This window comes from Paraburkholderia sp. XV (genome assembly GCF_020177535.1).
Lineage (GTDB): Bacteria > Pseudomonadota > Gammaproteobacteria > Burkholderiales > Burkholderiaceae > Paraburkholderia > Paraburkholderia caribensis.
Map to the genome: position 1 here is coordinate 1 of NZ_JAGUUD010000029.1, position 57671 is coordinate 57671.

The window sequence follows — 57671 nt, forward strand, 5'->3', positions numbered from 1 at the left end:
TCAGATCCTGCACCTCGGTCGGCGTCATCGGCCCCTTGACCAGCTCGTCCAGCAGTGCTTTGGGCAGTTCAGGCAGCGGCCCTCGGGCCGCTGCCTGAGACGCCACCGTGCGTTTCTTCTTCATTGGCATATCCATGACTTTTACCTCTCATGATATGCCTCGCCCACAAAATGACGGATAGGCCCGGCCCTTCTGTCGGCATCTTTCTGCTGTCCTTCGAAAAGATGCTATCCGGCACCGAGACACGAATCAATTCGCAATGGTTATCCCCTAATGCGCCGGAACAAAAACGTTCAAAAGTACCATGTTGACCTAAGCTCCTGACGCGCTACAACCGCATACGATTGCTCCGGCTATACGAGCATCAATTCAGAACTTAGCCCCGTCCGAGGTGACGTCTGCAGCCGTCAGTGCCGCTATTCAACGCCGCCCTAATTGGAAAGAAGGCGATCCATCTCGCGGATCAGTTGTGCTATGTCACCCGGTTTAGGCATCCGGAGATGCGCGATATCGTCCCGCACGGGCTTGGCGAGCCTGCAGACCTGCTCGGCGCAGATTTCGTCCGTCGTAGTTGCTACTAGCTTTCCCAGCTTGCACATTCCGACGATGTTGTTGTACTCGAGTTCGTCCGGATCCATCAGCTTGACGCGGGTCTGGTCGATGGGGCGTGCAACCTTGCCATTGTTCAAGGCAGCTTCCCTCTGCAACTGGCTGCTGAACCGTCGAATGACTGACAGGCGTCGCTCCTCGAGCCAGGGAGTCAATGTCTTTACGCACGCTCGCCAATATCGACGCCTGATCCGGTTGAGTGCGTCGTCGCGGGACTCGGGGTGACCGTGCTCTGCCATGTACGCGTCATTGAGCACGTGGGTTGCCTCAGGTGCTGCATTTGAGCACGTTCGCATCAGCCAGGACCGCGTTCGCCATCGCGACGGCGTGTCGTTCATCAACTGCTGCAAATGAGCGATGATATTGACGAGCTGTGGCTCGCTCATCTGCATGATCCGTTCTGCGAGCTCGACATCGAAGCCAGCGAATTCAGCGACGATAGCCCGCGACAGTTTGGTCGTTCCCGGCCCAGGGCGTGCCAGCATACGGAGGGACACGTACGCGTCCATCTCATCGGCGGAGAGGCCTCCGTCGAACGTGATTACCTGAACGCCCCCTTCCCGCTCGTCCCTCGGCAGCGATTCCTCATGCACGCCCAGCACAAGATGAACATTACCTTCGCCTGTGCCAATTGATCGAAGAAAAGCGCTCCCGTACCGTTCGATGTTCTGAACTCCGGCAGGTCCGTCCGGCATAAGAATAACGGCGCTGCGACGGTCGGCCTGCAGCAGGATCAGTTCGGCTGCCGTCACATGCTTGCGGCCGAAATGAACGCCGACGTCAGCCGCGATGTCAGTACCTCCACTGATTCTGAGCGTAACGATCCGTTCGATATGTCCATGTCTGAGTCCACGCTGAACCCCCTCCCATGTGCCGGGCAAGGTGTCGATGGGAAGGTTGATCCACAGTAGTCGAGAACTCGCCGCTGTCTCTTCGATGCGCGTGACGAAGTCGCATGGTCCTGGCAGATTCCAGTACAGTTCGGGAACGATAGTTGGCCTGTCCATCTTATCTGGCAGTAAGTAACTCGAAGTAAATTTCGGGAACGGTCCAGGTGCCACCAGCGCCTTCCTGAAGAATACCCATCCAGTGGAGGAATTCCATCTCAGCCGACGCCACGCCGACCATGTCACGCACATCGTCCACTTCTGCCGACAGGCGAGGCGCCCCCTTGATTGTTTCGAGGAAGGAGTTCACAACTTCGCGTCGTTCTGGCGCGAATGTCGCCGGGAGATTGATGCGGCGGTAAAACTGTTCCAGATTTTCTCCAAAGGCGCGCTTCGCGAGTTCAGGCGCCCGGAGTGCGTCCTCAACAGTCATGGTCGAGCTGCACACGCGCTGCACTTCCTTGTCGAATCCGCACGATGCCCTGATAAGGGCCGATAGCGCATCGGAGTTTTCGGACACCTCGGAGTTTTCCTGGAGACGGAAGTAGACAGCATCCTCGGTCCACTGTGGCAGCGGGACGACCCGCCAGCCAGCCGTGTCGATTTTTTTCGCCTCGATAGCCTGCGCAAGCTCGAGTGCGCGCTCCGGCAACGCGAGCAGCGCGAAACGAACGTCAAGGTTCTGCTTGGCGGCCTTCTGGGCAGCCTGCACGAAGGCGGGAATGTGAGCGATGTTCCAGGCCGCCGGACGTACTGCGACAATGCGTCTGACAGGGTGCGCTCCTCTGTTTCGGCGCAACGTGACCAGATAGTCATTGGCGGACATCGGCCCAATACCCGGCATCATGGTGTAGACGCCATCCTGGCCGATCTTCCATTCGTCTCTGCCAGCCGGTATGTTCAGTTCAACGATCCCGCTCAGTTCATTTCCTGTGAGCACCAGCAGTTCGCCGTCGGATGAGTCCATGTAACGGCGTACCCAGGCGACAGGGAAAGGAAACGGGATACTGCTTGTGCCGTGGTCCATGGTGACACGTCTCTCGCCGCGGTTACGCGTTTCCTCCGGCGGCTCCTTGGCGAGCTCGTCGAGCTTGTGGGCCACCCGATCGGCATCGCCCATCATCATGGCGATGTTGGGGTTCCGCAGCACATAGCGTGTATTGACCCGCTCCAGCACGTTGAGCTTGATCATTTCCTCCAGCAGGGCTTCATAGACGCCCGGCCCGGCGTTTGCGAAATGGGTAGGTACAAGGGTTTCACAGAGATCGCTGATTTCCGAAATTGTGAGGCCTGCGTAGGGACCGGACGCGCTTTGGGAGTAGTAGACATCCGCAAGCAGCAGCGCGATTGCCTTGTAGCGTTTGTCGAGATTCAGATTCAGTTCGAACTTGTGGCGGAGTTCGCTCAGCAGCGAACTGTCATTCTCGACCGCATCCAGATCGTCTGCCGTGATATACAGCGGCGGCTTTGCATCCTGACGTCGGTTCATCAGCCGATCGACAAGGCTCTTGCAATAAAGCTGGATGAACGCCGGATAAAAATTGCAAACGGACAGGATGCGCAACGGAAGATCTTCTTCACTGTGCGCAAAAAGGAATCCCATGGCCGCCAGCGGCTTTGTGATGAGACGGATGCCGCGCTGGATGTCGGATGCAGAACTGAACGGCTCCAGCGCGATCGTTTCCGCCTTGCCGAGTACCGAGTTTTCCTCGGAGGTCATACGCGTCATGTTGTGGAGGCCCGCAATCACGTACCGGATGTGGCATGCGTGATGAAGGTTTTCGACCATCTGCTGGAGGCTGCGGACGAACCCGACTTCTCCCTTCGCGAGGCGCAGCTCCCTTCCCATCAGTGAATCAGCTTCGTCGATCAGCAGATAGATCGATTTCAGATCAGTTCTGCCCTGCACCTCCTTCTCAATCCAGTCCCTGATCTGCTGCCACTGCGTCGGTTGGCCCGACATCGGGCCAACAATTTTCCGCGAAAGGAGATTCCGGTAAACAAAACTCCATGCCGCATGCACATGATTCGTCGACGAGTCAATTGTATCCATCGAGATATACACCGCGGACATGCCAGGCGTACTTTGCGTCTCAAGTTCGACCTGTGCAAGGAGCGACGATTTCCCGAGGCGGCGCCCACCGTAGAGAACGCCCAGACTCTTCACATCGCGGAGCTTGGCGAGCTCGACCTGACGCCCAAAGAACATCTCTGTTGGCACAGGGCGGCCACCGTAGTCGTCGTACGGATTGGTATTGAAGCTCAGCATGCCGACCCGCATGAGCGCTTGCAGACGCTCGCCCGGATGTAGCGCGACGTATGCCACCAGTTCGTCATCGATCAGCAGCGCTGGCGCCGCGCCGCAAACACGGGCGCGCCGCGTCATGTTCAGACGCGCGCGGGCGAGCACGACGGTCGGCGTCCCGCCAATCTCATGCATGAGCTGCCGTAGACCATTTTCGTTCGAGTGACCGAACATCATGAATCCTTGAATGTGCACAGCCCGCGAGCCAAGCACGGGCGGGATAAACATCTCGTCGTCGGCCGTTGTGGGGAACGTGAACGAACGGTCTGGCAGCATGAAGCGTAAGCGGTTTGTGCGGCCGTGCTCCGGAATCGTCGACGGTGTATGGTTGATCCCCAGAAGATGGAAGACCGTTTCCAGTTGCCTGCTATCGCCCGAGAGCTTCTGGCGGGGGGCCACGAACAGATCCAGCCACGCTCTGACGAGCTTTACAGCCTCCTCACGCTCGTCGCTGGAAAGCGCCGTCATCCATTCCGGATCGTCGTCTGTAGCCGGTTGCTCAAGTGCCACACACAATGCCTCCAGTGGGGACTTGTTGCTGTGGACCGACTGATGGACCCGGGTCATGAACTGGTCGTAGTCCGACGCTACGTCCGCGCGGCCTCCAAGACGGACCGGGAGCTTGTGCGTGGCCTTGAGAAGCGCGAGTGCATCGTGAGCCGTGCGCAGGTTTGCTGCGTTGTCCGACTGCAGCATGGCTCGGATGCGCTGGATATCCTGGGAAGATGCAAGTCCCCGGTTTGCCTCAGCATATCCGTTGAGATCTTCTTCCAGCCGTCGGGCGACTTCGTTCAGTCGGGCCGCCAGCGGCATCAGGACACGATGACGCAACACAGCTGCCGCCTGTGGAAAGTCTGCATAGATAACGCCGTCTGCCAGGGGGTGACCGATGCCCTTCTCCGGGCGTAGTGAGTCCTGCATTGCTTCGATCACGCGTTGCATGCTGTTGGCCTCATTCTGTGTCAAGGCAGACAGCGTCATCGCATGCGTGACACGTTGTCGGGCCCTTTGCAGTTCTGCGCTGAACGCGGTTTTTCGCTGGTTATAGTGCTGAAGTACGGGCGCGTCGCCAGCAGAGAGCATCGAGCGCGGGAGGCATGAGTCAATGTGGAAGGCGGGAATGTAGCGCTGCGCTGCAAGGTGTTGACGAAGCGCTTCCTTCAACGCCTCATCGATACTGTCGCCGTCAGCACCAATAGATAGTCCTTCACCAGCCCATCGCCCGGTTTCTTCAAGGATCGCCGCGGGTACACAGAGTGCCGGCGTGTGCTCGTCAACCGGGGCGAGCACGGGCATGAGATCGCGCCCAAGCGGCGCCTGAATGAGCAACTTCTGCTTTTCCTGCGGAATACACGCAGGGGCTTGATTGTTGTCATACAGACGCAATGCACACTTGATCGCCGAGATAGCGGCATCACGATAGAACGCTTCCAGGTGTCCCCGGGTTGCAATCGCGGTGATTTCGGGCAGCGAGTCCTCAAGATGTCGGTGCAGTGCGGCGAGAAAGCTCAGCGTACTTTTGACAAGCTCGACGTTCGGATTTTCCTGACGCCGGGCGTGATCAAGATAACTCTCGATGAATCTTCTAGTGACTTCGATGTTTTCGATCGCCCGAGACCTGAAAAGGCCATCGGGGCGGGTACGTTCGCCGAGTTTGCGAAAAATTTCATCGACCATTGCCGCCGGCTTATCCATCTTGCGGCGAACTTCTTCGTAGCATGCAGTCACCTTGTCCGGCGCGCCTTTGGCTATACTCTCAAGACATGAGCCAATCGGACTGCGCGCACTGAACATCTCCTCATGCATCGCCTTGAATCCGCGATGGTTCCAGCTCGAGTAAATCTCGGGTGCTGTCTTCCAGGTCGTGGCCCTGTGCTGAAAGCGCTGCAGTTCGTGCTTCAACGCTTCTTTATCGCCAATCTGCGAAACGAGGAACATATCCCGGGTCAGTTGCAGGCCGCGCTGGCGGATCGTGTCAATATGTTCTATAAGCGCCCTGAGCCGGGGATGACCGGTCAGCGGAGCGCTGATCGCATGGCCAATGTTCCACTGGATGTCTGAACTGTCAAAAAGCATGCTCGAGAGGCCGGCAGCTAGCACGCCAAGCGCGACCGATGCTGAATCGGTGAGGCTGCTGCCTGTCAGCGACTGCGTGATGAGCATCTCCTTGAGGGCCGGGTCAAGCCGTGTTTCGAACTCGAACTGGCAGTCCATCCTGTACAGCGACTCGATCAGCGCATGTAGTACAACGTAGTGGGTATTGGTCTCGGCGGCTGCCACCTCTCCAAGAACCGGCTTCATTGCCTCCACGTGCACGGTAGCAAGACCATAGAGCCGTCGTCCGACAAGGCGTTGCAAGACGCCCGAGTGCTTCTCGACGAATTGATGCGCAGTTTCCAGCTCTTCATCGAGTTCGTCTGACGCCTGCTCGTTTGCGCCCGCAACGGCGTCTGGCACGTCGGGATTGGCGATCGTCACAGGTACTGCATCGTCGCCTGACCGGGGCTGGTCGGCATGTTTCGACAAACCGTCCGCTATGGCAGTATCATTTTCATGTATCGGCGAAAGTCCATCCGTAACGCTTTCGTCACCTGCGTCACTGCCACGCTGCTCCGGTACAGGTATGTCGTGCCGGACCGCCGGCTCAACCAGCATGGCCTCCGCCAGACCGGTCTCAGCGACGCCGGGAAAAGTTGGCTCTGTTACCTCTGCTGCCTGCTTAGGTTCGTCGGTCTCAGGCAACGCCGGGAGCGCGTGTGCCGACTGAGCCATGATGTGCTCTATCACCGCGGCGGCTGCGCTTACGTCCCCCTCGGCCTCGCTCGAAGCTTCGATAACATCGTCTGTCGCCATCGTAAAGCAGGGGCTTTGAAGAACAAGCGCTTTCAGTTCTTCGGCGCTCTTCACCATCGAATCGACAGTTTCTGACAAGATCCGGTTGCGCTTCTGTCGCTCGGCGAGCACGGGCGTGGCAGGCATGCCCTCGATCTTCTTCATCTGTGAATCGAGGGCCTCAATGTCGCCGACAAGCGCGTCGATGCGCGCGACGCTGTCTTCGGCGACGTCCATATCCTCGGGATCCTCTACACAGCTCACCGCGCCCAACCCGAGCTGCAGTTCGAGCGGCTTTATCTTGGACAGGAGAAGCTGACAACGTTCTAGTAGCGCAACACGACGCTCTCGCGCCTGTTGGGCGGCGCTGTTACGTTCGAGCGCTCGGCGGTGCATCAATTCAAGTGCGGTAAGGAACTCGTTGATCTCGGCAACGGCCTGCGCAAACTCGCTCGTGCCAAGTTCGAGCCTCTGAACCTGCATTGCCATCCTTGACCTGATGTTCAGGAAGATGACGTCGTCGGGTGAATTCCCATCTTTCATCGAGGTATCGGCCGCCTCAGTATTGATGTGTGCCATCTGTGTCTCCGGTACCTGCGCCGGCGCAGGATCTGGCTGTTGCAGCAAACCACCCTGCTCGCTATCTGTGTGTGGCTTCCGCATGTCCTCGTCTGCAGACGTGTTTGCGGGCAGTGAGTCCTCTTTTGCGTCAACAGACACCCTGCCCTCAGTCGCTGCAAGGCTGTCAACAGTTGGCTGCATCTCAGGCTTGGGGCGACGCCTGAGGATGGTCTGGAACTTGTTCAGATGGTCACACTGCGCAATGGCATCGTTCACCGCGGATGCGACGTCGAGGTAATACTTCAGCGACTCCTCGGTCAACGGGCCGGGAATATCAGTGATGTTTTCGATCACTGCATCGCGCCAGTCACCGATGGGATACTGGGCTACCTGGAAAATCAGCCAGCCCATCAGCTCGTCATGACGCGTCTGCTGTGCCCATCGGGCTAGCTGTTCGAGCACTGTCGGGTTGAGGGAGTAGCCAAGAACCTGTTCCTCGGCGGGGCGACCAGGGTTATATGCAGTCTCGATGAGTTCGTGCAAACGCCTGAACGACAGCCCCCCGATGACGTCAGAGGCTGGCGCGAGCGCCATGGCTGACTGGGGCACCTGGAGCAGCGCGCCCATCCAGTCAAGCAATTCACCTTCGCGAGGCATGGGAGCGAGCTTCCTGACCACGCCCATATCGCGAAGCGCCTTCCAGTAAGAAGCGGCTTTCCTGCGGACTGTCGTGTTGAATTCTCCGAATATGCCTTTCGTCTTTATCCAGTATGGCAACTCGACACGAACGCGCACCCCGGCGTCCTGATACATCATGCGTTGCCCGAGCCGACGAATTCTCAGATCTTTAGATCCGTGCAACGTCGGCATCGGCGTCAGCTTGACGCTTGTCAGGAGATCGGTCTCGTTGCTCGTGGCCGCCGCCCGGTTGACCTCCGGAAGTTCCACCTCGTCCTGCGCCGCAAGACTGTCGGTCTTCTCTGAGTTTTCGATGAGACGCGAGAGATAAGTCTGCGCCCCTGGCGACTCATTCTTCTCGTCCGGTGCATCGCCGCCGTCAGGCGGCGATGCCTCATTCGACGGCGGCGGATCGTCGTCCTCGTCCTCAGGAAAGCGGATCACATAGTCTTCGATCTTGCGGCGGAAGAACAGCGGCGCGGGCAGCGTTGTCCAGTCATCGTAGTGGGCGTAGCCAATGCGCAGTCCCATAACCAGCATGGCGACGTTGCGCGCCGTCACGCTCTGGGGCGTTCGCAGTACCGTGATTTCCATACTGGCAGGCAGCGACGCATCCCATGCGGCAGGATCCAGCATTTTCTGCGAGTACTCCTTCGCGCCTTTCCCGATCTGCTGCATGCGCGGGGTCGCGCGATAGCAGGAAAGACCGCGTTTTACCTGAACTGTCTTCGCATAGCCCATCGTCGCCATGAAATGACCATAGCCACGCTCGATAGCCGAGCTATCTTCCGACAGTTCAACGAGTGATTTGCCCGTGCTGTAATAGGCATCGATAAATGTCTCGCCCGAATGCGTCCGCTCGTCACTGTTTAGCCACCCCTCGTAGGTCACTTTCACCTCCGAGCGCAGCGACAACGTGTCGGCACCGCGACGCAGCCGCACGAAGCTCATGTGCTTGAAATGAGCAAGATCAGCGGTTCCCAGCCTTACTGTGCCCCCCGTCGTCAAATCGGTGTCGCGAATTCCGCGCCATAGGCCCGCTACGCTCTGCCAGTCGATCAGTACCACAGCACATGGGTCCGTCTCGTGGATCGAAAGCAGCGTTTCTCTGGTCGCATCCTCGAAGACGCCTTTCAGCCAGCGGTCATCTCCTGCGTGCAACTGCCGCTGGCTGCCCAGCCACTGCAGGCCGGCCGACAGCGGCTTCCATTCGGACCGTTGCGTGCCCTTGCCTCCCTTGTAGATAAACTGAACCTCAGTCACTCCGGTATCAATCACGAGGCGCGTGTTCAGCAGGAAGGTGAAGCCGGCCTCTCCGCTTCCAAATCTGGCGCGCGAACGTATGGCCTGCAGACCGTAGATACACCGCGGCATATGCTCCGGCGAAAAAAGCTGGGCGACGAATTCGCGGGTGCCGAAAATGATCCCCGAGTGCGCGAGAAAGACGTCCAGGAGCGCGCTTTGAGTGCGGTGAAGGAATGCCTGTTCGGCGGCCGGATCATCAGGTGCCTCGATGGGCAACAGGTGGTGAACGTTCGCACCGATCGAAGACATCGCATGAATGCCGGCGTAATAGTTGACACCGTCCTCGTTGCGCTGCCGGTACTTGTCTGGGGCGCAGATAAGCGCGATTACGGGTCGCGTGCCACTGACCTGCCTGATGGTTGTCGTCGCCACCTGCCAGCGTTTTACACGCTCGTCAAAACGTCCACGAGCATTCAGGTTCACACCGTCCAGATCAGCGCGCAGACCGTGGGTACCAACGGGCAGCGCTTCAAGCTTTATTTCTACGGCGTCACCGAAAAGCGTTCGGACCGAGTTGGCAATGATTTCCTGCTCGCGTGGGAGGTCGCACAATACCCATAATATCGGCTTGATATCGCCGTGAGAGAGCTTCAGCGCCCGGATGTTCTGTTCGCGGTAGTCTGCGATCGACGTGATGCGCTCGGTAGTACCTTCGTCGCCCGACTCATCGTCGTCTACATCGACTTCTTCCGCATCAGAGCCGGACACGAGCGAATCACCGGCAGCACCGAATTCGAGGTCCGTCAGGCGCAACATCTCCTGCAGTGGTCGCTTTTTTCGATTGATTGCGATTTCTCGCAAGCCGATAGGACGCGGTGCGAGTGCATAGCCGACGATTTCGCTAACAGTCTCCAGCAGTCGCGCTTCGTCGCCCTCGAAGACCGTCCGAGGAGAAACAAACTTGAAGAGCGTCGGCAGTTCGGGGAGGCCTGCCCACCAGCCGTTGCGCTCGTCGAACTCCCTCCGACGCACTGCTTCCTCAAGCGTATCGGGCAGCGCGGAGCCCGACTCGATCTGCGCCGCTGCGTAACCTTCGCCGAACTCCCAGCCACTTTTTGTTCGCTCTACGGCTACCATGACCGCGGGTCGTCCAGAGGCCAATACATATCCCGTGACACGCCTTGGCATCTTGCCATGGGCAAACGGCACCTTCTTCGCCCACACTCTTTTCATAGCGGAGACGCCCAGGAAAAGGTCGCGGCTGTATGGCATGGTACTGACCGTCAGTCGCGCGGCCATCGAGAAGACATCGTCACCCCGGGTTGCGCGTTGCGGCATTGACATCAGTTCGATCGCGTTGGATCGGCTCTCCGGACTGGCCACCAGTTCACATGCGCCTAGCCCTTCGAAGAGTTCTTCGCCCATCAGGCTGCCACCGATGATGCGAACGATGAGCGGAAAATCGGGCTGTCCGTCAGTCGTGCGGACTAACGGGGCCTCGATTTCGCTAGGCACAATCAGTTCCGGCCGGATGGTGGCTTTCATGCGAGACGCAAGCGTGCCCATCTTGTGCCGTTCCGCCCAGGGCTCAACCTCATTCATGAGCCAGCGGCTGAGATAGCGCGCGATGCGATCACGTGTGGCGCTGTAATTTCCGTCCTCACTGAGGTCTGGGAGCATCACTATCGCGCTACTGCGTCGGCCGTTTGCGTCGGGGAGCAGTCCGAGATCACGGTCAAGACGTATGATCTTGTCAAGCCCCGCCGTGAGCGCAGTGCGAAGCGACGTCACTGGCAGGTTCTTTTTCTCCTGCTTCGCTGACGTGAGAATCGCGGAAAAGCTGTTGAAGAGCTCACCAGAAAAGGAAAACTCGACCAGCGAAACCGTCTGCTTCAGCCATTCGGGCGAGATCTTGCGACCGATAAGCATCGGTGCACGCACGGTATGGCCGCCTACGCGGGTCCATGTGATTGTTTTTTCTTCAGACATGCTGACGATCGTTCAATAGGTTTTCGATTGCGCCCATGGGCACGGAGAAAGACTGGTAAAGATTCTGATAGCTCTCGCGCACGGCGGGATCGCGATGCGCGAGACACTTTGCGAGTATCGTCTGCATCATCACAAGCATAGAGGTTCGCTCGTTGTCGGGCATTCCTCTGGCAGAATTGGGCGCCCAGGCAGCATCCACGAAGTACACGAAGGCCGGGCAGTCACCACGCATCGCTCTGCCGATCGTCTGCAGAATCATGATCATCTGGTCCGCCACAAACGGCTCCGCGTACTCCCCCAATCTTTGCGCAACAAGTTGCATTCGCAACAGATATTCAATCGTCGAGGACGTCCGGCGCCTTGCCTCGCGCAGCGCGCCCAGCGCCTCCTGCGTGGTGGCGAACTCGCGGCGGTCAAACGTTTCTGAAGCCCTTCCGACGAGTCCCTGGATCAGTTGCAGGCTGTCGCCGCGGGGATGTGGCCGGGTGAGAAAAAAGAGCGACCCGATCATCGCCTTGTCGACCCGGCGGCCGAAGCGGTACACGATGTTTACGCCTCGCCCAATCGCGCTCATGGGGAAGATCAGCAGATCCCAGTTTTCGTCTTCCCCTAGACTTTCGACCTCCGAGGCAGTGACGGCGGCATCGTGAAGCGATCCGTGAATCTTGGGTTGCACGAGGTAGCGCACGCGGCCGCGCCACGACGGATGATTCGCGTAGATGTGATCAAAAAGCTGCTCGCACTGTTCATACGAGTTGACGACGAAGGCCGCCTTGCGACCCGTCCCGTTGACGACATCGTTGTTCACGATAGCCTGCTCGACGTCGGAAAGTACGCCATGACGAAGCAACTGATCGACTATCGTCTTAAGGATGCGCTCCCGCTGCAGCAGCTTCGCGCCGCTGAAGCGCAACGGAAGCTGGGTCTGCGGATCGAGCTTCGGAAGGAAGCAGTATCTCGATTTCTCCCAGCCGCTGCCCGCGTTCGGACGACGCAGGACGTAATGCGGTCCGACGCCGACGTGAAAGCTCGGACTCTGCTCAAGCAGCGAGGTCGCACTGGTCAGGAGTACGGCCATGCCATCGCCACGCTCCTTGCCAAGTTCGATCATGCGCTGGGGCAGCAGGCGTGGGGTTCCGGCAAATCCGACGTGAGAGACGTCTACATTACCTTCTTCACTGACGGTGTAGCGTATGCCGCTAAGGCGACCGATCAGTGATTCGGGCAGAACGCCGAGCTGGTCGCGTGAACAACGCGTTTCGAAGACGTTATCGCTTACCAGCCCCATTGTGTTCATCAGGCGCAGGTGGGGAGCAAGGCCAAAGTGCTGAAGCACGAGCAGCGTAACCGAGACGAGAAGCGTCGTATAACAGTAGAAGGTTTCATCGTCGTGACTAGACGGCAGACCGGGTACTGTGCGCAGCACTTTCGCGATGGAACGGACGGCAGCCTCGTTGCCATCACGTTCCCACACTTCAATCGCATGAAGCAACCGGTCATACAGGTCCCGGACCGTTTCCGTGCTCTGACAGGTGGCCTTTGCCGCTTCATCTAGGGTGCGGGCGAGGTCACTCATGCTCTCATCGTCGTCACCGTGAAGCGGCGTATGGCGAAATGCTACAACCTTGACGGCCGCGTCGAATACACCCTCAAACGCCCGCCGTGCCTCCACATACACATCCCTTCTCGCGTCGTCCCAGTCGTCGTCAACCGCGAACATGTCCGAGATGATTGACAGCGACGTCAACAGTACGTTCGCGTGGGCTTTGCGAAAACCAGGAGGGAGATGCAGCAGATGGGACACAAGTCTTTCCGTCGCACGCCCGAAGCGACCGGTCATCTCCAGCAGTGAGGGCACAGTAACGCCGGCCACAAACGCATTGTTTCCGCGCGCAGCGGGATCGTGCAGATCGCGGATGAGCGTACTCCAGAGCGAATCGTAGTCGCCTGACAGCTTGAGCATAGGCGTGCCGCGCCCGTCGAGATTGGTCTGGGCGCCGTCGCACTCGTCGACAACGAGCACATCAAAGGTCCGCGCCAGATACTCGAAGTGTCTGACTTCCGCATCAGTATAAAGTGGAGAAACGCGGCGGTCCGTCGAGAGGATGTGGCCTGCCCAGATCGTTGCGCCACCGAGCATCCGCTCACCGTGTTGCAGGCCACACACGGACGAAAGGGCGCATCGGTGCCGACGCACACGCTTTCCTGTTTCCGGACGTTGCATCACCTGGAAGCACGGCGGGTTGGTGTGCGGAAACTCTATGTCTTCATCGCTGGCAAAGCCCGCAAGGGCGCAGTTTGTCGCGAAGAAGGGCGCAATCTCGCGCGTGACGCCATAACCGTGGTTCTGATTTGCCAGCGCGGTTGCAAAGTTGAGCACGTGTTTGGTGCGTGCTGTTTCGCTCTGCCCTGAAAGAAGTCCGGCTGGAACCTCATAGCGGGACAGGGTTTCGATAAAGCCGCTCGCTACTTCGATAGAAGGGAAGAGAAAGCAGACGGAATAGCCCTGCGCTGACAGGTATCCCGCCAGTAAATACAGAAGCGTAGTCTTCCCGGCGCCTGGAAGACCAATCAGATGCTTTAGTCCCGTCAGGTCAATGCCCTGGGCATTCACCAGCCCCCCGTTGCCTGGTTCCATGAGGACTGCCGTCGGGATTCCTTGGGCGTCGTGCAGGCGGTTAAACCAGCGCCGCTCAGATGGCTGCTGGCGCTCCGCCGTGACGTCGACGTCGTCGAATCGTCGCGCGATCGCGATGAGGTCTTCCCACCGCACCAGGCCCGGAGCTGTACCTACCCGCTCCAGGTCGTACATTGGAGGAGCGGGGGGCGTAAATCCAAGCGGAGCGATGAGACCCGCATATCCCTGCTCGGCGTCGATCTCCGCCCCCCTGTCGGGAGCATGAACGGGAGGACGTGCTCGCAGACGCAACGGCCTGATAGAGGTCAGGCATGCCAGCGCGACCGTAATGTCTTCGGGAACGAGATGCGTCCAGGTTCGACTGATATTGAGGTTCTCATCGATCCGATATCGCTGCGGCGGTTCGTCCTTGAGAGTTTCATCGCCCCGGGACTTGCGCAGTTCGACCTGACGATAATGCTGCCGGTAGGCATCTGCCATCAGATGTAGCTCACTCAGCGTGCCTGGCGCGATGCCAGCGAGCCTGATATTTCGCAGCGCGAGGGCAACATCTTCACTGAGCGTGTTCGTTACGCTCTCAAACCCCGCGGCGAGAGCCGGCATCGCCGCCAGACTGCTCTGTTCCAGCAGTTCGGATGCGATGATGCACAGATAGTTCAGGCGGTTGACCCCGCTGAACGGCTGCAAGGGTTCACGCATAGCCCGATTCCTTTGAGCGGAGTCTGGCAAGCGCCTGACTGACGGTCAGGCAGGTGACGTCATCCCGGCCCATGGCCCGACTGAGCCGGTCCAAATACGAGGGCATGGATGCGGCCTGCCAGTCCGGCACGACAAGCAGGCGCTGCGGGTAGTAAGCGAGGCCGCCTATGCTGCGTCTAAACTTTTGACCGAGTGTCTCCGGGCTGACATATGCTTTGAGATCTATGCCTGTATCGCCCACAGCGATGTCGACACGGTCACGAAACGGATAAAGTTCGGCCGGTAGTCCGCTTGCTCGGAGAGCATCGTAAAGTCGGAGTTCGTCGATTCCCGGCTCAACCCAGTACTGCCGGATACCGCGTGCGACACGCATTACGGAACTGGCGGCGACGGATCGCGATGAACGCGCGGCATGACTCGCAACACACGCCGCCGTACGACATACGAGCGCGGCTCGCCCCTTCTTCATTGCGTTTCCGCAATGATCACAGATGGGAACAGTCCCGTCGATGCACCACCCTGTTGGCACGGCCTCGTAAAACTCCCGCTGGATAATCATCCACAAGCGGGCCGGCACCTCATCCGTCAATCCGACCTTAAACTCGTCAAGGTTGCACACAGGATTGCGAACGACGAACTCGCGCACCTTGGTGTAGTAAGTGTTGGCCTGCCCTTCGGGATGACGACTGAGTACATCCACGAACCTGGCGAATAACTGTTCCTCGATCGCAGCCGTCATGCCGGTGAACCCCGCTGCCAGTTCCTCGGCTTCTGCTGTCGGAATGCCGTCGTCCGCGTGAATCAGCACCGTGTGATTCAGTCCGGCTTGCACGACCTCGGGAAGCGTCAACCATTCGCCCAATGGACGGGTGCACAGTGCCAGAAGATCATGGATTTCTGCGCCATGGTCGGGAAGACCCTGGACAAGGCAGGCTCTCGAGATGGCACTCATGGCCCGGCGGTCGTCGGGCCCCAGGCCGACCGGAGAGCCGTGCGTGCGACTGGTTCCGGATACCATTTTCCCCTCAAAGAGGGACATTCTGGCCAAGCGCACGACTAGCGCGGCCAGGCTGGCGATCAACAGGCCGTTGTTCGCCGATTCATGAAAGCCTGGCTCATCGCCGTGTTGTGGTGCACCTGCATGCATTGCCTGCCGCATTCCTGCGGCACTCTCGGAGACATCGCGCATGGTTCTCTAGCGTCGCCCGCCCTCTCGCTGTGCCTGTTCGGTCACGGCCTGGACGCACGGCACATTTATCGTTGTTGTCGGGCAGCGTACACTTTCTGCACGCCAATATACCGACTCCAACGCGCCAGTCAAGGCCACGGACACACATGCCAGTAACTGTTTGCATGGGCGCTGTCCATCGCAATCTGGCCCACCGACTTACTGTTGTTTTCGACAGGTTGCAAGAAAACTTGAACGGGCGCTGCCCTTTCGGTGGCCCAATTGCGTACGCGCTTTGAGTGCCCTCGCCGATGCATATCGCATGAACGCCCTTCCGCTTTGCCCGCAATTGACGATTCCGAGCCGAGCACTTGCATGCGCACTTCCGGTACTCATCCGCCCGGCGTAGGGCCACAATCAGCGCGCTTTGCAAAATGCCCGTCAGGACGGCGAAAAAGGATTCATATCGACGGATTATGGGAACTTTACACATGCAATCGCACTTCACTTAAGCAAACTCTTCGGGCACGGATCGGCAAAGCCCACGGAAAAGTGACCAGAAGGATCCATCCGAATGGGCAGGACAATCGCCGCTCCGCTCAAGTCAAATGGCCGTCCTGCCGTAATAGATTCTCGTGTCTACCTGCATGAATCAAGTGATGTCGAAATCCGAATCTTTGCCCGGAGATAAAATTAGGATCAAGGACGCACCCCCCTGGTGGTGGATAGTTGCCCTCGTCATCTCGTGCATCGTCCCGCCAGTCGGTCTATGTATGCTGCTGGTTCGATACCGGCAGGTAGTCGCGGTACCGGATGCGCCGGTACAACTCACGGCATACAAGGCACAGTCAGAGGAAGCCGATCACATTTCCAGGCGTCGGAAGAATGCGGGTATCCACAGTGGAGGCACTGTCGGTCTTGCACTATCGGGTGGGGGCATTCGGGCAGCCTGCTTCAGCCTGGGCGTCCTGCGCTGGCTGGAACACAGCGAAAAGATGCGGGAGATTGACTATCTTTCCAGCGTTTCCGGGGGCGGCTACGCGGCCACCAGCTATCTGTACGGCCAAGATGTACAGGATGGCACGAGCGAGCGGGTGTCGCGTGCGGAAGCTGCGCGGGAGCGGCTCCTTCGATCAGAAGGCTATCTGGAAACCGGCCTTGGACGACTACTGACGATGTCACTGGCGTTCCTGGCTTCAGCGATCGTATCTCTGTCTCCGCTCCTGCTGGCCGAGCAGGGCCTGTTCATCATGAGCTACGATTCGCCGGGCCGCCGCGCCTCGCACTACGATGGATGGATCCTGCTTGTCGTATTTCTCAGCGTGACCCTATTTTGTGCGAGCTGGGCCTGGAGACAGAACAGAAAAGACAAGAACGATGTCATGCTGTGGACGACTATGGCGGCCGTAACCTTCGCAGAGGCGGTGCAAACGATACTGATAATGACGAAACTGCTGCAATCAAGGTTCGTCAGTATCACCTTACTCGCTGCGTTCATTATCCTTGTCATCTTGCTCGTTCAGTTGCCCAGGCACAAAGGGATTCGCCAGATCCAGACCTACGCAAAAATTATGCTTTTTCCGGTGAGCGCGATCTTGGTGACGCTTGCAGGTTTCAGCTACTTTGCCTCGCCCACTCTCTACTTCTGCCTTTCGGCCGCGACCGCGTTGATCTACTTCATCAGCGCAAACTGGCTAAATTTTCCATTTAGTCTCTATTCGTCAAGTCTTCGAAAAGGATTCACCGGCAAGGTAGACAACGTCTCTCTTCTGCTGGCGAAAACCGATCCCGCTGCGCCGCTCCATATCATCAATTGCTGCCAGCATTCCAGTCAAAGCGATGACCCCGACGTGCGTGAACGCGGTGGCTGCAATTTCCACATCACCCGGCTGCACTGCGGATCGGACGAGACCGATATATATCCGACCCGATCCTGGCATATGCTGGACAACACAGTACGGCATCTCGATGTCTGGCGGCTTGCAGCGACCTCGGGAGCAGCAATTGACGGGCACGGGGTACGTCAGTCGCCATTGCTGAACGCCTTGTTGAGCTTTGGCAATATCGGACTCGGGCAATGGGTCATTAATCCCGGCACCAAATTCCATCTCCGAAAGGGCGTGCCCAGTCTCCTGTTGAACCTGTTTGCCGCACTGGGTGCTTGGGCAGGTAAAGGCACATGGATACGGCTGAGCGACGGCGGTCATTTCGAAAATCTCGGTGTCTACGAGCTCGTGCGTCGACGTTGCGCCAGCATCATCGTAGTCGACGCCGGGCATGATCCGGAATACAAGTTTGTCGATCTCGCAAGGGCAGCGACACTCTGTTTTACGGATCTTCGCGCGGAGATTGCCATCCCGGGGCTGATGCCGGGGAAGACCCATAGCCACGACCAGTGCGTTTATCGCGGAACAGTGTCCTATCCGGATGGTTCGACCGGCAAGTTGATCTACATCAAACTGGCGGTCGGTGCATCGCATCCGTTGAGGCTACGCCTGCGTTCGTCGTTCGACCAGAAGTTTCCCCACGAACCCACCCGGAATCAGCAGGTCACCAGAGAGTTCGTAAACGCCTATTTTTATGCAGGGCTGCACGCTGCACGCAAAGCAATGCCTTGCGACACAGGAAGTGTCCCAGGCGACGACGGTCAACCTCGGCTGAACCGCGCCGGGAATCGTGGAGGCTCGTTGGTACAAGTTAATGCAGGTTCAGCGGCAGCCGTTTCAAGTTGCCGTTAACTGTTTGCCTGAGCTTCGGCGGGCGGGATATAGCCGAGGGGTTCCATGTCGCCCCGGCTGCCGACCGACGGTTCAATCCCGCTCCGGCCAGTTATGTGGGAGGAACGTGTTCAGATATCCCTCTCGCTTTCCGTACACGTCCGAACGAGAAAGCCTCCAGTTCATCCGTATCGAAGCTAGGCATTCGTCAGGCCCTGGCCTACTTCCAACTCTTCGAGGATCTGAGCAGCCTGAAACGGGTCTCGTACCAGCCGAAGGTCGATGCCTTTCTGTCCGCTCATGAACCGCAGGCGAGCCAGCAATTCGTTGGCGATCTGACTGGCTTCCTTGGTCTTTGCCGTGTTTAATGCCGCTGTATTGATCAGTAACGCGGATTGCGCAGGGGCGTTCGAACGAAGGATGGATGCGGTGATGTCCAGTTCGAGTATCTTGCTTTCCGCTTCTTTCTGTAAGGCCGCGAGATGCGGTGCCGTTTGTGGAAGACTCGTCACCTGTATCAGATGTTTATCGTGCGCATAGTCGATCGTCATGCGCGCTGCGCCAGCCACTTCGATGGTTCGATTGAAGCGCGCCCTACGCTCATCATCGTTCTGCGCAAACACTGATCGAAGCGATCTCAGGAACTGTCTGGTCGGCACCGAGTTTCGTTGAACCTGCTCTTCGCCGTCTTCAAAGTACGATCTCGTACCAAAAGCCGAGAGCGTCCGAATTGCAGTGTCGACGACCTGCTTGGCGGAGTATCCCTTGATGTTCGTTGTGGCACCCACGTCGAAGCCGTCGAAAGGCGCGACAACCTGGTTGAAGTCGGCACCGGCGATCATCTGCTGCTGCATGAATTCCGCGACATGCTGCATGATTCCGAGGGCGGACTCAGCCCGCTTCGCGCCAATCATCGCGCGAAGCTGTTTGGGGTGGAAAGCGATAGGTGTTGCAATCTCGCCGCGATTGGGCGACTTAAACTGAACAAGTATCAGGGCGACGAAGCGCTCTCCCGTCGTAGCCGTCGGCGTCCATAGCACGGGAGCAGCAAGCGCAGCAAATGGTGGGCTTTCCCAGATATTCATGATGAAGAAGACCAAAGATTATTAGCGGTAGGCGTTTCGAGCCGTTGCTCCAGATACATGGCCAGCGGCTTCAAACGCAGCGCTATCAGATCAACAATGGTGGCAGCGATCATCATGATGGGAGCGATCCTAGGGTCCAGTTTCCACTTTCGCATTTCGATGGCCAGTAACGTAAGCTTGTTCGCCTGTTTCGCTAACCTGTCCGCTTCCTTGAGGATGCCCTCATTACCTAAGTGCCTGATTTTCAGCTGCGAAAGAATCTGATTAACCCGGGCGATGTGGTCCACGACCTTGCGCTGCGCACTCGCCTCACCGATCGAGGCGTGCAGATCGGAAAGCGGCTGCAGAGCGAGGTTATGATCGAATAACCACCACTTGACGCCATCGAACAGCAGGTTCTGGGCGTGCCTATCCGGGTTCGCCACCAGTTCGTCCCAAGCCGCCCCTTGGGGGGCGACCTCATCTTCACATACCTTCTGCCAGATGTATTCCGTTCCTAACTCACCGTCCTTGGTCCGTTGCACCGTGAATGGATCGGGTGGCTGCCAAAAAGCAGGACAGGGCCACTTTTAAGGCCATTCGGGTGGTTTGGCAGTTCATCCAGGTCCGCAATCACAAGCGCCGGGTTTGGTACAGGTAATCGCAAGACCTGTGAAGCAAGACCACAAGCCAGTTCGATGTCGATCTGAGATTGGCGTGGAAGATACTTTGCGAATACTGGGATACCTGGCTCATCCAGTCCTGGCACGCCCGCGAGGCCCTTCCAGACGTGATTGAGATGGTCGCCGTAGACCTTTTCGCCCACACCCAGCAATCGGTAAATTGGCGGCCTTTGGACGAGCGCGGCTAGATCGGAGGGTAGGTCATTTCGCGTGGTCATAGTCTTCCGCCTGCCATTCGCTCGGATGTGTATGCTATTGCCAACCCATATTTTGCCATCAATGCTCCACAATCGGACGACGGAAGGCAGGTTGCCGCCGGTTTTGAATCGGTGTCGTCCGCCAACGGCGCCAGCGCGCCCGCGGTCGTGTCGATGTCATGTCAGAGATAGCGATCTGCCTGCGTCGGTTGGACTGCATCGTTATCGCTCAAAGACGCTGATTGCGAAGTGCGCTCCGGCTGATGCATTTTCGGTGCTTCGGAAGATGCTGCCGTTCGCATTGACCGACTCGATGATCACATACTAGCCGCTCGCTTCGGCGTGCACGCACATTGCGCGGGTCGTAACGCATCAGCGCGCCTATGAGCGGAAAGGTTGGGCCCTTTCGCCCGAGTCCTTTTGTTCGCTTTCCCCGACGCGAGTTTCCATTTCCATCGCGCTTAGACCGCTTCTTCCGCCATGCCGCAGTTTTGCCGGATGGCGCAGACGTAACGGAACCTTCCGTGTCGATCCCGGTGTTCGGGCCGCGGATGGGCTATGGGGGCCGTCAACGGTCTTTGCGGGAATCGGCGGGTGTTCGGTCGAGGGTTTTGCCCACGTCAGAAAGCCCGTCGAGCGGTATCGACTTGTTCCCGCACGGTTTCGGCGTGTCGCTGGTCATCCTCTGCATGCAGATAGATGCCGGTCGTCTGGATTGATGCGTGACGCATATTTTTCTGAATGAAACGCAGGTCCGTCCCGGCATCGGCCTGATGTGAAGCTGCACTGTGGCGAAGCCAGTGTGTCGATGCCCGTCGCAGCGTTTTCGCGCCGGCTGCATCCTTCGTTTCGAGCATATCGGCAGCGCGTCGAAACACTTCCTTGACGATCAGGTAGACTGCGGCCGGCGTCAGATGTCTGCGCGGGTCACCCGCGACGCTCATCAACGCGGCAGCCTTCTCGCTGCCCGACGGCGTCGGTGCGAGCCCGTGAAAAACCCGGTATCGCGCGAAGTCCGCCATCAGCGCTGCGCTTACGGGCACCTCCCCTTCGGCGCCGCCCTTCCCCACCACGTGTACCCACCAGTTACCCCGGCTCTGATAGAAGTCCGCCGCCTTTGCGTTCGCCGCCTCCGACACCCGCAGCCCCGTGTGATACAGCAGCCGGATCAGCCAGCGGCTGCGCTCGTAGTGCTGGTGATCGCGCGCGGTGACCCGCGGCCACTGTTCGACGCTGGCGAGCACGTGGTCCCACAGCGCGTGATCCAGATACCGCTCGACCCGCGGCGCGCGTCGGGCTGTAGCGCCCGTCCGGCGCCGCAGGGCCAGCGGATTGCCGGCCAGATAACCGGCGCTGACCAGATAGGACAGCAGACCCGACACGATGCCGAGCGCCTGATGCCGGCTGCGCTCGGACAGCGGCCCGTCGAACAGCCGGCGGGCGCCCCCGCGTCGCGGCCGGGCCGGATCAGCCCAGTCGCCCGTGGGTGCCGCGAGAAACTGCTCGTACAGCAGAAAATCCTCGCGCGTCAGGCTCGAGAGCGGCTTGCGGAGCGTCCGCGTGGCCCACAGCAGCAGCCGCACCGCTTCCTTGCGATAGCTGCGCAGGGTGTGCGGCGAACCCGCATATTCGGCGAGCCACAGGCGCACCGCTTCGATGTCAGTGTCGGCCGCGATCTGGAGATGACCGCCGCGTGCGCGATTGGTGCCGTTGCGCCCGTCGAGGGCCGCAGGCAGCGCGATCGACAGCGCTGGTTCGGGCGATTCAGAGGCGATGGCGGGCAGATTCATGGTGTGACGCGTTTTGATTGGGGCTTTCGGCAGCGTACACGATCAGAACTTGTGATTATGGGCGTTATCACAAATTTTAGTGTTTTATCGTTATGCGTATAACGTTATACAGGGATATACGATTATAATCTTCTTGCAAAACCGCCCTCCTCCACGCGTTTTCACGGTGAAACTCCGCTCATGAGCCGTATCAGTGACACCCGCGTCCGCACCCGGGAAGCCGCCGCTCACCTTGTCGCCTCCGGCCGACCTGCGCATGAACTCACGGTCGACCTGATCTACGCGCAAATCCGCCAGGGCAGCCGCACCACCATCAATGACGAGCTGAAACTGTGGAAGGACGAGCAGGCGCGCAACGACGCGCTCGCCGCAGCAATGCCGCCGGCGGTCGCCAATGCGATGCTGTCGGTGTGGGCGCTCGCGGTCGGGCAGGGCGAACAGGTCTTTGCGCGGCGCGGCGATGAGCTCGAAGCGGAAGCGGCCGCAGCGATCACGCGCGCCGGGGCACTCGAGACGGCCCATGCGGAACTTCAGGGCGAACTTCGCACCGTTCGCGCTCAGCTTGATGACCTGCAGGCACGACTTGCCTCTGCGCTTGCGGAACTCGCGCAGGTCCAGGGCGGGCGTGACGCCGCGCTAAAGCTGGCTGAAGCGTCCGCGACCGAACGGGACGCCGTCCGCGCGCAGTCGGAACAGGCGCTGCACGACATGCGATCCGCCCATCTCCAGGAACTCGAAGCGTTGCGCGCCACCCACGCAGAACAGGAAACGGCTTTGCGGGCACAGGTCGATCAGGCGACGGCCCGGCTCGAGGGCGTGCAGAAGCGCGTCATGCTGCAGACCGAGGAGGCACGTGATGCACAGCGACACGCCGAGGCTGCGCTTTCAACTACCCGGCAGCGCAACGAGCAGCTCATTGTCGACGTGCAGCGAATCTCGGCCGAAGCCGCCGAACATCGCCGGCTTGCCGAACGACACGAAAAGCAGCTCGCCAGCGTGATGGATGAGGCTCGCGATCTGCGCCGAGAACGTGACGCGCTCGCCCGGCAGGCTGCGTCACTGGAGGGCGAGCTCAAGGCTCGCGGCGAAACCTCACCGGCACGCTCTACCAGACCCGCACGTCACGAGCCCTGACCGTATCCGGCACGATCTGGAAGACACGGGAGCGGGGGGAAATTCGCCCTACCAGCCGGCATTGAGTCCGCGGTGGATACGATATGCCACTTCTACCGGACAATATGAAGCCGTGAATCGGGGACATAAACGCATCACGTTCGTCATCGGCGATTGCCGCACCCGGGTGACTGTTTGGTGACGACTCGGCGGTGACACGTCAGTTCACCAGTCGCTCACTGCCACCGCACAGATACGAAGGCCCGTCTGAGCAATAGACGATCTGGTTGGGGCACCTTGCACGTGCGGCAATTCGGCGTCAGAGCCCCCGGAGAGACTTACCGTGCTGCCTCTTCCGCCACGGCAGGTTTCACGGGCGCTGTCACCGCTGCCCGCGCACTCTTTTTTGCCGGAGTCTTACTGGCCAGCTTCTTTTGGGCAGTCGATTTCCTTGCCGTCGCCAGCTTCTTCGCAGCAGCGAGTCCCTCGTTCGTAGCGGCCCCACGCGCCTATGCGATCAGGAATCCTGTACGGTCTTCACCGGCACCGGCAAGCCATGCCGGCACACGACCGCGGCCACTCCACGCGGCACCGGTCTTCGGGTCCCGATATTTCGGAGGCTGCGGGCCCCGCACGTAGTTGCCGGTGGCTGGCTTCTTAGCGAGAGCGGCCGGGTTTGGCGATCCGCCGTCAACGAGGAACCTGCTCCGGTTCTTCACGCTCGCGATCCACGCGGGCGCGCGACCATGACCGGTCCACGTAGCGCCGCTCGTCGGGTCACGATACTTCGCTGAGCTCACGCGCTGTTTCCCAACAGCACCTTCCCGACCCTTGCGGCCACGCTTCCCGCCACCCATGTGTGCCTCGATATCGGCCGTGGTGATGCCATGTTTCTCCATCAAGCCACGGATTTTTTCGAGGACGCCTGAAGACTGCTTCTGGATCAGCGTTTCCGCTTGCGTTTGCAGTTTTGCGATTTTTGCCTGTATGTTCTCGAGCGTAACCATTGCTTTCCCCTGTGGATGAATAGTGGCCGCACTATGCCACACGGTGGCTCGGATGTACCAGCGCGACCGATCGACGAAAAGGCTATTGTGAAGATTTCAATATCCATCCGGCCCGCAAGGCTGGGAGGGATACCGTACTCTTCTTCGTATTTCACTCGTCTTTTGCGTCCGACTCCAATGCATCTCGAACGGCGAGGCTGTATTCGAGCATTGCGATGGTACGATCCATTTCCTGAAGCAACATCCAGCTCAGAAAATTCATAAAATAGAAGGCCGGGATGATAAATACCAAGATTCGGATAAGATTTTCAGAGTGCGACCATAAGGTACTTGCCACGCCCACGAAAGTCGCAATAGCCGGAAACAGTCCCACTTTATCTATCGCACCGGCAAGCAACGCACCGCGCCTTTCGAACGAATTTCGCGCATGTTTGTACTGTGCCAGCTCAAAAGCCACGGCGTTGCGGTTGCAGGCCAGCAACATGTTTACCAGCGGCAAGTCTGTCTGAGAGTCGCCTTTGGCTGCAGAAAGCAACGATGAATAGGGAGCTTTCCGCAGCCGATTCAAAAAGGGTAGCGCTCCACCGATTCCGATAAACGATGCCGCTATCAAAAGCAACCCAAGCAAGGCACTGGCTGCAAAAAATGCGTCGCGGACAGTGTCCCTTTCGGTTATCCAGCTCAACAATACAAGCACGAGAAGTGCGGCGAGTATTGCGATCGCATGCTCCCTCAACGCGGTCGCGGCATTTTCGAACCACCGCTCCGCATCAGTCCTGTCCCCCTCGGGTCTTTTGCGCGTGGTCATCTTCGCCACGATCTCTCGTACTTCTGCGACATCCTCTTCCCGGACGAACGGATATTTGCCTCGTTCCACGAATACTCCTCTTTTGGTTCTCAACGGCCAGTCGTGACAAGACGGGGACTCCAACCGCCACTGCATGAATGTGCTCAATTCCCGGGAGCCTGTTCCACGTAGGTTGGGGAGACCTTATACCGCCCTCGTCGCGGCGACCAAAGCTGGCAAGAGAGCTATGCAGGCTCCGTTTGATAGCAGTCGAGCGGCTGTGACGAGGACGGCTCATACCGTTACATCGGCAAAAAGTGCCGGCGACTTTAGTGTGTTTGCCCCTATTGGCGGAGTAGACATTGATGACCATGCACCTTGCATGTCCCACTAAACGTCCCCGAGTCAGATAACCCACCTCCGTGCACTTCCCCACACCCGCTCACGTCCATCCCGTTGGCTCGCCCGTCATTGGCAGCGGCACTGCGCACCGGCCCGCAAACTCAGTCTCTTGAATGATGCTGAGCATTGATGCGCGCGCATTCAGAGCCGCACTCAACAACGTTGCGCAGCCGGACTTCTCGACGGGTTTCTTTGTCCCCACCGGGGCACAAGTTACGCGAGGTTTCGACTTCTCTGTCAAGGGGCAGATTGCCCCGGGCCTTAGAGTCACGGCCGGCTATACCTATTCCGACCCACAGGTGCCGAATTCGTTTAGCAGTCAAATTGCACGGCATACGGGGAACGTCTGGCTGTATTACGACCTACAGGGAGAGCGTTTCCACGGATTGGGGGGCGGTGTCGGGGTAACCGCCAGTAGCCGCGTGCAATACGTCGATACGACCGGTTTGCTGTCGCCTGCAGGCACCACTTTTACCGTACTCGGACAAGCGCAGACTGATATGACGCTTTGCCGCGCCCGACGATCTGCCAATCGGCGTTGTCACCTCGCTTTTCGGCGGATCATGCGTCGTGTGGCTGGTACGTACCGAGATGTATAGTTCGGCGACCTGTCCGCGCGGCGAAGTAGTGAAAGTCAAAAAGGGCAACTACGTACAGCCGTCAAGTCCCGCCTTGATAATGTCTGCAGGCAACTGTTTGCCGATGAAGACGATCCTGGTTTCCCGGATGTCATTGGGCGACCACGCCTTACCGAAATCGGCGCCGAAGATCATATGGACCCCCTGGAAGGCCAGGCGCCGGTCCAGTCCTGCGATATTTAACACGCCCTTATAGCGCAGCATCGACGCACCGTATATAGACACGATCGTGCCGAAGAATGCATCGAGCTTCTCCTGATCGAGAGGCGTCGTATTAGGAAGCCTTGAAGCCTCGGCCGTTGGCTGTTTAGTCACCACATTGACAATGCCCGTCGGATTCATCATCCCGGTGAGAACGGCGTCTGCCCCTTTGATGACCTCCACTTGCTCGACCGCGGCAATCGGCAAGCCGAGCGAATTCGCACCTTCCGACGGGGTCCTTTGATGACTCGCACCCCGCAACTTGAGGCCCCGTCCACTTTTATGCATCCTCTTGTCTGAGCCAAACAGTCATCAAAGAAGCGGCGCTAAAACTTCCGCTGACGTACGACGGCCGAGCCGCAACTCGGCCGCCCCTGGTTGACCTTCAGGCTTCGCTTTCAGCGAGCTTGTCCAACGAAGCGATCGCGCCTTCATTTGCCAGCAGCGCGCGCTTGCGGACATAGCGCATGATGCTGGTCGCGCCGTAACGGGACCCGCCCATGCCCGACTTCTTGAACGCGGTTTTCTCGCCGTCGAACATCATCACGCGCGGCAGTTCCGTGTCGTTGATGCTGACGCCACCCGCCTCCATCTTCGTCGCGAAGTCACCCGCAGTGTGCGTGTCCGGACCGAACACTGCGCCGCTCAGACCAAACATCGAGTCGTTCATCAAACGCTCGGCTTCGGCGTCGTCGTGAAAACGCATGACGGGCACGACCGGGCCGAACGTCTCTTCGGTCATCAGGGTCATCGTGTGGTCGACGTTCGTCACGATGGTCGGGTCGAGCCACACGGCGCCATTGCTCAGCTCGCTCTTGCCGCCGAGCACGATCGAAGCGCCCTTGCTCACGGCATCGTCAAGTTGGGCATCGATTGTCGCCGCCTGCTTTTCGAAGATCATCGGGCCGTAGTGACCGCCATCGCCGGCCGCGACGCTGCGCTTCAACGCAGCGGCCTGCCGGCTCAGCTCCGCGACCAGCGCGTCGTATAGCGAGTCATGCGCATACACCCGTTCGATCGCGTAGCATACCTGCCCTGAGTTATACAGTGCGCTGCGCAGAATGCAGGTCGCCGCGCGCTCGACATCGGAGCCTGCGAGCACAACTGCCGCGTCCTTGCCGCCCAGTTCGAGGAACGCCGGAATAAACGCTTGCGCCGCAGCCGCCGCGATCTTCTGGCCTGTCGGCACGCTGCCCGTGAACACCACGGCATCCGATTGCGTGACGATTGCCGCGCCCGTTTGCGCGCCGCCTGTCACGAGCGTGATGATATTCGCGAGTTCTGGCACCGCCGCGATAGTCCGGCGCAGCGGCTCAATGAAGCGCGGCGTCACTTCGCTCGGCTTGATGACGACAGCGGCGCCCGCGACCAGCGCGGGAATCGCATCGATGAACGACAAGACGAGCGGGAAATTCCACGGACTGATGACGCCGACCACCGGATAGGCTGCATACGTGACCTTGAACACGATGTCCGGATGCGCGTCAAGCTTGCGGAACGGCGTAGCGAGCACGTTCGGCGCGTGCTCGCAGAAACCGTGAATGAAGTGGATCACCGCCCCCAGTTCTTCCGCTGAAATACGGTGGCGCGCCGTATCGACGGAAAGCGCTGCGACTACGTCGGCACCATTCTTTTCAAGTTCGTCGGCCCAGGCGAGCAAGGCCTTCGTGCGATACGCGAGGCCGCCCTGCGCCCATGCGTGTTGTGCTTCGCGAGCAGCGGATACAGCGGCGCCGATGCGCGCTGCGTCCATGTCGTCGATCTGATAGTCGAGCTCGCCGGTGCGAGGGTTGCGAACTGCGATAGACGTCATCGTGTTTCCTTTCGTTGCGTGGTGTTGCCCGCGGAGGCGGGACATTCGGGCATCGCAGGTCATGTGACGAACACACGACCTGTTTGACGATGACCGATGCTAGCAACGCAAAAGAAACGCGAACATCATGCGCCGGGCGATCCTGCCGAATTCCTACATCAAAATGCGTCGCGCAAATCCAGGCTGCGCATCAGCGTTGTTCGGGCGTCGTCTTGTCCGCGATGTCACTGACGGCTTGTCGCGCGATTTCGCGCACGCGGTCTTTGCCGTTCTGCTCATCGGCGTCGCTCAACGTTGCCGGCCTGCGGTCGATCGGACTGGCGAGACGACGCGCGTCTTTCGGCGCAAAACCGAAGTAGTCGCGAAATGCCGCGGTAAAACTGGTCTGGTGCTGATACCCCACCGCGAGCGCCACCTGACCCACCGGCTGACGTTCGTCCACCAGTAGATGCAGCGCATGGTTCATCCGACAACGATGCCCGTAGTCGAAGATCGTCATGCCGTAGAGAAACTTGAACCCGCGTTTCAGCTTGGATGCGTTGGTGCCTACCACGCGCGCCAATTCGGGAATGGTAGGCGCGCGCCGCAAATCTTCCACGATCAATTCGCGCGCCTTCTCGATTAGACGCAGATCACGCGCCGAAAGCGTTTCGCCCGGTTTGTCGGCATTCAGATGCGCGAGCCACATCTCGATGCACGCACACAGAATCTCCGTGCACTTGCCTTCGAGATACAGCATCTGCCGCGCGCCACGGTACGGCGATGCAAGCAGCTGTTCAGCAATATGCAGCGCTTCGACGCTGAACGGCATCTGGCGGTTATAGATCTGGTCGAAGCCAACTGTGGCCAGTTCCGCGCGGATGCGATCCGCTTCGCCGCCGAGCGACCGCAGGAGCCGGTCGAAGTACCGCTGCGTGACATAGAGGCCGACTGACTGCCAAGGCCCTGGCCCACACGTGACCTGGTAGCGCACGTCCGCGCCTTGCCGGCATACCAGCAGATTGGGCGCGTTCACCTGCAGATTGCCGGTGTCGGAGAAGTCCACGCTCGCAGGGCCTGACAACGAGAAGTGAAATTCGACGAAGGACTCGGGCAGCACGCTCTCCGAGCGGCTATGCGCGTAATTACAGTCCGACACGACAATGAAGATTTCGTCGCGAATGCTCGCCATGCGCCACGCACCCTCTTGCGCATCGCCCGGTACCGGCACGATAGCGCCGTAGAGCCCGAATTCGGACACGCTGATGCAGTCCGGCCGGGTGCGCAGCGCGTCGAACGCTTCAGTGAGTCGCGATTGCGGCCCAGCAAGCGACGTGCGAAAAAGACCCAAGGGCGTTGCGGAAATCGTCGGCATATCGGGCTCCAAAGTCAGATAAGCAGGTGAGCTGACCCCGCGATTCAGCGAACAATCCAGGGAACGAGCCGACGAATCGCAGACCCCATCATTATTGACCCGCCAAAATAAGCCTGCCCTTAGTGACTCTCCCTAGCCGACAGCGCAAAGCGCCGACGCTGAAAATAAAAAACCGCTTTGCCTAGATCGACGCCCCGATAGCTCACGTGCCCTCGAATTGGCACAGGTATAAGTAGCCGATGCTGGCAACCCGCATGCGGCATCGGCCGCGACGAGCGATTACCCACGATTACCCAAGACTACCGACGAGATTTACCCCACGATGAGACATTACCTCTCCCGACTGCGCGCACGCGACGAACTCCTGACCGTGACGCGCGAAGTCGATCCGCGCTACGAAGTGGCCGCTGTCGCGCGCCGCCTGCAGCAGGAAACCACGCGGCCCGTGCTGTTCGAGAACGTGCGCGGCAGCCGTCTGCCCGTCCTGCTGAACCTCTATACCGATCACGACCGGCTGCGCGAGATCATTCGCTGCGAAGAGGAAGAGACATTCTGCGCGCGCCTCACGCGCGAGATTACACTCGCGGCGGAACTCGACACGCCATTTGAACGCGTCGCGCCGCCCACGGACTGGATAACCGGCAAGCTCTCTGACCTGCCGATTCTCACACATCACGAGCGCGATGGTGCACCGTACATCACCGCAGGCGTGTTCCTCGCGAAAGACCCGGACAGCGGCCGCAGCAACCTGTCGTTCCATCGCTCAATGGTGGTGTCGGACGACGAACTGCGCATCCGACTCGGCAGCAGCCATGATCTCGCACAGTTCCAGTTGCGCGCGGAAGCGCGCGGCGAAGCCCTGGAAGCCGTGATCCTGCTCGGCGCCGATCCCGAAATTTTCATGAGCGCGTGTGTGTCGTTGCCGCCGGACGCCGACGAACTGAGGCTCGCCGCCACGATGCGCGGCGGCCCCATCGCCGTGCGCCCCGCTTTCACAGTCGGTCTCGACGTGCCGGCTTCGGCGGAGATCGTCATCGAAGGGCGCATTCTGCCGAACGTGAAACGACCGGAAGGCCCGTTCGGCGAGTTCATGGGTTACTACGTCGAGGTGGGCGATAACCACGTGTTCGAAGTCACGCACGTCGGCTGGCGTGAAGGCGCGGTCTACCAAGGGCTCATCTGTGGGTCCGACGAGGACCTGCGTCCGCTCGAAGCTGCCACCGCCGCGCGCATCTACAAGGCGATCACCGGCCAGGTGCGCGGCGTGCTCGACGTGAGTTGCCGACCTACGGTGATGAACACCATCATTAAGCTCGACAAGCAATACGAAGGGCACGCGCAGCATGCTCTGCTGGCCGCACTCGGCTCGCACCTCGACTACAACAAGCTCGTGGTCGTGGTCGACAAAGACGTCGATATCTACAACATGGACGAGGTGATGTGGGCGTTTCTCACACGTGGCCGCGCCGACACGCGCACGATGGTGGTTCACGACGTGCCGGGCTTCTATCGCGACCCGCATAAGGACCATTGGGGCCGCCTCGCGCTCGACGCAACGAAGCCGTGGGGACGCGAAGCCGAGTTCGAGCGCAAGTCGATTCCAGGCGTGCAGCAAATCGTACTCGACGACTATCTGCCGCATTTTTCGCGTTCAATGTCATGAGCACCGGCACTTCCGCTCTCCATGAAGAAGTGCGTGCGCAGGAAAAGCGCGTCGTCGTCGCGATCACCGGGGCGACCGGCGCGGTCTACGGCGTGCGGCTACTCGAAGCGCTGCGCGCATCGGGTGTCGTCACCCACCTGGTCGTCTCGCGCGCGGGCTGGATGACCCTCGCCGATGAAACCGGATTGGATCGCGCCGCGCTGCGCGACGCGGCAAACGTCTGTCACGATCAGAACGAAGTCGGCGCAAGCATCGCCAGCGGGTCGTTCCAGCACGACGGCATGGTGGTCGCGCCATGTTCCATGAAAACGCTGGCCGCGGTCGCGTATGGATTCGACGACAATCTCGTCGCACGCGCAGCGAGCGTCACGCTGAAAGAGCGGCGCAAGCTCGTGCTGCTGGCGCGCGAGACGCCTCTGACGCTCGCGCATCTGCGCAACATGACGCTCGTCACCGAGATGGGCGCCGTCGTCATGCCGCCGATGCCCGCGTTCTATGCGAAGCCGGACGGCATCGACGCGATGGTCGATTACACGGTGATGCGGGTGCTCGACCAGTTGGGCATCGCGTCGGACAAACCGTACGCGCGCTGGCAGGGACTCGCGGCGTCGCTCGCGGCACGCTGATCACATGCACAACGGGCTCGCAAGCGGGTGCCACAGATAAAAAGGCCCAGACATAGCGTTCTGGACCTTCTGCTTTATTGCCGGTAATCTCCGCGTTCCACCGTTCCACCGTTCCACCGTTCCGGCGCGGCGAACATGTCGCGCCGGAATGAGGTTAGGCGCTTGCAGCCACCGCCTTCGACTTCCTGCTGTTGCTACCGCGCTTCTTGCGCGCCGCCATCGAAAGTAGCGTGACCAGTACAAAGAGCGCCGTGACGAGCTTGAGATCGGAGGGCTGGAAGCCAATTGCGAGCACAACCGAGATCAACTGGAAGTAGATAATCGAACCGAGGATCGGCGCGAGCACCTGGCGCAGCATCGAACGGTTGCCCACCACCGCTTCACCGAGCAGCAGCGCGGCCAGGCCGTTCACGAGCACGCCAAAGCCCATGTTGACGTCGGCGAAACCCTGGTTCTGCGCGAGCATCGCACCACCGAGCGCGGCGAACAGATTCGCGAGACCTAGGCCCACCAGCGTATAGACCTTCACGTTGATGCCCTGTGCTTTGGCCATCGAAGGGCTGGAGCCGATGGCACGCATTGCGAGCCCGTGCTGCGTGCCGAGGAACCACAGCACGCCCACGCCAACCACCGTGTCGATCACGACCAGCATGACAATGCGCGGCAAGTAACCGCCGCCTGCATCGGGCAGCCACGAGAAAACGCTGGAGTACGCGAACAGCGCCGAATTCGGCTGACCCATCACGCGAATATTCACTGAATACAGCATCGACAACACCAGAATGCCGCACAGCAGTGTGTTGATCTTCGCCTTTTCGTGAATATAGCCCGTAAGCACCCCCGCGACGAAACCGGCGAGCGCACCGCCAAGCAGCGCCATGACCGGATCGAAGCCGATCATCAGCAGCTTCGCGCACACACATGCGCCGAATGGAAATGCGCCTTCGCCCGTCATGTCCGAGAAGTTCAGAATGCGGAACGGTATCATGATGGCCACGGCAATCAACGCATACGTCAACCCCTGCATCATGCCGACCGGCACCAGACCGATAAAACCACTGATCAGATTCATGCGTTCACCGTGTGTGCCATTGCTGGCTCTTCATTGAAGGTTGCCATGAGCTTTTCCATCGTAATGGCGCGCTTCGCGTCGCCCGTCAAATCGCCGACGATACGCCCGTCGCGCATCATCACGAGGCGGTTGCCATAGTCCAGCGCGTGCTGCATATTGTGCGTGACCATCAGCGTGGTGAGGCCAGCTTCGCGCACCACCTGTTCAGTGACGCGCATCACGATCGCGGCAGTGCGCGGATCGAGCGCCGCGGTGTGCTCGTCTAGCAGCAACAGTTGTGGACGCTGCAGCACCGCCATCAGCAACGAAAGCGCCTGACGCTGTCCGCCCGAGAGCAGCGAGGCCTTGGCCTTCATGCGTTTTTCCAGGCCCAGATCGAACGAGGCCATCCGCTCGCGGAACGCCTCCGATTGCACCCGCGTCAGACCTCGTCCAAATCCACGCTTGAGGCCACGCAGATTCGCGACCGCCAGATTTTCCTCGAGGCTAAGCGCCGTGGCCGTGCCAATCGACGGATCCTGGAACACGCGCGAGATGTACTTCGCGCGCTCATGTGTAGGCAGCGACGTGATCGCGGTGCCGTCGATGGTGATGACGCCCGAGTCGGGCATCACTTCGCCGGCCAGCATGTTCAGAAATGTAGATTTGCCGGCGCCGTTGCCGCCCACCACGACGGCGAAGTCACCCGCCTGTAACTTGAGCGACACGTCGGTCAGCGCGATCCGCTCGTCGACGGTGCCGGGATGGAAGGTCTTGCTTATCTGCTCCACCGACAGCATCGGTATGTGTTTCTCGCGCATGGTCATCACTTTGGCTGACGGATGGTCTTTCAGTCGATGAAGCATTTGCAGTCCTTGAACGACGCGGGCACGGTCAGGCCGATCTTCGTAAACTGGTTGCGGCTGATCTGGGTAACGTAATCCGCTTTGGCGGGGAGCATGACGGGCATCGCGCTGGTCTTGTCGCCCTTGAGTACGCGCACGGCCACGCGAGCCGCGTTCGCGCCGACCGACTGCAACGAGACGGCGTAGGAAGCCGTCGCCATGCCTTTCTTGATCGCCTCGGTTTCGGAACTGATCACGGGCACCTTCATGCGCTGCATGCTCGCCGCCACGGCGGGTATCGCTGATTGCACAAGATTCGAACCGGTGATGTACACGAAGCCGACGCCGTTGAGCATCTGTGCGCGCTGCGTGATGTCGTTCACGCTATCCACGCTGACCGGCTTGAATTCAAGGCCAGCGCGTTTCGCGGCGGCTTCGAGCGCGTGCGTCGTGACCACGTCGTTTGCTTCACCGGGGTTGTACAGCGTGCCGAACGACTTGACGCCCGGCAGCAGTTTCTTCGCGAAGGCCAGCACGGCGTCGAAGTCCTGCAGGTCGGACGAGCCGTTGAAGCGGTCGCTGCCGTGCTGCCAGTTCGGCGTGAGCCCGGCGGCGACCGGATCGGTCACTTCGGTGAAGACGAGCGGAATTGCCGGGTTGGCCACCGCCGAGCGTGCCACCTGCGAAACAGAGGTCGTGACGGTCAGGATCAGCGCCGGGTTCTTCGCGAGAATCTGCGAAAACATTTGCGGCATCAGCGCCTGCGTGAAGTTCGCGTCGCTGTACACATAATTGACGTTCTTGCCCTCTACGTAGCCCTCGTGCGCCATCTCGTCCTTGAAGCCCTGAATCGTCATGGCCAGCGAAGGGTGTGGCCCGAGATTGGCAATGCCGATCGTGGCGGGCGTGCCCGGCTGCGCGAGTGTCGAGCCCGGCGCGGCAAGCAGGCCGGACAGTGCTGCGATGCCCGCGATCGCAGCAAGGATGGCGCGCCGGGCAGCCGGCTGGCGACGGGCGGTGCTGATTGAACCCTTCATTGCAGATTTCCGTAGCTTAAGTGGGGTAGCGAATTTGTAGCATTGAAGCCGCGAGCGAATTTATTCCGGCTCTGGCTTATGCCGTTTCGCTAAAAGTTGGTCCGCTTTGCCTAGTTTTGCGCGCGAGTCAGCACAATCTGCGCGGCACGTTCGCCGCTCGCACAGGCGCCCGTCAACAGCGCCTGAGAGGTCCAGTCGCCGCAGTACACCACCGGCCGCGCTACGTTGCGCGCGGGGTCCTCCTGCCAGCGCCAGAACGCCTGCAGACGCGCGCCGTAGCCCGGCGCGAACACCGGCAGCTTGCGCGGAATCCACTGTGTCACAACCGCGCTCACATGGCGGTCGAAATCCGGAATGCGCGCGCGCAGTTCGTCGCGCAGCAGTACGTCGAGGTTGCCCGTCAAGCCGCGGCGCTCGGCTTCGTAGGCAGCTTCCGGCGTCAGTTGGCAATAAATTTGCGTGAGCGGGCGACCGCCCGCGGGCGACGCCGGCAACTGCTGGAACGTCGAAATGCGGCTGGGCGATCCCCGCGGCGCGAACTGCATCAGCGGCGCAAGCGGCTTCGAAAAGCCGTAATGGACGACGCCGAGCGTGTTGTACCGCACCGCCTCGAGCATCTCGCGCTCTTCGCGCTGCGGGTTGCGGATCAGCGCGCCCGCAAGCGAGCCCTCGGTTGCGCACACCACGTGGTCGGCGCCCAGCACCGTCCCGTCACGCAGCGTCACGGCGAACCGCTGTCCCCGTGCGCTCGCTCCCCCGGAAGCGGCCGTCGCGTCACCGCGGCCTGGCGCGCTGAGATCCTGCACTGCCTCGATCGAGATGACGGCCGCGTTCGTCCGCACATCCAGCTGCGCCGCGAGTGCCTGGCATACGCCGCCCATGCCGCCTCTGAGTGTGTAGACCGTGTCTTCGCCGATCAGATGCGGCACGGTACTCCGATAGAACAGCGCGGACAGCGTTTCCGGGTTGAAGCTGCGGGTGGAGCGAAACACCGGCTCGACCATGTTGGAAAGCGCCTGCGGTCCGATTGCGTCGCGCACGTATTGCGCAAGCGTCTGTAGATCGGCGGCCGGGTCAACGGGCATGGCGCTCATCGCCCAGTCCGGGTCGACGCGGCTGCGCTGCGCGCGCATCCTGAGCGCGTGCCCGACAAGCGCGACGCGCTCCAGCAAAGGTAGACCGGGCGTACCCAGCGAACGCACCGAAGGCATTAGCTCAATCGTATGGCTGCCGCCAGCCGAGACGCATTGCGCCGTCAGGTGGCGCAGCGGAATCAGCATGTCCTGAAGCGCCAGATCCGCGATCAACCGGTTGAATGCGCGTCCGAACGGATACACAAGACGCGCGCCGCTATTGAACGCAATATCGCCGACACGCCGGTCGCCCATGCGTCCGCCGACTACCTCGTTCGCCTCCAGCACGGTTACGCGCAGACCCGCGCGATCCAGGCGGTAAGCCGCAGTCAAGCCGGCGATGCCCGCACCAACGACGATCGCGCTGCCCCGCGCGCCGCGCGGCACGGTCCCGGCGCGCGACGCATGCTGATGCGCCGGCGCGGGCGGGCGTGTCGCACTCGGGTCCGACCCAAGTGTTTGAATTGCTTTCATGAGCCGAAAAAAAGTATGGGGGTTTACACAATCCGTATGAAGGGCATCGGCCGACTCACGCACCGCAACACCTCACGCGAGCGGCTTGCCGACCGAACGCGGCACGCGCAATTCGATCAGCCTGACGCCCGGCGCGGCCAGTGCGGCGTCGAGCGCGGGCGCGAACGCGGCCGTCTCGTCGACCGCCCAGCTCTTCACGCCGAATGCGCCCGCGAACGCGGCGAAATCGATGTTGCCGAGTTCGGTGCCCGCCGTGCGCCCGAAAAGCCGCCGCTGCGCGGCGTCGATGGCCCCGTACGCGCGGTTGTTCACGACCAGCACGAGCAGCGAGACGCCGAGCCGCACAGCCGTTTCCAGCTCTTCCGCGTGCATCATCAGGCAGCCGTCGCCGGCTATCGCGACAATCTGACGTCCGGGCTCCAGCACGAGCGCCGCGCCGATCGCGGCAGCAAGCCCGTAGCCCATCGCACCACTTTTCGGACCCAACTGGGTTCCCGGACGGTGGTGCGTTAGATAGCGTTGCGGCCAGATCGCATATGAGCCCGCGCCTGAAGTCACGACAGCGTTGTCAGCAAGCGCGGCGTCGAGCGTTGCATACACGGCGCGCAGATCGAGCTGGCCTTCGCAGTATCCGCTCGCGATATGCGCAAGCCGCTCTGCGCGCAACGTGCGCATCCACTCGTGACGGGCGTCGAACGCGTGCGAGTCGCACCACGGGACCACGTCCTCGCTCGCTTCCCGCCAGGAGTCGACTGCCGCGTTGCATTCCGCCAGCATCGCGATATCTGCCTGATAGACGGCGTTCAACTCACCCGCGTCGGCGTGTATATGGACGAGGCGCTGGGCGTGACCGCGCTGCTGAGCATCGGGTGCGATCAGCGCATAACCCTTGAAACCCTCGCCCAGTGTGTTCAGTTCACCGAGACGACCGTTCAGCACAATCAGCAGATCGGCTTCGCTCACGCGTTGCGCGAGCTGCGGGTCGATCCCGATGCCGATCTCGCCGACAAACACGGCGTCGTCATGATCCAGCAGATCCCGGCGCCGGTACGTTGTCGCGACCGGCACGAGATGCTGGCAGGCGAGTCTCGCGAGCGTTTTCAGCGATTCGGGCTGCCAGCCCGTTCCGCCCGCGATCATCAACGGACGCTGCGCCGTTTGCAGCATGGCGCGCAAACGCTCCATGTCGCCGCGCGCAATTGACGGCGCGAGCAATTGCGGCCTTGGCGGAATGACGGGCTTCGCGTGAGCGTGTGCCACGTCCTCCGGCAAAACCAGCACCACGGGTCCGCGCCGCCCGCTCATCGCCACATGCCACGCACGGGCGAACATCTCGCCGATGCGCTCGGGTGCGTCGATCAGACCCACCCATTTGGCAAGCGGACCGAACACGCGCTGGAAGTCGTCCGGATTGAGCATCGCCTCACGGCCGGAGATTGCCTGGCTCCCCTGCCCGACGATCAGGATCATCGGCGCACTATCCGTGTACGCCGTATGGACGGCCAGCGTGGTGTTCAACGCGCCGGGCGCGCGAGCGGCAAGACAGATGCCAGGCTGGTCGCGCAGTTGCCCGATCGCCTGGGCAGCGTAGGCCATGCCGGCCTCGTGGCGGAAACTCGCCAGCGCGATATGCGGCATGTGGAGGGCGAGTGCATCGACGATTTCGAGAATGCCTTCCCCGGGAATGAAGGTGACGGCGGGCACGCCGTAGGCGCCGAGCACTTCGGCGACGATCCGGGCACCGCTCACCCGGTCGGCATGACCGCCGGCTACGTGTCCTGACTGGCACGTGTCTGGGGGCTGCGATGAAGGCTGCACTGAACCTGTTGCCTGCTCACGACTCATGTGAATTGCGACTCCTCTGGCGGGACACGGTTCGCCGCGTCCTTGAACGCGACGAGCGCGGGGCCTCGTTTCATGTCTACTTCATTCGCGTCTGCTTCGGCGCAAGCCCGGCGCGACCGGGCCGCCCACGTTTCATCACCATTAGAACCGGTGAAAAATGCCCGCAGTAATTGCCACCTGCCGTTTGGTCGAAGACGCACCGCCCGAACCGCTGGCATATTCGATATTAGCGTGCTGTGCATCGCCGGCTGCCAGCTGGAATATGCCGTCCAGGTAGAGCGCCGTGCGCTTGGACAGGAAGTAGTTGTTGATGAGCGAAAACTGGTGGTATTGCGGTTTGAAGTCGGTCGGTTGGATCGTGCCGGTGGTGTACACGTAGTCGAACGCGGCCTGATAGTCGGGCGCGAAGAAGTGACTCACATTGGCCTCGATGTTGGTGTAGCTCGCGCGGCCATGCGTGAGACCCAGTTGCGCGACGCCAAGATCATCATAACGGCTATGCGTGACGACAAGGCTCGCAAACGTCGTCTTCGTGAACGCATACTGGCCGCCCGCCCCGTAGATTTCCATACTGGACGGCGAGATCGCATACGAAAACGTCGGCGATTTGGCCGAAATCGACGCGAACAACGAGGTGTTCCACAGGCCTTCGCTCGAGGCCGATGCGGGGTGATTCATCCGCATGTAGGCCGCGGAGAGCTTCACAGGGCCTTGCGCGTAATTCACGCCTGCGCCGATCGCGCTCTGATTGCCGAAACTCCCGGCCACGCCGCCGAAGCTGTACATCAAGCCCGCCTGCAAGCCCCGATACGACGGCGACACATACTTCACCGCGTTATTGGTGCGGAACTGGTAGTTGAAGTTGTTGTTATCGCCGATAGTCGCCGTGTAGCCGTTCCACATCAGCGGCGACGAATACTGCGCGAGCCAGTCCTGCGTCAGATCGTACTGGCGGCCGAAGGTCAAGGAGCCAAAGCGATCGTCGGTCAAACCTACGTATGCCTGACGGCCAAATTCGCGGCCCCCTTGCGCCGCCGAGCCGGTGTTCGGGTTGAAACCGCCTTCGAGCACGAAGATCGTCTTCGTGCCGCCACCGAGGTCCTCGACGCCCCGGACGCCCCAACGGCTCGGACCGTTCGCCGTGCCGATCGATGCGCCCTTCAGCGAGTTGTTGGAGTAGATCAGGCCCGACATCACCACGCCATACAGCGTGACGCTGGAACTCGGCGCGCTCTGCGCGTGGGCGGTAGCCGCAAGGGAGAGGAGCAGCGCCGTAGTACAGATACGTTTCATCTCGAAGGTCCGTGGAGGGATCGATGGTTTGTGGGAAGTTCTGCTTCGTAGGATGTTGGGCACGTCCGTAACGCAACGCGCTTGCCACAGCGAAGACTAGAAAGGGCACAAACCAGTGACAACGCCCTCAAAATAGTTAGACCCGTTTTCCTTCAATTCTGAATCGCTTCACTAGAGCGCGACGCCTTACTCTGTTGTTCGCGCGCGCCGTGGCGAGCCGTTGCCATTCTTTGCAGGCCGGCACTCCGGCGGCCTGGCTCATTCAATAACATGGACTCCCCTGCAAAGGGACTTCGCCAGCGGCTTCAATTATTAGGCATTCGGAACTGTTTATTTTGACGCCGTGGGCCGAACGGAACGGCTCGATCAGAATGAGTTCGTTTCGACGGTGCGAAGACATCGCCGGTTGTCCCTCCCCACTCTCACATTGTCTTTCTATCAAGCAAATACGTTATGAAACTGCTCAGCGAGTGTGTTCAACGGTTCGGCAAACGCCGTGGCATGGCAACCGCGTTGTTGTCGATGGCACTCGGCCTTGGCACCATCCTGCCCACCGCCACACATGCACAAACCGTCTCCCCCGCACCCATTGTTGTGGGTATCGCCAACTTCGGCCCGCACCCGGCGCTGTCGCGCACCATTCAGGGCTTCAAGGACGAAATGCAAGCTCATGGCTACGTGGAAAATAAAACTGTGCGCTACGTTTACAGCGACGCGAACTTCACGCCGAGCCTTATTCCTCAGACCCTCGCGCAGATCGTCGCGCAGCACCCTTCCGTGATCCTGACCATCACGACGCCGGTTGCGCAGGCCGCCGTGCGCAACGTTAGCGACACGGGTACGCCGCTGGTGTTCTCGCAGGTGACGGACCCGGTGAAGGCAGGCATCGTGCCCGACTGGCAGCACGGCAGCGCCCGCATCAACGGCACCTCGAGCGTCACCGACTACAATGCCGTGCTCGATTTCGCGAAAAAGGTCTTTCCTATGGCGAAGAAATTTGGCGTGCTGTACAACTCCGGCGAAGTCAACGATGTCGCCGCCATTGCGAGTCTGAAGGAGGCTGCGGCAAAGGCAGGCCTCGATATGGTCGCGACCTCGGCGGATTCCTCCGTCGACGTGCCGCAACGCGCCGGCACGCTGCAAGGCATCGACTTCTTCTATGCGATCGGCTCCAGCCTGGTCCAGTCTTCGTTGCCAGCGGTCGCCTCGGTCACCGACCATATGCATGTGCCGATTCTCAGCGCCGAGCATGAACTGATCCGCAAGGGCGACATTATTGCCGTCGCCTATGCGCCGTCCTATGAATCGCAAGGGGCACACGCCGCGGATATGGCGCTGCAAATGATCAAGGGCGTCAAGCCGTCGGCGATGCCCGTATATCGCGCTGTGCCCGCCGACTACAAGGCTTTGATCAACCGCCGAAAGATGGCCGCGCTCAATCTGCCGATTCCCGCCGCGCTCGACGCGTGCAACTGCTTCGTCAACTGATTCATGACACTCCACTCGCTTCCCGACAACCAGGCCGCGAGCGACGCGCGCGAGCTCCGCCCGCGTCGTCGCACGATTCACGGCGTAAGCATCGGCATCCTGATGCTCGACACCGGCTTTCAGCGCTTGCCCGGCGACATCGGCCACGGCGCGACTTGGTCCTTTCCCGTTCAATACGGCCTTGTAACGGGGGTCACTGGCCCGCAAGTCATGGCGGCCACAAGCGGCGAAGAGAAGGCGGCTGTGCCTCTCATCGAACGCTTCGTCGAAGCTGCGCTGCAGCTCGTCGATCTCGGCGTGGACGGCATCACGACGAGTTGCGGCTTTCTCGTGGCCTTCCAGCAGGCGTTGACTGAACGCTGCGCCGTGCCAGTCGCTACCTCCGCGCTGCTGCAGATTCCGTCGGTCGCCATGCTGTTGCCGAAGCGGCAGCGCGTGGGCGTCCTCACCGCGCGCGCCGCTTCGCTGACGCCTCGACATCTGCTTGCCGCGAACGCGCCGACCGATCTGCCGGTGGCTGGTTTGCGCGAAGACAGCCAGTTCTTTCGCAACAATCTGGAGAATGCGCCGACGGTGAACTTCGACGAACAGGCCGCCGACCTGCTCGAATGCGCGGAGCGTTTGTTGTCCGCGCATCCGGAAACCGGCGCGATCATCAGCGAATGCAGCAACTTCGCGCCTTACTCTGCGTTGATCAGCGAACGGTTCGGCGTGCCGGTGTTCGATATCGTGACGATGGTCGAATGGTTTCAGGCGGGGTTGCGGCCCAAGCGCTTTCAGGCCTCGTCTCAGGCAGCCTTGTAGGCAACGAACTTCGAAAAGAAGTCAGCCGTGCGAGCGAGGACTCGCACGGCCTTCACGGCGGATCTCGAATCTGCCGGTTCTACAACATTGATCTCAAGCTCACGGTAGCGTCGGCGAGCAAGGCAGGATCAAGCGGCTTGGCGGACGCGATGAGCCGCTTCGCAGCGGCCATCTCACGACCAGCATTGATTGCTACGACCCCGCGCAAGCGCTGCGTTTCGTCGAACGCGAACAGGCAGAACGGACCCTGTTGCGCATCGCCACGCCCGATCACCGTGTGCAACGCCTCAATCGTGCCGAGCGTCTGGATATTGCAATCGAACTGATCGGACCACAGCCACGGCCACTCCGCGTACTCCTGCGTGTCGCCAAGCATGTTGGCCGCCGCAACCACAGGTTGATTCTCTGCGACCTGCCACGATTCGATGCGAACGTGCCGCCCGAGCAACGGGTTGAAATGCATCGTCACTTCGCCGGCAGCGAAAATATGCGGGTCGGACGTGCGGCATTGCGTGTCCACAACGATGCCGCTTTTCACTTCAAGTCCCGCGTCGCCCGCGAGTTCGACATTCGGCAGCACGCCGATACCCACCACGACGAGATCGGCCGTAAGCGTGCCACGATCCGTTTCGATCAACGCCCGGCCATTCTCGTAGCCGATGGCTACCGGCGTCTCGCCCAGTCGCAGCACCACGCCGCACCGCGTATGAAGTTGCGCGACGAAGCGCGACGCCGCCTGCGGCAGCGACCGTTGCAGCAGCACAGGCGCCGGTTCGATTACCGTCGCCTCGCAGCCTGCTTGCCTCACGGCGGCGGCCACTTCGAGCCCGATAAAGCCGCCGCCGAGGATGGCAACCCGTCTGCCGGGCGCGAGCGCGGCGCGCAACGCCAGTGAGTCGGCCAGCGTCCGTACGTAGTACAGCGCAATTCGCTCATCCACTGTGCCCGAAAACTCACGCACGCGCGAGCCGGTTGCGAGCAGCAATCTGTCGTAGCCGAGCGCGCTACCGTCGGACAGTCGCACTGCGTTGCGAACCCGGTCAATCGACTCGACGGTCGTGGACAGCCGCAACTCGATATCCTGCGCGGCGTACCAGTCCGGCTCGCGAACGAACGCCTTCTGCTCGCCTCCTTCCACGATCAGCGCGTCTTTCGACAGCACAGGGCGATCATAGGGCGCATGCGGCTCCGCGCCGATCATCACGATGCGCGCGCCGGGATCGCGCTCGCGCAGCGTTTGCGCGGCGCGCCGCGCGGCATGTCCCGCCCCGACAATCACATGCCGCTCAGTCGACATGAACTTCCACCCGCGAATCGACGATACGGATCGGGAACGCGCGCACCGGTTCCGTGACCGGTGCGCAGCGCGGCGCGCCTGAACGAATGTCGATGAGCCCCTGATGCAGCGGACATTCGACGCAACCGTCTTCCACGTAGCCGTCCGACAGCCGCGCATGACCATGCGAACACAGATCGTTCAGCGCGAACACTTCGTCGCCGAGCCTGAATATCGCGATCTGCCGGTTGCCGGCCACGACCGCCGCCGGCTCGCCTTCGGTGAAATCGTCGAGGGTGCCGATGGCCTGCCAGTTCTCGAGTGCCTGTTCCATATTCGCTCCTTCAAATCGGCGTAGCGAGCAGCGTCTGCACGCGCGACGTGTCGTAGACCACGCGCTTGCTCTGATAGCGCAAACCTTCCGGCGTACGCACGACGCGGTCGTAATACTTGCCTGCCTGATACACGTCGGTTTCGCCGTTAGAGCGCGTTTGCACCACCACGTAGCTACTTTCCGTTTCGATCACGCCGTCCTTCTCGCTCATCACCGTCAGGCCTGATGTCATATGACGGTACGTGTGTTCCTCAAAAATATTCGCGTTGCGCAGCGACACCACGCGGTCGCGCAGCATGCGCTGGTTCGTGCAGTGAATGATGCCAATAGGCAAACCCATGTCAGCGTTTTCCTTCGGTACGATCTCGTACGTGCAGTCTTCGGTGAACAACGTGGGCCATGCTTCCAGCCGGTCGTTGTCCAGATTGCTGATGTACTGGCTCTGCAGCATATGCAACTCGAACCACAGTTTCATCGCTTCCATGTGCGTCCTCTGCTCAATAGCCCATCAATTTCTGATACCCGACCCAGAAGCGGCGGATCAGACTTTCAGTGATCACCGTGTCCTGCTGCTCCGGGTTGCCGCGCGACATTTCGATCACCGAAGTCGCATCGCCGTCGCGGATCGTGCCGCGTTGAACGAGTTCAGTCGCCTCGGTATCTTCCATGGAGATATACCCCGCCGGTCCCACCAAATTTGCCTGCTTGATGCGCAGCGCCCGCAGTTCCGGCGTGTCGTCCGCGTAGCCGAAAAAGTGGAAAATCAGCTCGAAATTGTTCGGGCCTTTCGGCAACAACTGGCGCGCCACCAGCGTGTTGTGGATCTGCTGGATCACGAGCTGTGGGAAGATCGGCTGGATATGGTTGGTGGTGTCTTCTTCGTACTCGGAAATATGACCAAGCACCGTGTCGTCTTCGAGCGAGAAGCCTTCGTCCATGGAACGGATGTTCTGCTGCTTGTAAGCCGCCGAGGTGTCCTCGCCCGTCTTGGTGACCGTGATGATGCTATGCAGGCCGTGTGTCGCGTCCGGAATGGAACGCGCTTTCATGCCGACACGGAAGATGTTGAAGGTCGTATGGAACAGATGAAGCATGCTCGCGTGATACGGGTCTTTCACGTTCTCGAAGTACAGCTTCCAGTTCGACTTCGAATACTGACGCGTGCAGCCGAGGTATTCGATCGGCTTGTGAAAGATGCGATCGATCCACGGCCGCATTTCCGCGCCGAGATACTCGGGCAATGGCGCGACTTCGTCGCTGAACGTCGCGAACACAACACCGCGATAACTGTCCACACGCAGCTTGCGCAGGCTGTGGTTCTTAGGATCGAAGTCGGCCGGCATCCCGCTCATGCCTTTCTGCCCGCGGCGGAACGGCACGCCCAGCAAGTTGCCGCTGTTATCGAAGCTCCACTGGTGGTACACGCAGGTATGCGAGGTGGCGTTGCCGCGCGCCTGGCGGCACACCGACGCGCCACGGTGCGCGCAGCGATTCACCCACGCCGAGAGCGAGCCATCGTCGCCGCGCGTGACGACAACCGGCGTGTCGCCCACGAAGGTGCTCTTGAAGTCGCCCGCATTCGGAATCTCCGCTTCGAGTGCGACGAAATTCCACGTCGGGCCGCGATAAATCCGTTCCTGCTCGCGCTCGTACACCGCTTGCGAGCTGAATACCTTGTACGGTACGCGCGAGCCGTCGTCGTGTGGAAACACGACATGATCGGACTCCATGTCCTTGACTATACGAACGGGCGTTTCGGCTATTTCCATGCTGATGACTCCGCTAGATTGCTGGGTGCTGCCTGTATGAGGGAACCGCCGTTGGCAGACTTGCTTTTTTGACGTCTGTTGAATTATTTTTGGAGATCCAAAATGGCGGGGCTATCCGCTTCTGGCAGTTGCCTGGTGAACTGTCCGATTCAGGCAGCTTTTTGAACGAAGTCCGTTTCGCGCAGCACGAGGTCTCTTATCTTTTCGTCATGAGCCGTACCGACTTCCGCCCCCATGCGCTCCGAGACCATCGCCTGTTCGAGTCGAAAGACCTGGACGAGACGCGCGAACTGATCTCCCGCGTGATGCAGCCGCATTCGCTCGTGCCGTTCGGCGACGGCGGCGGCCATTCCCACATGGATTTCGTGAAGCTCGGCCGGCTTGGCATTGGTACGATCGGCTTCGGCAGCGGCATGCAGGTAGATGTCGAAGCGGTGGACGGCTATTACCTGCTGATGTTCTGCGTGTCCGGCTATGCAGAGGTCAAGGCCTCCGGCCACACCATTCATGTCGACGACAGGCAGGGCGTGATCCGCGCGCCTGGTGAGCCGTTCAGCGCGAAACTTTCGCCACAATGCGAGCAGCTCGTGCTGCGCATCGATCCCCTCGCGCTACCGGCAGACGTCGCGCTCGGTACCGAACGCAACGGCGCACTGATGCATTTTGCGAGCGGCGCGATGCGCGCCTGGCAAGAGCAGTTGAAGCTGATTGCCAGTTCGCCGGATCTGCTGGCCAGTGCGTGCGGCAACGCCCACGTAGGCGAACATGTCGAATCGCTGCTGGTCAATCTGCTCGCGGCGGGCTCCACCGAGTGGGACGCCTCGTTTTCATCCTCGCCGCGTAAAACGGCAACGCCCGGCTTCGTGCGCCGCGCGGAAGACCTAATGATCGCTAGCCTCGGCTCGCCGATGCAACTGGCCGATCTCGCCGAAGCGGTCGGCGTGCCGGTACGCACGCTATGCGACGGCTTCATGCGATTTCGCCAGACCAGCCCGATGCAGTATCTGCGGCAGGTCCGGTTGGAGCGCGCGCGAGAGACCATTCTGGCGACGTCGGCGGAAGTACGGATTGCGCACATTGCACTGGACTGTGGCTTCACCCACTTCGGCCGCTTCGCGCAGAGTTACAAGGAACGCTTCGGCGAGTCGCCTTCGCAGACTGGGCGGCTGAGGTAGTCGGTTGGGTCAGTCGACAGGGTTAGTCGGTGCCCCTGGTGCGCTCCGAGCCGCGCAACTGCCGCGCGTCTTTCGGCGCGAAGCCGTAAAAGTCGCGGAACGAGGTCGTAAAGCTCGTTTGATGCTGGTATCCAACCGCCGCCGCCACCTGCCCCACCGATTGCCGTTCGTCCACCAGCAATCGCAGCGCCTCCTGCATGCGACCGCGCAGGCTGTACTCAAAGACCGTCACGCCATGCAGCAACTTGAATGCGCGCTTGAGCTTCGACGCGTTGGTGCCCACCGCGCGCGCAAGATCGGGAATGGTCATGTTCTTCTGCAAGTCCGCGTCGATCAGCGTGCGAGCACGTTCCATTAGCATCAGGTCGCGCGAGGACAGGATCACATCCTGCGCGCCGTCGCGCAAACTGTCGATCCATGCGCCCACGCTTGCGTACAGGATCTCCGTGCATTTCGCCTCGACGAACAGCAGGTCGCGCACACCTTCATGCGGGCTGGCGAGTAGTTGTTCAATGGCTTGCACCGCGTCCAACGCGAGGCGCATCTGGACGTTATAGAGTTCGTCGTCCTTAACGGCGGCGAGGCGCGCGCGTATCGTTTCGCCTTCCACGCCGAGTGCCTCTATGAGCCGCGCGAAATAGCGCGACGACACGTACAGGCCCAGCGCGCGACGCGGCCCTTGCGGACAGGTGATCTGATAGCGCAGCCCCGCGCCCTGGTAGCAGAGAATGAAGTTTGGCGCCCCGACCTGCACGGAGTCGCCATCCTGGCCGCCACCCACGCCGACGCTGGCGGGACCGGTCACGAGGTAGTGGAACTCGACGAAACCTTCGGGCGGCACGCTTTCCGTGCGGGCGCACGCGTAGTCACACTCGGACACCGCTACGAAAATCTCGTCCCGAATCGAGATCATCTTCCACGTGCCTTCGTCGACGTCGCCCGGCACCTCAACGCTGCGGCCGTACAGCCCCATGGCAGGGGCGCGGACGCAGCGCGGATCGTCGTGCAGGCGGCGGTATGCTTCGGTGAGCGATGCACCTGGTTGCGCCAGCGCGGTACGAAACAGCCCGCAGCGCGCGTCGTCGCCCGGCTCGCTCGTCGGCTGCTTAGGCCTGGCGGCGGCCGAAAGAGCAGGCAACGGGGGAAGTCGGTCCATGAGAGCGGCAGCGCGGTCGCAACGTTGTACAGGATTTCGCCGATTCTAGCGAGCCCACCCGCGCCGCCAATAATCGCATGGCGCCCGTGCAACAGCGCCTGCGGTTCCACATCTGAAAAAGAGCGGATTGCCTACGTTATGCACCCGATTGCCTGGCCTGCTGCACGCGCGTAGGCGTCACCGCCCGTCCGCAGTGCCTCAGCGCAAACCGTAGGCGTTTGCGGCGAGGTGTTCGCTGACATATCCGAGTCGCACATCTCGCGCGACCTTTTCCCGCTCGCGCTCGTGCGCGGCGCCGATACCCGCGCCGCCTGGCAAGTCCAGACACAGGCGCCGCCCGCGCGGCACGGTTTGCAGTCCCATCGCGGCCATCGGCGTGCCGTCGTCGAGCGTGACCGCGCCGGGCGCGCCGGGACCTCCGCCGTCGCGGCCACGTGCCGCGTGGACGATGCGGTCGTACATGCCGAAGAACTGGAACGGCGCGCCATCCACGCTGGCGATTTCAAGGCGTTGGCCGAGCCCGCCGCGCCAGCGTCCAGGGCCGCCGCTATCGGGCCGCAATTCCTTGCGCCAGATCACGACCGGACACATGGATTCGACGATCTCGCAGGCAATCGCCCGCACGCCGCTCGGAAACGCGGTGCCCGACATGCCGTCGTCGCCGGCGCGGGCGCCCGAACCGCCACTATTGAAAAAGAGCGTCTCGAACGCGCGCGGCTGATCCAGCGCGGCCGCATCCGGTAACGCCTCGCCTGCCGCCATCCACGCCGCCGCGCCGCCGCGGAGTTGCGCGCCCCATACGCACGACGCGCCTTCGGCTGGCACGCGTTCAGGCAGCACGCCCGCCAACGCACCGAATACGACGTCCGGCAGGAACTGCCCGATGATGTGACGCGCGCACACCGGCCACGGACGCTGCACGTTGAGGATCGAACCTTCCGGTGCGTTGATGTCGAGCGGCTCCAGTGAGCCCGCGTTGTTCGGCACCTCCGGCGCGACCGCCGCGCGTACACCGAACGCTGCATACGCGCGCGTATAGTTCAGCACGACGTTGATGCCGCGATGGCTGGTGGGGGAAGTTCCGGCGAAATCGACGCCGACCCGACCGTTGCGCACCTCGAGTGTCGCGACGAGATCGACCGGTGTGTCAAATCCGTCGATCCGCATCGCGTACGGATAACGCCCTTCCGGCAGCTTTGCGATAGCCTGCTGCATTGCTGCGCGCGAACAGTCGATTATCGCGTCGGACACGTGAACCATGTCAGTCTGGCCGAACTCGTCGAGCATCGCCACGAGGCGCGCTGCGCTCGCCTCGTTGGCACTGACATACGAGAGGATGTCGCCTTCTACTTCGTCAGGCGTGCGCACGTTCGCGCGAATGATCTCGATCAGGTCGCTGTTGATGACGCCCGCGCGGGCTAGCGGTAGACGTGGAATGCACAGCCCCTCCTCGAAAACCGAGCGGCCGTCCGGCCCTTGTCCGATCCCGCCGATATCGACCTGATGGCACGTGCACGCGAAAAAGCCGATGACGTGTTCGCCGCGAAATACCGGCGAGACGACTGTCACGTCATGCAAGTGACCCGATGCGAGCCACGGATCGTTGGTGATGAAATGGTCGCCGGGACGCATCGTGTCGACCGGAAACACCTGCACGAAATGGCCGACGGCAGCCGCCATCGAATTGACGTGGCCCGGCGTGCCGGTGACCGCCTGCGCGACCAGACGCGCGCGCGAGTCGAATACGCCGGCGGACAGGTCGCCGGCTTCGCGCACGGTCGGGCTGAACGCGGTGCGCATCAGCAGCCGCGCCTGCTCTTCGACGACAGCGATGAGCCGGTTCCAGATCACTTGCAAACGGATAGGGTCGAGCATGTCCTGCCCGATGTCGCGCGGTGCGTTCATACGCTTTCCTTCACGGTGGCTTGGCGTTCGAGCAACAGATGGCCGGTCGCATCGACGCGTGCGCTGAAATTGGGCGGTACGCTCACTGTCGTCTCGCGATCAACGATAACGGCTGGGCCGCGCACAAACGCGCCCCGCGCGAGGTCGTCGCGACGATAGAAGCGCGAGGCGACACGCTCGCGCAGCGACTGGTCGAGCACGAGGCGTTCAGCGGTGGGAGTGGGTTCGGTTGCGGCTGTGGCGCTCGATGCATCGCGCGTTCGCTTCGCACTTGCGTGACTGGGCAATGCTGTGCGGCGCGGCGCGCTGAGGCGCATGCTCCAGCCGAGCATTTCAATCGGCGCGCGCGGCACAAGCCGCCCGAAGCGAGCCAGATACGCTGCTTCAAACCGTTCGCGCAACAACGCATGTGCACCGGCGTCGAGCCGCGCGGCGCCCAGCGCGACCTGCAATTCATGACCCTGACCGCGATATCGCATCGATACGGTGACTTTGGCGCTGCACATGCGAACTGGCACGACCTTGCCGACGATCGTCGCGGCCTCTGCTTCTAGCGTATCGAGCAGCGCATTGATCGCAGCGACGTCGACCTGTGTGAGCGGCTCGATACGGCTCCGGACAGCGTCGAACGCCACCGGTGCGAGCAGAAAGCCAAACGCGGAACCGACGCCCGCCGCAGTGGGAATCACCACACGACCAATACCCAGTTTGTCCGCTAGCCGCGCCGCATGGAGCGGCGCCGAGCCGCCGAACGCAATCAATGTGCGGCCCGCGACCGACTTGCCGAGTTCGATCGCATGTTCGCGCGCCGCGCAGGCCATGGCCTCGTCGGCGATTTCGCTGACGGCGTAGGCAGCGGCATCCGCGTCGACGTTGAGTGGCCCGGCGATGTCCGCCTCCAGCGCACGGCGCGCGGCATCCTGATCGAGCGCGAGCGTGCCGGCGGCGAACCAGGCGGGATCGAGCCGGCCTGCGAACAGATGCGCATCGGTGAGCGTGGGGCGCTCGCCGCCCTGGCCATAGCATGCAGGGCCAGGCACCGAGCCTGCGCTCACCGGCCCCACCTGCACGCGGCCGAGCGAATCGACGCGCGCAATCGAGCCACCGCCAGCGCCGATCTCGCACAACTCGACCACCGGAATGCGCAGCGGAATGCCACTGCCCGGTTTGAAGCGATAAAGCCGCGCCACTTCGAGTGAGCGCGACATATGCGGGCGGCCGTCGTCGATGAAACACAGCTTCGCCGTGGTGCCGCCGATGTCGAGCGACAACACCTGCGACAGGCCCAGTGTCTCGCTCACCTGCGCGGCCATCAGTGCGCCGCCCGCCGGGCCCGATTCGAGCAGCCGTACGGGTAGACGGCAGGCGGTTTCGACATCGCACAGACTGCCGTCGGACGTCATCAGCAAAAGCGGCGCGCGAATCAACATACTGGCAAGCGCGTCCGCGAGTCTCTCCAGATAGGACTGCATCAATGGACGGACATATGCATTCACGACGGTGGTCGAGAAGCGCTCGAATTCTCGAACTTCCGGCGACACGTCAGACGACAGGCTGATTGACAGCCGGGGCAGCCGCCGCGCGAGCCAGCGCGCTGCCTGCTGCTCGTGGCAGGGGTAGCGATAGCCATGCATGAAGCCGATGGCGATGCTTTCAATCGAGCGAGCGTCGAGCGACTGCGCAATCGCCCCCAGCGCCCTAATATCAAGCGCCTGCAGTTCTTCGCCTTGAGCGCTCATCCGGCCGGCAATCGTGAAACGCAGGTCGCGGTCAATCAGTGGCTCGGGTTGTCGCACGCGCAGATCGTAGTGATCGGCGCGCGCCTCAAAGCCGGTTTCGATGACGTCGCGGAAACCTTCTGTGGTGAGCAGCGCCGTGCGCGCGCCACGCCGCTCGATGACCGCATTCGTGGCAAGCGTCGTGCCGTGAATAATCGCGCCGAGATCGGCAGCGGCGACACCGCTCTCGCGCAGCAAATGGGCGATGCCTTCGAGCACTGCGCGCTCGGGCGCATCGGGCGTGGTGAGGCGTTTATGGGTGGTACGGTGGCCACCGGCTTCGAGCACGAAGTCCGTGAACGTGCCGCCTATGTCGACACCGAGGCGCGGTTTCAGCAATGACGCGCCTGCTTCTGCAGATTGAATCATGACGTTTTTCAGGCAAGTGACGGGCGCGTTTCGATGCGCAACCAGAGCCTGAACGATACCTGGAACAAGTCACGGCGGCGTTGGATATCGGAAGCCTATTGTTCGATACTGGCCGGGAGCGGCGCTCAGATCACGACGCTAGCGTTAGACGTCAATTCCACACTGAACGTGAAGCGGCTCCCATCCATCTCGATGGTGGCCACATGTTGCCTTCAGAGTTTCGATCGCCGGTGACTCGAAAGATGCGCTATTAGTCAACGGCTTGGCCATTCGCCTGATCCTGTTCGCATTCAAATCGGACGAGTCTTAATTGTGGAGAAGGTAGCGATCCAAGGCGTCGGATATTTGGTTTCGAGCCAAAGTTGCGCCGAGTCGCCACGCAACCGCGTCGAACCGCTCGCACTCTTCCGTTTCTGGTTCACTTGGCGATGTCAAACGTGCCGCGCCGTCATGAGCTTGGTGCGGTCAGCCATACTCACCGGGCACGATCCATACGCCTAGCTGCAGGCGACTTCACGGATCGCCCCGTAGCCCGATTGCGGAGCTACTTGGAACAGTTGAAACAGAGCGGCGAGTCGCTTCCCACGTGTTGCGGCAGGCCAAACAAGAGCGTCATCGCCAGGAACGCCGGCGTGGACCGCGACCTCTTTCATCGGAGCATTGAAGCAGCGACGATGCTGGAGACGTTCGTGAACCTGAACCGGCGTAGATAGATTCGATTTTCCGGCACTCCTACGGCGGGCAAAAGCTTGCACCACATGCAATACTCGCAGCGCGGTTCGGTTATTCCGAAATCGCCGCGCCTTACTGGGTGAATATTTCACTTTATGCGGTCGGTTGATTTCAATTTATGGTGAATGGCCACATCGTAAAGTCATTGATTTTATTGAAAACACAATTTCATTTTATGGTGTAGCCCACATGGCAGGTGGTCAGCGATTTCGTGCGCTGACCATCGTCGATGTCTTCACGCGCGAAGCGCTGGCAATCGACGTTGGTCAGCGGCTGGGAGCCTGAGAAGAGTGGCGCGATGGCCAGGTAAAGCAAGCAACAGGCGTCGCGCCATTCCATAGGTAAGACAGGCACGCCGCGCACTTTGCCCGATCTTCAACCCGTAGGGAACTTGCCCACGGCCGTAGCCGGCGAGTCTCCGAGGCTTCCCAACAGCAAAACTACAAACACGGTGAGCCGGTAAGCGATTCCCCGCGATCCGGAAGGGAGACGACAATGACCTCACGCAAGGTCGCTGGTCTCAGATGGTGGATTATTGGTCTCGTTGCTCTGGGCATCGCACTTAATTATCTTTCGCGTAGCTCACTATCCGTGGCCATCCCGGAACTGAACAGGCATTTCAGCATATCGACGCAGCAGTATTCTTACGCCGTGTCTGCTTTCCAGGCGGCTTATATGATCGTCCAGCCGTTGTGCGGTTACGTTCTGGACGCTGTGGGAACCAGGGTCGGCTTCGCCGCATTCGCCGCCGCGTGGGGAGCGGCAAACATGCTTCGTGGGCTGGCATCGGGCTGGATTTCATTGGCGCTTTTTCGGGGACTGCTCGGTGCGACCGAATCGGCAGCGATTCCGGCCGCCGTGAAGGTGGTAGCGGAGTGGTTCCCTGACAAGGAAAGATCTGTGGCTACGGGCTGGTTCAATTCGGGAACCTCCATCGGCGCCATGCTGGCGCCGCCACTGGTGGTCTGGTGCATTGTTCATCACGGCTGGCAGATGGCATTTGTGGTAACCGGTGGCCTCAGCCTGATGTGGGTGGCCATATGGCTTTCAGCGTATGACCAGCCGGAACGTCACCGCTCGATCAGCGTTGCTGAACGGGAGATGATACGGGAAGGTCGCGTAGTCACGCCGACGACAATCAGGCATCGCAAATCCATGCTGGAATCGGGCGTCCTGTGGGCGATCATGATTTCGCGGTTTTTTGCGGCGCCTGCCTGGGCGACATTCAATTTCTGGATTCCGATCTACCTGTCCACGGTCCGGCACATGAGCCTTAAGGATATTGGGATGTTCGCATGGATGCCGTTCCTCGCAGCCGATCTGGGCAGCATCGTCGGAGGCTACCTTTGCCCCTTTTTCAAGAGATGGTTGCGGGTTGAGCTTGTCGCCTCCCGGAAACTCGTCGTTACCATCGGCGCTATATTGATGATAGGTCCCGCATGCGTCGGGTTAGCTTCGAATGGGTATGTCGCGGTGGTTCTTTTCTGTATCGGTGGCTTTGCTCATCAGGCGCTGTCCGGAGCGCTTATCACATTGCCGGTAGATGTCTTCCCGCGCGGCGATGTGACAACTGCGAGCGGACTGGCCGGGACGGCCGCCTGGCTCGGCAGTACGATCTTCTCGCTACTGATCGGAACGCTGGCAGCGAAAGTTGGATATGACCCACTGTTTGCCTGCCTGGTCGTGTTTGACCTGCTTGGCGCCACCGTTCTCTGGTTCATGGCGCCGCGTCAGAGCCACCGACCTGCTCACGCGGATCTGGAAGAGAAAAGCATGACGGATTAACCTATGATGCTTATGCATTCCAAAACCAACGCGGACAGACCCCAACGGGAAACGCTCCATTTAGTCAGGCGCGTATTGCCTATCCAATGACATTGGAGACGGCGCCGGTCCAACGCGTCGAAGTCTAACGGGCAAACAGCCTGATGACCCCTGCCTCCACCACCTTTGTGATCTCCTCCATCCGCCAGGTGATGTGAGTCTCGACCAGCTCCCGGCAACGGGCGCTGTCACGCGCTTCAATCGCATCGAGAATGTCTAGGTGTTCTGCGAACGCGTCGTGCCCGCGCTCCTGCAGATCCACCCAGCGCACAAAATGAATCCGCGCATTGATGCTATACAAGGAGCGGACCATCTCGTTGTTGCCCGACAGCGCAACCAGGCGAACGTGAAACTCCTCATCCTTGGCGACGAGTTCATCCGCCGGCACTTTGCCCTTGATCTTCAGGACGTCCTTCCAGAATTTGCGGAGCGCCTTGATGTCCTTGTCGTCGGCGCGATCGGCAGCCAGCACGATCGCTGCCGCCTCAATACTGCGGCGCAGTTCATAAAGATCGAACACGTCCTGCCGGTCCAGTTGGCGGACATAAAAACCGCGGTTGGGCACAAAGCTCAACAGGTTTTCCGCGACCAGCCGGTTGAGCGCTTCGCGCAAAGGCGTACGGCTCACGTTGAAGCGCTCGGCCAGCTCGAGTTCGTTCACCCGCTCACCTGGACGGATGGTGTACAACACGGCAATCTGCTTTAACTGCTCGTACAGATCGTTGACAGTCAGCCCCGCGCGTTTCGGTGCACTCGTTTCGCGTACGCGCGGGCGGTCCTCGCGAATCAGGGAAGTGTAGCGGGCCATGTCTCCGTCAACCTCGTATCGTCGTCGCACTCAGGCCGCTATCTTACCGCGCCCGCTGGCTGCAAACCGACCCGCCTCCCTTGCCCCGCTTACACGGTGAACAAACGCCCAAACTGAGGCAACGAATCAGCCACGCCTGCGAGGCGCAGCGCATGCCAGGCCATCGCATGATTGCTCGAAGTGACCGGCTTGCCGATCTGCGCCTCGATATCCGCAACCACCGCGGCGAGGCGCAGACTCGTGCACGACACGAACACGGCCTCTACGTCGTCTCTTTTGCCGACTTCCGACACCGCGCGCCGCAGCGACGCTTCGTCAATGCGCGCCACTTCGTTGTCGTTGCCGTGCTCGAATGATCCCATCACGACGACGTCGATGCCACGCGCGGCAAGATACGCCGCCATCGACTCGTTGATCTCGCGCACATACGGCGTCAGCAGCGCAATCCGTTTTACGCCGAGCGTTTCGAAGCCCACCCGTGCGGCGGTGATCGGCGTCGTGCACGGCACGCCCGGCCGCACTTCGCGGATGCGCTCGAACACCGTCTCCTCGCCGATCACCATCGAAGCCGACGTACAACCGAATGCGACCACGTCAATGCGTTCGCCGGGACGGATCAGCGCGACGCCGGTCCCGATTCGCCCCTCCATTTCGGCGAGCGTTTGCGGCGAGATATCTGCCGAGTTGAACACGCGGCTCTCGTAGAATGCCACGCCGTCGATTGCGAGCAGCTTGCGCCACTCATGCTCGATGGTGTGATCCGTTGCGAGCACAATCAGACCGATTGCAGCGCGCCGAGCGATGCCTTCATCCAGCGAGAAGTCCAACCGCATATAACTGTCGAGCGTATCGATTGAGTTCATGGCAGCGTCAGTCCTGTGAGATCGAGTTCCGGTTCACGTCCCTGCATGAGGTCGGTAAGCAGTCGGGCGGTGCCGCACGACATGGTCCAGCCCATATGCCCGTGTCCGGTGTTCAAATAGAAATTTCGATGCGCGGTGCTCCCGATGATCGGCGTGCCTTCGGGCGTCATGGGGCGCAGACCGGCCCAGTACGATGGCCGCTCGTAATTCGCACCGTTGGGAAACAGCTCGTGCGCGGCCTGCAGCATGTGCCGGAAATCTTCCGGCGTGTGCCGCGTGTCGAATCCCGCGAATTCGGCGGTCGCCGTAAAGCGCAACCGGTTGCCGAAGCGGGCCCAGGCGGTCAGGTTGTTCTCGTCTACCCCGCCGACATCCGGCGGCGTGTTGCCCGCTTCGATCGGCAGCGTCACCGAATAGCCCTTTACCGGATACACCGGCAGCCGATAGCCGAGCTGCCGCGCCACGAATGGCGAGAACGAACCGAGTGCAAGCACATAGCGATCCGCGCTCAGACGTCCGCGCGACGTCTCGACGTAATCGACGCGATCGGCACTCGCACTGAGATGCTTGATCGCGGTGTCGAACAGGAAGGTCACACCGAGTTGCATGCAACGTTCGTAAAGCGCTTTGGTGAACAGATGCGCGTCGCCGCTCTCATCGCTCGGGCAATAAATCGCGCCCGCCAGTTTGTCGCCCGACGCAGTCAAGGCCGGTTCGCGTGCGATGGTCGCCTGGCGGTCCAATGTTTCAAGCGGCAAACCGTTCTCGGCGAGAATCGACATATTGGCGACGCCGCGTTCAAACGAAGCCTGATCGCGGTACACATACAGCAGCCCGCGGCTGATCCGGTCGTAGGCCAGGTTTTCCGCGGTGGTCACAGCCTGCAGTTGCGCCTGCGAATATCGACATAACCGCACCTTGCGCGACGTGTTGAGCCGCGACTTTTCCGCCGTGCAGTTCTGCAGGAACTGCCAGCACCAGGCCCACATGCGCCAGTCTGGGTGCCACTTCAGGCGCAACGCCTGCCCCTCGCTATACAGCGACTTCAACATGATTTTCGGTGCGCGCGGCGACGCCCACGTATATGAGTGTCCGGGCGCGACAAGCCCCGCATTCGCAAAGCTGGTTTCGAGCGCGACGCCGGGCTGGCGGTCCACGACCGTCACCTCCTCGCCCGAGCTCGCCAGAAAATACGCCGTCGTCGTGCCGACGATGCCGCCTCCTAGTACGACCGTCTTCATCGATACCTCCCTAGACTGCCGCGATGACCGCGATTTCAACCGTGTATTGCGGGAACGCGAGTTTCGATTCGACGCAGGCACGTGCCGGCGCGTCGTCCTTCGGCACCCATGCGTCCCACACCTCGTTCACCTCGGCGAAGGAACGGTAATCGGCCAGCCAGATATTGGCCGAGAGAATCTTCGTCTTGTCCGAACCCGCCTCTTCGAGCAGACGGTCGATCCTGGAGAGAATCTGCGCCGTCTGGCCTTTGACATCAAGGCTCGTGTCGTCCGCAACCTGACCGGCCATGAAGCCGAGATTGCCGAAGACGACCAGTTGACTCATTCGTGCACCCGCTTGAAAGCGCTTGATCTGCATGTGTGGCTCCGTAGTAAACGTAATGGGCTTCGGGTAATCAGGCGGCAGCGCGACCGCCGAGATAGAGACTGCGCATGTTGTCGCTCGCCAGCAGATCGGACGCGCGTCCTTGCAGCGCGATCTCGCCCATTGCCAGCACGTAGGCGCGATCGGCGATACGCAGTGCTTCGACGGCGTTCTGCTCCACCATCACGACAGCAATGTGTTCACTGTCGCGGGTGCGCACAATGGCGTCGAAGACTTCGCCGACCATCCGCGGCGAGAGTCCTGCGGACGGCTCGTCGAGCAACAGCAGGCGCGGACGCGGCATGAGAGCACGTGCGAGCGACAGCAACTGGCGTTCGCCGCCGGACAGTGCGCCGGCCATCGCCAGATAGCGCTGTTTGAGTACGGGGTAAAGCGCGCAGAGTTGCTCGATCCGGCCATCGCGTTCGCGGGTCGAGAGA

General features: G+C 60.8%; 40 protein-coding genes and 1 pseudogene (1 of these 41 running past the window's edge). 10 read left to right on the plus strand and 31 right to left on the minus strand.

The features are described 5' to 3' along the window. The 5 genes and pseudogenes from KFO72_RS42555 to KFO72_RS16395 form a co-directional block, all read right to left on the minus strand. Window positions 1–136, minus strand: a pseudogene (locus tag KFO72_RS42555) (IS256 family transposase); the annotation flags it as partial. A 296-nt stretch (window positions 137–432) separates the two neighbouring features. Beyond that, window positions 433–1617: a hypothetical protein gene (locus KFO72_RS16380; protein ID WP_225032576.1), complete on the minus strand. Its 1185-nt coding sequence runs from the start codon at window positions 1615–1617 to the stop codon at window positions 433–435. Between the two features lies 1 nt (window position 1618). Beyond that, window positions 1619–11107 (minus strand): RNaseH domain-containing protein, encoded by a 9489-nt coding sequence (locus KFO72_RS16385; protein ID WP_225032577.1) that lies wholly within the window; start codon window positions 11105–11107, stop codon window positions 1619–1621. Next, window positions 11100–14444, minus strand: a complete 3345-nt coding sequence (locus tag KFO72_RS16390; RefSeq protein ID WP_225032578.1) for an ATP-binding protein — start codon at window positions 14442–14444, stop codon at window positions 11100–11102. The genes KFO72_RS16385 and KFO72_RS16390 overlap by 8 nt, the downstream gene beginning before the upstream one ends. Next, window positions 14437–15633 carry a hypothetical protein gene (locus KFO72_RS16395; RefSeq protein ID WP_225032579.1) on the minus strand — a complete coding sequence of 399 codons (1197 nt, stop codon included), beginning with the start codon at window positions 15631–15633 and terminating at the stop codon, window positions 14437–14439. The genes KFO72_RS16390 and KFO72_RS16395 overlap by 8 nt, the downstream gene beginning before the upstream one ends. A 626-nt stretch (window positions 15634–16259) precedes the next feature. Here KFO72_RS16395 and KFO72_RS16400 point away from each other — a divergent pair. Beyond that, window positions 16260–18350, plus strand: coding sequence for a patatin-like phospholipase family protein (locus KFO72_RS16400; RefSeq protein ID WP_225032580.1), 2091 nt, complete (start codon window positions 16260–16262; stop codon window positions 18348–18350). A 176-nt stretch (window positions 18351–18526) separates the two neighbouring features. Here the strand turns inward: KFO72_RS16400 and KFO72_RS16405 are convergent, their stop codons facing one another. From KFO72_RS16405 to KFO72_RS16415, 3 genes are all read right to left on the minus strand, one after another. Next, on the minus strand, window positions 18527–19414 hold the full coding sequence (locus tag KFO72_RS16405) for a hypothetical protein (RefSeq protein ID WP_225032581.1): 888 nt from the start codon (window positions 19412–19414) through the stop codon (window positions 18527–18529). Continuing rightward, window positions 19411–19938 (minus strand): hypothetical protein, encoded by a 528-nt coding sequence (locus KFO72_RS16410; RefSeq protein WP_225032582.1) that lies wholly within the window; start codon window positions 19936–19938, stop codon window positions 19411–19413. The genes KFO72_RS16405 and KFO72_RS16410 overlap by 4 nt, the downstream gene beginning before the upstream one ends. Window positions 19939–20893: 955 nt before the next feature. Then, window positions 20894–22063 (minus strand): tyrosine-type recombinase/integrase, encoded by a 1170-nt coding sequence (locus KFO72_RS16415; RefSeq protein WP_225032583.1) that lies wholly within the window; start codon window positions 22061–22063, stop codon window positions 20894–20896. 180 nt (window positions 22064–22243) lie between these two features. Here KFO72_RS16415 and KFO72_RS16420 point away from each other — a divergent pair, with 180 nt between their 5' ends. Beyond that, window positions 22244–23197: a DNA-binding protein gene (locus tag KFO72_RS16420; RefSeq protein ID WP_225032584.1), complete on the plus strand. Its 954-nt coding sequence runs from the start codon at window positions 22244–22246 to the stop codon at window positions 23195–23197. A gap of 488 nt (window positions 23198–23685) precedes the next feature. Here the strand turns inward: KFO72_RS16420 and KFO72_RS16425 are convergent, their stop codons facing one another. Both KFO72_RS16425 and KFO72_RS16430 read right to left on the minus strand, forming a co-directional pair. Then, entirely contained in the window at window positions 23686–24183 is a 498-nt protein-coding gene (locus KFO72_RS16425; protein WP_225032585.1) for an H-NS family nucleoid-associated regulatory protein, read from the minus strand. Window positions 24184–24334: 151 nt separating this feature from the next. Next, window positions 24335–25060: a hypothetical protein gene (locus KFO72_RS16430; RefSeq protein ID WP_133253660.1), complete on the minus strand. Its 726-nt coding sequence runs from the start codon at window positions 25058–25060 to the stop codon at window positions 24335–24337. A 428-nt stretch (window positions 25061–25488) separates the two neighbouring features. On the opposite strand from KFO72_RS16430, the gene KFO72_RS42560 reads away from it, so the two are divergent. Further along, a complete protein-coding gene (locus tag KFO72_RS42560) occupies window positions 25489–25971 on the plus strand; it encodes a TonB-dependent receptor domain-containing protein (protein ID WP_225032613.1) in 483 nt (160 codons plus the stop codon). A 48-nt stretch (window positions 25972–26019) separates the two neighbouring features. Here the strand turns inward: KFO72_RS42560 and KFO72_RS16440 are convergent, their stop codons facing one another. The 3 genes from KFO72_RS16440 to KFO72_RS16450 all read right to left on the minus strand — a co-directional run bounded on the left by KFO72_RS16440 (window position 26020) and on the right by KFO72_RS16450 (window position 29378). Next, window positions 26020–26418, minus strand: coding sequence for a GTP-binding protein (locus KFO72_RS16440; RefSeq protein WP_225032586.1), 399 nt, complete (start codon window positions 26416–26418; stop codon window positions 26020–26022). A gap of 178 nt (window positions 26419–26596) precedes the next feature. Continuing rightward, a complete protein-coding gene (locus KFO72_RS16445; RefSeq protein WP_110385144.1) occupies window positions 26597–28024 on the minus strand; it encodes an aldehyde dehydrogenase family protein in 1428 nt (475 codons plus the stop codon). Window positions 28025–28214: 190 nt separating this feature from the next. Then, window positions 28215–29378, minus strand: a complete 1164-nt coding sequence (locus tag KFO72_RS16450; protein ID WP_225032588.1) for a helix-turn-helix transcriptional regulator — start codon at window positions 29376–29378, stop codon at window positions 28215–28217. A gap of 322 nt (window positions 29379–29700) precedes the next feature. Between KFO72_RS16450 and KFO72_RS16455 the strand changes: the two genes are divergently transcribed. Continuing rightward, window positions 29701–31041: a UbiD family decarboxylase gene (locus tag KFO72_RS16455; protein ID WP_225032589.1), complete on the plus strand. Its 1341-nt coding sequence runs from the start codon at window positions 29701–29703 to the stop codon at window positions 31039–31041. Then, complete coding sequence (locus tag KFO72_RS16460) at window positions 31038–31667, plus strand: UbiX family flavin prenyltransferase (RefSeq protein WP_225032590.1); 630 nt, start codon at window positions 31038–31040, stop codon at window positions 31665–31667. The genes KFO72_RS16455 and KFO72_RS16460 overlap by 4 nt, the downstream gene beginning before the upstream one ends. Before the next feature lie 154 nt (window positions 31668–31821). Here the strand turns inward: KFO72_RS16460 and KFO72_RS16465 are convergent, their stop codons facing one another. From KFO72_RS16465 to KFO72_RS16490, 6 genes are all read right to left on the minus strand, one after another. Then, the gene (locus KFO72_RS16465; RefSeq protein WP_110385148.1) at window positions 31822–32739 is read right to left on the minus strand and encodes an ABC transporter permease; all 918 of its coding nucleotides are present in this window, start codon (window positions 32737–32739) and stop codon (window positions 31822–31824) included. Next, the gene (locus KFO72_RS16470) at window positions 32736–33518 is read right to left on the minus strand and encodes an ABC transporter ATP-binding protein (protein ID WP_225032614.1); all 783 of its coding nucleotides are present in this window, start codon (window positions 33516–33518) and stop codon (window positions 32736–32738) included. The genes KFO72_RS16465 and KFO72_RS16470 overlap by 4 nt, the downstream gene beginning before the upstream one ends. A gap of 50 nt (window positions 33519–33568) precedes the next feature. Then, window positions 33569–34600, minus strand: coding sequence for an ABC transporter substrate-binding protein (locus KFO72_RS16475; RefSeq protein WP_110385149.1), 1032 nt, complete (start codon window positions 34598–34600; stop codon window positions 33569–33571). 110 nt (window positions 34601–34710) lie between these two features. Continuing rightward, on the minus strand, window positions 34711–36207 hold the full coding sequence (locus KFO72_RS16480; RefSeq protein ID WP_225032591.1) for a protoporphyrinogen/coproporphyrinogen oxidase: 1497 nt from the start codon (window positions 36205–36207) through the stop codon (window positions 34711–34713). Between the two features lie 72 nt (window positions 36208–36279). After that, complete coding sequence (locus tag KFO72_RS16485) at window positions 36280–37956, minus strand: thiamine pyrophosphate-dependent enzyme (RefSeq protein ID WP_225032592.1); 1677 nt, start codon at window positions 37954–37956, stop codon at window positions 36280–36282. Window positions 37957–38193: 237 nt separating this feature from the next. Further along, the gene (locus tag KFO72_RS16490; RefSeq protein ID WP_225032593.1) at window positions 38194–39345 is read right to left on the minus strand and encodes a porin; all 1152 of its coding nucleotides are present in this window, start codon (window positions 39343–39345) and stop codon (window positions 38194–38196) included. 453 nt (window positions 39346–39798) lie between these two features. On the opposite strand from KFO72_RS16490, the gene KFO72_RS16495 reads away from it, so the two are divergent. Together KFO72_RS16495 and KFO72_RS16500 are read left to right on the plus strand one after the other, a co-directional pair. Continuing rightward, complete coding sequence (locus KFO72_RS16495) at window positions 39799–40833, plus strand: ABC transporter substrate-binding protein (protein ID WP_110385153.1); 1035 nt, start codon at window positions 39799–39801, stop codon at window positions 40831–40833. Window positions 40834–40836: 3 nt separating this feature from the next. Next, entirely contained in the window at window positions 40837–41637 is an 801-nt protein-coding gene (locus tag KFO72_RS16500) for an aspartate/glutamate racemase family protein (RefSeq protein ID WP_225032594.1), read from the plus strand. A gap of 79 nt (window positions 41638–41716) precedes the next feature. On the opposite strand, the gene andAa is transcribed toward KFO72_RS16500, so the two are convergent. The 4 genes from andAa to andAc are packed head-to-tail and all read right to left on the minus strand — an operon-like array spanning window position 41717 to window position 45016. Further along, complete coding sequence (gene andAa / locus KFO72_RS16505; protein ID WP_225032595.1) at window positions 41717–42934, minus strand: anthranilate 1,2-dioxygenase system ferredoxin--NAD(+) reductase; 1218 nt, start codon at window positions 42932–42934, stop codon at window positions 41717–41719. After that, window positions 42924–43247, minus strand: a complete 324-nt coding sequence (andAb, locus tag KFO72_RS16510; RefSeq protein WP_110385156.1) for an anthranilate 1,2-dioxygenase ferredoxin subunit AndAb — start codon at window positions 43245–43247, stop codon at window positions 42924–42926. Before andAb ends, andAa begins: the two co-directional genes overlap by 11 nt. A 10-nt stretch (window positions 43248–43257) precedes the next feature. After that, window positions 43258–43731: an anthranilate 1,2-dioxygenase small subunit AndAd gene (gene andAd, locus KFO72_RS16515; protein ID WP_110385157.1), complete on the minus strand. Its 474-nt coding sequence runs from the start codon at window positions 43729–43731 to the stop codon at window positions 43258–43260. Between the two features lie 13 nt (window positions 43732–43744). Then, on the minus strand, window positions 43745–45016 hold the full coding sequence (gene andAc, locus KFO72_RS16520) for an anthranilate 1,2-dioxygenase large subunit AndAc (RefSeq protein WP_225032596.1): 1272 nt from the start codon (window positions 45014–45016) through the stop codon (window positions 43745–43747). A gap of 209 nt (window positions 45017–45225) precedes the next feature. On the opposite strand from andAc, the gene andR reads away from it, so the two are divergent. Then, a complete protein-coding gene (andR, locus tag KFO72_RS16525; protein WP_225032615.1) occupies window positions 45226–46191 on the plus strand; it encodes an anthranilate 1,2-dioxygenase regulatory protein AndR in 966 nt (321 codons plus the stop codon). Window positions 46192–46213: 22 nt separating this feature from the next. On the opposite strand, the gene KFO72_RS16530 is transcribed toward andR, so the two are convergent. The 3 genes from KFO72_RS16530 to KFO72_RS16540 form a co-directional block, all read right to left on the minus strand. Next, complete coding sequence (locus KFO72_RS16530) at window positions 46214–47347, minus strand: helix-turn-helix domain-containing protein (RefSeq protein ID WP_110854620.1); 1134 nt, start codon at window positions 47345–47347, stop codon at window positions 46214–46216. Window positions 47348–47545: 198 nt separating this feature from the next. After that, complete coding sequence (locus KFO72_RS16535) at window positions 47546–49252, minus strand: hydantoinase B/oxoprolinase family protein (RefSeq protein ID WP_225032597.1); 1707 nt, start codon at window positions 49250–49252, stop codon at window positions 47546–47548. Further along, complete coding sequence (locus KFO72_RS16540) at window positions 49249–51399, minus strand: hydantoinase/oxoprolinase family protein (protein ID WP_225032598.1); 2151 nt, start codon at window positions 51397–51399, stop codon at window positions 49249–49251. The genes KFO72_RS16535 and KFO72_RS16540 overlap by 4 nt, the downstream gene beginning before the upstream one ends. An 837-nt stretch (window positions 51400–52236) precedes the next feature. Here KFO72_RS16540 and KFO72_RS16545 point away from each other — a divergent pair. Both KFO72_RS16545 and KFO72_RS16550 read left to right on the plus strand, forming a co-directional pair. Continuing rightward, entirely contained in the window at window positions 52237–52416 is a 180-nt protein-coding gene (locus KFO72_RS16545) for a hypothetical protein (protein WP_225032620.1), read from the plus strand. Window positions 52417–52626: 210 nt separating this feature from the next. After that, window positions 52627–53916, plus strand: a complete 1290-nt coding sequence (locus tag KFO72_RS16550; RefSeq protein WP_225032599.1) for an MFS transporter — start codon at window positions 52627–52629, stop codon at window positions 53914–53916. 124 nt (window positions 53917–54040) lie between these two features. On the opposite strand, the gene KFO72_RS16555 is transcribed toward KFO72_RS16550, so the two are convergent. From KFO72_RS16555 to KFO72_RS16575, 5 genes are all read right to left on the minus strand, one after another. Then, window positions 54041–54763, minus strand: a complete 723-nt coding sequence (locus tag KFO72_RS16555; protein WP_225032600.1) for a GntR family transcriptional regulator — start codon at window positions 54761–54763, stop codon at window positions 54041–54043. 89 nt (window positions 54764–54852) lie between these two features. Further along, window positions 54853–55626, minus strand: coding sequence for an Asp/Glu racemase (locus tag KFO72_RS16560; RefSeq protein WP_225032601.1), 774 nt, complete (start codon window positions 55624–55626; stop codon window positions 54853–54855). Then, window positions 55623–56867 (minus strand): D-amino acid dehydrogenase, encoded by a 1245-nt coding sequence (locus KFO72_RS16565; RefSeq protein WP_225032602.1) that lies wholly within the window; start codon window positions 56865–56867, stop codon window positions 55623–55625. Before KFO72_RS16565 ends, KFO72_RS16560 begins: the two co-directional genes overlap by 4 nt. Before the next feature lie 10 nt (window positions 56868–56877). Continuing rightward, window positions 56878–57225 (minus strand): RidA family protein, encoded by a 348-nt coding sequence (locus tag KFO72_RS16570; protein ID WP_225032603.1) that lies wholly within the window; start codon window positions 57223–57225, stop codon window positions 56878–56880. A 37-nt stretch (window positions 57226–57262) separates the two neighbouring features. Further along, window positions 57263–57671, minus strand: partial view of an ABC transporter ATP-binding protein gene (locus tag KFO72_RS16575; protein WP_225032604.1) — the 3' portion only. Its footprint extends 314 nt past the window's final position; the window shows 409 of its 723 coding nt (coding positions 315–723); the start codon falls outside the window, past its right edge — the gene reads right to left on this strand; it ends in the stop codon at window positions 57263–57265.

Coding starts and splice junctions, on each gene's coding strand:
- KFO72_RS16540 (WP_225032598.1), bottom strand. CDS start 51,399: ATGATTCAATCTGCAGAAGCAGGCGCGTCATTGCTGAAACCGCGCCTC.
- KFO72_RS16530 (WP_110854620.1), bottom strand. CDS start 47,347: ATGGACCGACTTCCCCCGTTGCCTGCTCTTTCGGCCGCCGCCAGGCCT.
- KFO72_RS16405 (WP_225032581.1), bottom strand. CDS start 19,414: ATGAATATCTGGGAAAGCCCACCATTTGCTGCGCTTGCTGCTCCCGTG.
- KFO72_RS16390 (WP_225032578.1), bottom strand. CDS start 14,444: ATGCGTGAACCCTTGCAGCCGTTCAGCGGGGTCAACCGCCTGAACTAT.
- KFO72_RS16425 (WP_225032585.1), bottom strand. CDS start 24,183: ATGGTTACGCTCGAGAACATACAGGCAAAAATCGCAAAACTGCAAACG.
- andAd (WP_110385157.1), bottom strand. CDS start 43,731: ATGGAAGCGATGAAACTGTGGTTCGAGTTGCATATGCTGCAGAGCCAG.
- KFO72_RS16445 (WP_110385144.1), bottom strand. CDS start 28,024: ATGACGTCTATCGCAGTTCGCAACCCTCGCACCGGCGAGCTCGACTAT.
- KFO72_RS16420 (WP_225032584.1), top strand. CDS start 22,244: ATGAGCCGTATCAGTGACACCCGCGTCCGCACCCGGGAAGCCGCCGCT.
- KFO72_RS16385 (WP_225032577.1), bottom strand. CDS start 11,107: ATGTCTGAAGAAAAAACAATCACATGGACCCGCGTAGGCGGCCATACC.
- andR (WP_225032615.1), top strand. CDS start 45,226: ATGAGCCGTACCGACTTCCGCCCCCATGCGCTCCGAGACCATCGCCTG.
- andAc (WP_225032596.1), bottom strand. CDS start 45,016: ATGGAAATAGCCGAAACGCCCGTTCGTATAGTCAAGGACATGGAGTCC.
- KFO72_RS16465 (WP_110385148.1), bottom strand. CDS start 32,739: ATGAATCTGATCAGTGGTTTTATCGGTCTGGTGCCGGTCGGCATGATG.
- KFO72_RS16550 (WP_225032599.1), top strand. CDS start 52,627: ATGACCTCACGCAAGGTCGCTGGTCTCAGATGGTGGATTATTGGTCTC.
- KFO72_RS16470 (WP_225032614.1), bottom strand. CDS start 33,518: ATGCTGTCGGTGGAGCAGATAAGCAAGACCTTCCATCCCGGCACCGTC.
- KFO72_RS16495 (WP_110385153.1), top strand. CDS start 39,799: ATGAAACTGCTCAGCGAGTGTGTTCAACGGTTCGGCAAACGCCGTGGC.
- KFO72_RS16500 (WP_225032594.1), top strand. CDS start 40,837: ATGACACTCCACTCGCTTCCCGACAACCAGGCCGCGAGCGACGCGCGC.
- KFO72_RS16480 (WP_225032591.1), bottom strand. CDS start 36,207: ATGAAAGCAATTCAAACACTTGGGTCGGACCCGAGTGCGACACGCCCG.
- KFO72_RS16450 (WP_225032588.1), bottom strand. CDS start 29,378: ATGCCGACGATTTCCGCAACGCCCTTGGGTCTTTTTCGCACGTCGCTT.
- KFO72_RS16560 (WP_225032601.1), bottom strand. CDS start 55,626: ATGAACTCAATCGATACGCTCGACAGTTATATGCGGTTGGACTTCTCG.
- andAa (WP_225032595.1), bottom strand. CDS start 42,934: ATGTCGACTGAGCGGCATGTGATTGTCGGGGCGGGACATGCCGCGCGG.
- KFO72_RS16455 (WP_225032589.1), top strand. CDS start 29,701: ATGAGACATTACCTCTCCCGACTGCGCGCACGCGACGAACTCCTGACC.
- KFO72_RS16475 (WP_110385149.1), bottom strand. CDS start 34,600: ATGAAGGGTTCAATCAGCACCGCCCGTCGCCAGCCGGCTGCCCGGCGC.
- andAb (WP_110385156.1), bottom strand. CDS start 43,247: ATGGAACAGGCACTCGAGAACTGGCAGGCCATCGGCACCCTCGACGAT.
- KFO72_RS16565 (WP_225032602.1), bottom strand. CDS start 56,867: ATGAAGACGGTCGTACTAGGAGGCGGCATCGTCGGCACGACGACGGCG.
- KFO72_RS16415 (WP_225032583.1), bottom strand. CDS start 22,063: ATGAATCTGCCCGCCATCGCCTCTGAATCGCCCGAACCAGCGCTGTCG.
- KFO72_RS16555 (WP_225032600.1), bottom strand. CDS start 54,763: ATGGCCCGCTACACTTCCCTGATTCGCGAGGACCGCCCGCGCGTACGC.
- KFO72_RS42560 (WP_225032613.1), top strand. CDS start 25,489: ATGCTGAGCATTGATGCGCGCGCATTCAGAGCCGCACTCAACAACGTT.
- KFO72_RS16400 (WP_225032580.1), top strand. CDS start 16,260: ATGAATCAAGTGATGTCGAAATCCGAATCTTTGCCCGGAGATAAAATT.
- KFO72_RS16490 (WP_225032593.1), bottom strand. CDS start 39,345: ATGAAACGTATCTGTACTACGGCGCTGCTCCTCTCCCTTGCGGCTACC.
- KFO72_RS16570 (WP_225032603.1), bottom strand. CDS start 57,225: ATGCAGATCAAGCGCTTTCAAGCGGGTGCACGAATGAGTCAACTGGTC.
- KFO72_RS16380 (WP_225032576.1), bottom strand. CDS start 1,617: ATGGACAGGCCAACTATCGTTCCCGAACTGTACTGGAATCTGCCAGGA.
- KFO72_RS16535 (WP_225032597.1), bottom strand. CDS start 49,252: ATGAACGCACCGCGCGACATCGGGCAGGACATGCTCGACCCTATCCGT.
- KFO72_RS16395 (WP_225032579.1), bottom strand. CDS start 15,633: ATGCGCGATGTCTCCGAGAGTGCCGCAGGAATGCGGCAGGCAATGCAT.
- KFO72_RS16460 (WP_225032590.1), top strand. CDS start 31,038: ATGAGCACCGGCACTTCCGCTCTCCATGAAGAAGTGCGTGCGCAGGAA.